General features: G+C 34.4%; 58 protein-coding genes, 4 tRNA genes, 1 other RNA gene and 1 pseudogene (1 of these 64 only partly in view). 33 read left to right on the top strand and 31 right to left on the bottom strand.

All coding sequences use genetic code 11. From position 1 onward, the window contains the following. The 3 genes and pseudogenes from gyrB to CIGNP103_RS03575 all read left to right on the top strand — a co-directional run. Positions 1-1,474, top strand: the 3' portion of a protein-coding gene (gene gyrB / locus CIGNP103_RS03585) for a DNA topoisomerase (ATP-hydrolyzing) subunit B (protein WP_086268598.1). Its footprint begins 851 nt before the window's first position; 1,474 of the gene's 2,325 nt are visible here — the last part of the coding sequence; its start codon lies beyond the left edge, outside the window; it ends in the stop codon at positions 1,472-1,474. 8 nt (positions 1,475-1,482) lie between these two features. After that, complete coding sequence (queF, locus tag CIGNP103_RS03580; RefSeq protein ID WP_086225241.1) at positions 1,483-1,926, top strand: preQ(1) synthase; 444 nt, start codon at positions 1,483-1,485, stop codon at positions 1,924-1,926. Beyond that, positions 1,926-3,125, top strand: a pseudogene (locus CIGNP103_RS03575) (HD domain-containing protein); the annotation flags it as partial. The gene queF and the pseudogene CIGNP103_RS03575, both read left to right, overlap by 1 nt. Before the next feature lie 18 nt (positions 3,126-3,143). Here the strand turns inward: CIGNP103_RS03575 and ffs are convergent. Continuing rightward, an RNA gene (gene ffs / locus CIGNP103_RS03570) (signal recognition particle sRNA small type) lies at positions 3,144-3,241 on the bottom strand. Positions 3,242-3,287: 46 nt separating this feature from the next. Here ffs and CIGNP103_RS03565 point away from each other — a divergent pair. Further along, complete coding sequence (locus CIGNP103_RS03565) at positions 3,288-3,716, top strand: hypothetical protein (RefSeq protein ID WP_086225240.1); 429 nt, start codon at positions 3,288-3,290, stop codon at positions 3,714-3,716. A gap of 148 nt (positions 3,717-3,864) precedes the next feature. On the opposite strand, the gene CIGNP103_RS03560 is transcribed toward CIGNP103_RS03565, so the two are convergent. From CIGNP103_RS03560 to CIGNP103_RS03505, 12 genes are all read right to left on the bottom strand, one after another. Continuing rightward, on the bottom strand, positions 3,865-4,929 hold the full coding sequence (locus CIGNP103_RS03560; protein ID WP_086228608.1) for an ATP-binding protein: 1,065 nt from the start codon (positions 4,927-4,929) through the stop codon (positions 3,865-3,867). Beyond that, positions 4,926-5,495 carry a ribonuclease HII gene (locus CIGNP103_RS03555; protein ID WP_086225238.1) on the bottom strand — a complete coding sequence of 190 codons (570 nt, stop codon included), beginning with the start codon at positions 5,493-5,495 and terminating at the stop codon, positions 4,926-4,928. Before CIGNP103_RS03555 ends, CIGNP103_RS03560 begins: the two co-directional genes overlap by 4 nt. Further along, on the bottom strand, positions 5,488-6,459 hold the full coding sequence (locus tag CIGNP103_RS03550) for a DUF475 domain-containing protein (protein WP_086268597.1): 972 nt from the start codon (positions 6,457-6,459) through the stop codon (positions 5,488-5,490). Before CIGNP103_RS03550 ends, CIGNP103_RS03555 begins: the two co-directional genes overlap by 8 nt. Further along, entirely contained in the window at positions 6,456-6,902 is a 447-nt protein-coding gene (locus CIGNP103_RS03545) for a nuclease-related domain-containing protein (RefSeq protein WP_086240706.1), read from the bottom strand. The genes CIGNP103_RS03550 and CIGNP103_RS03545 overlap by 4 nt, the downstream gene beginning before the upstream one ends. Before the next feature lie 96 nt (positions 6,903-6,998). Then, a complete protein-coding gene (locus CIGNP103_RS03540; protein ID WP_086268642.1) occupies positions 6,999-7,709 on the bottom strand; it encodes an AMIN domain-containing protein in 711 nt (236 codons plus the stop codon). A gap of 8 nt (positions 7,710-7,717) precedes the next feature. Then, entirely contained in the window at positions 7,718-7,987 is a 270-nt protein-coding gene (locus CIGNP103_RS03535; RefSeq protein WP_086268596.1) for a hypothetical protein, read from the bottom strand. Next, positions 7,984-9,234, bottom strand: coding sequence for a phosphopyruvate hydratase (eno, locus tag CIGNP103_RS03530; RefSeq protein ID WP_086268595.1), 1,251 nt, complete (start codon positions 9,232-9,234; stop codon positions 7,984-7,986). The genes CIGNP103_RS03535 and eno overlap by 4 nt, the downstream gene beginning before the upstream one ends. Beyond that, complete coding sequence (gene recA, locus CIGNP103_RS03525) at positions 9,234-10,268, bottom strand: recombinase RecA (RefSeq protein ID WP_086225985.1); 1,035 nt, start codon at positions 10,266-10,268, stop codon at positions 9,234-9,236. Before recA ends, eno begins: the two co-directional genes overlap by 1 nt. A gap of 190 nt (positions 10,269-10,458) precedes the next feature. Next, positions 10,459-11,523, bottom strand: a complete 1,065-nt coding sequence (locus tag CIGNP103_RS03520) for a glycosyltransferase family 4 protein (protein ID WP_086268641.1) — start codon at positions 11,521-11,523, stop codon at positions 10,459-10,461. Then, complete coding sequence (locus tag CIGNP103_RS03515) at positions 11,520-13,058, bottom strand: glycosyltransferase family 2 protein (RefSeq protein WP_086268594.1); 1,539 nt, start codon at positions 13,056-13,058, stop codon at positions 11,520-11,522. Before CIGNP103_RS03515 ends, CIGNP103_RS03520 begins: the two co-directional genes overlap by 4 nt. 8 nt (positions 13,059-13,066) lie before the next feature. Further along, positions 13,067-13,681 carry a dephospho-CoA kinase gene (gene coaE, locus CIGNP103_RS03510; protein WP_086238457.1) on the bottom strand — a complete coding sequence of 205 codons (615 nt, stop codon included), beginning with the start codon at positions 13,679-13,681 and terminating at the stop codon, positions 13,067-13,069. Further along, the gene (locus CIGNP103_RS03505; RefSeq protein ID WP_086268593.1) at positions 13,674-14,036 is read right to left on the bottom strand and encodes a RidA family protein; all 363 of its coding nucleotides are present in this window, start codon (positions 14,034-14,036) and stop codon (positions 13,674-13,676) included. The genes coaE and CIGNP103_RS03505 overlap by 8 nt, the downstream gene beginning before the upstream one ends. Positions 14,037-14,128: 92 nt before the next feature. Between CIGNP103_RS03505 and CIGNP103_RS03500 the strand changes: the two genes are divergently transcribed. Together CIGNP103_RS03500 and purM are read left to right on the top strand one after the other, a co-directional pair. After that, on the top strand, positions 14,129-16,939 hold the full coding sequence (locus CIGNP103_RS03500) for an FAD-binding and (Fe-S)-binding domain-containing protein (RefSeq protein ID WP_086268592.1): 2,811 nt from the start codon (positions 14,129-14,131) through the stop codon (positions 16,937-16,939). Between the two features lie 42 nt (positions 16,940-16,981). Next, positions 16,982-17,965, top strand: a complete 984-nt coding sequence (gene purM / locus CIGNP103_RS03495; RefSeq protein ID WP_086241590.1) for a phosphoribosylformylglycinamidine cyclo-ligase — start codon at positions 16,982-16,984, stop codon at positions 17,963-17,965. Positions 17,966-18,793: 828 nt separating this feature from the next. Here purM and nfo read toward each other — a convergent pair. Beyond that, positions 18,794-19,636 carry a deoxyribonuclease IV gene (nfo, locus tag CIGNP103_RS03490; RefSeq protein WP_086268591.1) on the bottom strand — a complete coding sequence of 281 codons (843 nt, stop codon included), beginning with the start codon at positions 19,634-19,636 and terminating at the stop codon, positions 18,794-18,796. Continuing rightward, positions 19,633-20,112, bottom strand: a complete 480-nt coding sequence (locus tag CIGNP103_RS03485) for a hypothetical protein (protein ID WP_086268590.1) — start codon at positions 20,110-20,112, stop codon at positions 19,633-19,635. Before CIGNP103_RS03485 ends, nfo begins: the two co-directional genes overlap by 4 nt. A 111-nt stretch (positions 20,113-20,223) precedes the next feature. Between CIGNP103_RS03485 and CIGNP103_RS03480 the strand changes: the two genes are divergently transcribed. The 3 genes from CIGNP103_RS03480 (at position 20,224) to CIGNP103_RS03470 (ending at position 24,089) form a co-directional block, all read left to right on the top strand. Next, positions 20,224-20,298, top strand: a tRNA-Glu gene (locus CIGNP103_RS03480). Between the two features lie 168 nt (positions 20,299-20,466). Then, a complete protein-coding gene (locus tag CIGNP103_RS03475) occupies positions 20,467-22,533 on the top strand; it encodes a motility associated factor glycosyltransferase family protein (protein WP_086268589.1) in 2,067 nt (688 codons plus the stop codon). Next, entirely contained in the window at positions 22,530-24,089 is a 1,560-nt protein-coding gene (locus CIGNP103_RS03470; RefSeq protein ID WP_086268588.1) for a class I SAM-dependent methyltransferase, read from the top strand. The genes CIGNP103_RS03475 and CIGNP103_RS03470 overlap by 4 nt, the downstream gene beginning before the upstream one ends. A gap of 116 nt (positions 24,090-24,205) precedes the next feature. On the opposite strand, the gene CIGNP103_RS03465 is transcribed toward CIGNP103_RS03470, so the two are convergent. From CIGNP103_RS03465 to hemB, 7 genes are read right to left on the bottom strand one after another with little or no spacing between them, the layout of a single operon-like run. Beyond that, positions 24,206-25,474 (bottom strand): (Fe-S)-binding protein, encoded by a 1,269-nt coding sequence (locus CIGNP103_RS03465; RefSeq protein ID WP_086241596.1) that lies wholly within the window; start codon positions 25,472-25,474, stop codon positions 24,206-24,208. Further along, positions 25,475-26,215, bottom strand: coding sequence for a pyrroline-5-carboxylate reductase (locus tag CIGNP103_RS03460; RefSeq protein ID WP_086241597.1), 741 nt, complete (start codon positions 26,213-26,215; stop codon positions 25,475-25,477). After that, the gene (locus tag CIGNP103_RS03455; RefSeq protein WP_086241598.1) at positions 26,212-27,030 is read right to left on the bottom strand and encodes a DUF5718 family protein; all 819 of its coding nucleotides are present in this window, start codon (positions 27,028-27,030) and stop codon (positions 26,212-26,214) included. Before CIGNP103_RS03455 ends, CIGNP103_RS03460 begins: the two co-directional genes overlap by 4 nt. 10 nt (positions 27,031-27,040) lie before the next feature. Beyond that, positions 27,041-28,396, bottom strand: coding sequence for an oxygen-independent coproporphyrinogen III oxidase (hemN, locus tag CIGNP103_RS03450; RefSeq protein WP_086268587.1), 1,356 nt, complete (start codon positions 28,394-28,396; stop codon positions 27,041-27,043). Positions 28,397-28,398: 2 nt separating this feature from the next. Further along, a complete protein-coding gene (locus CIGNP103_RS03445; RefSeq protein WP_086234822.1) occupies positions 28,399-28,824 on the bottom strand; it encodes a DUF2603 domain-containing protein in 426 nt (141 codons plus the stop codon). Then, positions 28,817-29,746: an ornithine carbamoyltransferase gene (argF, locus tag CIGNP103_RS03440; RefSeq protein WP_086241600.1), complete on the bottom strand. Its 930-nt coding sequence runs from the start codon at positions 29,744-29,746 to the stop codon at positions 28,817-28,819. Before argF ends, CIGNP103_RS03445 begins: the two co-directional genes overlap by 8 nt. A 2-nt stretch (positions 29,747-29,748) precedes the next feature. Next, on the bottom strand, positions 29,749-30,729 hold the full coding sequence (gene hemB / locus CIGNP103_RS03435) for a porphobilinogen synthase (RefSeq protein ID WP_086268586.1): 981 nt from the start codon (positions 30,727-30,729) through the stop codon (positions 29,749-29,751). 116 nt (positions 30,730-30,845) lie between these two features. Between hemB and ribA the strand changes: the two genes are divergently transcribed. From ribA to CIGNP103_RS03405, 6 genes are all read left to right on the top strand, one after another. Beyond that, entirely contained in the window at positions 30,846-31,406 is a 561-nt protein-coding gene (ribA, locus tag CIGNP103_RS03430; RefSeq protein ID WP_086233621.1) for a GTP cyclohydrolase II, read from the top strand. Continuing rightward, on the top strand, positions 31,403-31,942 hold the full coding sequence (rsmG, locus tag CIGNP103_RS03425; protein ID WP_086252271.1) for a 16S rRNA (guanine(527)-N(7))-methyltransferase RsmG: 540 nt from the start codon (positions 31,403-31,405) through the stop codon (positions 31,940-31,942). Before ribA ends, rsmG begins: the two co-directional genes overlap by 4 nt. Next, positions 31,939-32,133: a hypothetical protein gene (locus CIGNP103_RS03420; RefSeq protein WP_086228585.1), complete on the top strand. Its 195-nt coding sequence runs from the start codon at positions 31,939-31,941 to the stop codon at positions 32,131-32,133. The genes rsmG and CIGNP103_RS03420 overlap by 4 nt, the downstream gene beginning before the upstream one ends. Continuing rightward, positions 32,130-32,441 (top strand): hypothetical protein, encoded by a 312-nt coding sequence (locus CIGNP103_RS03415; protein WP_086225210.1) that lies wholly within the window; start codon positions 32,130-32,132, stop codon positions 32,439-32,441. The genes CIGNP103_RS03420 and CIGNP103_RS03415 overlap by 4 nt, the downstream gene beginning before the upstream one ends. A 1-nt stretch (position 32,442) precedes the next feature. Beyond that, entirely contained in the window at positions 32,443-33,306 is an 864-nt protein-coding gene (htpX, locus tag CIGNP103_RS03410; RefSeq protein WP_086268585.1) for a zinc metalloprotease HtpX, read from the top strand. 71 nt (positions 33,307-33,377) lie between these two features. Then, entirely contained in the window at positions 33,378-33,902 is a 525-nt protein-coding gene (locus CIGNP103_RS03405) for a hypothetical protein (protein WP_141082228.1), read from the top strand. 16 nt (positions 33,903-33,918) lie between these two features. Here CIGNP103_RS03405 and CIGNP103_RS03400 read toward each other — a convergent pair whose 3' ends face one another. Continuing rightward, entirely contained in the window at positions 33,919-35,313 is a 1,395-nt protein-coding gene (locus CIGNP103_RS03400; RefSeq protein ID WP_086225963.1) for an anaerobic C4-dicarboxylate transporter, read from the bottom strand. A 136-nt stretch (positions 35,314-35,449) separates the two neighbouring features. On the opposite strand from CIGNP103_RS03400, the gene CIGNP103_RS03395 reads away from it, so the two are divergent. The 4 genes from CIGNP103_RS03395 to ung all read left to right on the top strand — a co-directional run bounded on the left by CIGNP103_RS03395 (position 35,450) and on the right by ung (position 37,815). Continuing rightward, positions 35,450-36,415 carry a putative transporter gene (locus CIGNP103_RS03395; RefSeq protein WP_086241608.1) on the top strand — a complete coding sequence of 322 codons (966 nt, stop codon included), beginning with the start codon at positions 35,450-35,452 and terminating at the stop codon, positions 36,413-36,415. A gap of 65 nt (positions 36,416-36,480) precedes the next feature. Further along, positions 36,481-36,672 (top strand): 50S ribosomal protein L35, encoded by a 192-nt coding sequence (gene rpmI / locus CIGNP103_RS03390; protein ID WP_086225205.1) that lies wholly within the window; start codon positions 36,481-36,483, stop codon positions 36,670-36,672. A gap of 81 nt (positions 36,673-36,753) precedes the next feature. Continuing rightward, complete coding sequence (rplT, locus tag CIGNP103_RS03385) at positions 36,754-37,107, top strand: 50S ribosomal protein L20 (RefSeq protein WP_086225204.1); 354 nt, start codon at positions 36,754-36,756, stop codon at positions 37,105-37,107. A gap of 30 nt (positions 37,108-37,137) precedes the next feature. Then, on the top strand, positions 37,138-37,815 hold the full coding sequence (gene ung, locus CIGNP103_RS03380; RefSeq protein WP_086252268.1) for a uracil-DNA glycosylase: 678 nt from the start codon (positions 37,138-37,140) through the stop codon (positions 37,813-37,815). A 530-nt stretch (positions 37,816-38,345) separates the two neighbouring features. Here ung and CIGNP103_RS03375 read toward each other — a convergent pair. From CIGNP103_RS03375 to CIGNP103_RS03350, 6 genes are all read right to left on the bottom strand, one after another. Next, entirely contained in the window at positions 38,346-39,689 is a 1,344-nt protein-coding gene (locus CIGNP103_RS03375) for an anaerobic C4-dicarboxylate transporter (RefSeq protein ID WP_086241611.1), read from the bottom strand. Positions 39,690-39,754: 65 nt separating this feature from the next. Continuing rightward, positions 39,755-41,161: an aspartate ammonia-lyase gene (aspA, locus tag CIGNP103_RS03370; RefSeq protein ID WP_086268583.1), complete on the bottom strand. Its 1,407-nt coding sequence runs from the start codon at positions 41,159-41,161 to the stop codon at positions 39,755-39,757. Positions 41,162-41,437: 276 nt separating this feature from the next. Next, positions 41,438-42,442 carry an AI-2E family transporter gene (locus CIGNP103_RS03365; protein WP_236844757.1) on the bottom strand — a complete coding sequence of 335 codons (1,005 nt, stop codon included), beginning with the start codon at positions 42,440-42,442 and terminating at the stop codon, positions 41,438-41,440. 23 nt (positions 42,443-42,465) lie between these two features. Beyond that, positions 42,466-42,900 (bottom strand): molybdopterin synthase catalytic subunit, encoded by a 435-nt coding sequence (locus CIGNP103_RS03360; protein ID WP_086225198.1) that lies wholly within the window; start codon positions 42,898-42,900, stop codon positions 42,466-42,468. A 1-nt stretch (position 42,901) separates the two neighbouring features. Next, entirely contained in the window at positions 42,902-43,123 is a 222-nt protein-coding gene (locus CIGNP103_RS03355; RefSeq protein WP_086229665.1) for a MoaD/ThiS family protein, read from the bottom strand. A 9-nt stretch (positions 43,124-43,132) separates the two neighbouring features. Further along, a complete protein-coding gene (locus CIGNP103_RS03350) occupies positions 43,133-44,443 on the bottom strand; it encodes an NFACT RNA binding domain-containing protein (protein ID WP_086241628.1) in 1,311 nt (436 codons plus the stop codon). 62 nt (positions 44,444-44,505) lie between these two features. Between CIGNP103_RS03350 and leuC the strand changes: the two genes are divergently transcribed. Genes leuC through CIGNP103_RS03335 form a run of 3 tightly spaced genes read left to right on the top strand, consistent with a single transcriptional unit; the run spans position 44,506 to position 47,343 of the window. Then, positions 44,506-45,771, top strand: a complete 1,266-nt coding sequence (gene leuC, locus CIGNP103_RS03345; protein WP_086268582.1) for a 3-isopropylmalate dehydratase large subunit — start codon at positions 44,506-44,508, stop codon at positions 45,769-45,771. Then, complete coding sequence (locus tag CIGNP103_RS03340; RefSeq protein WP_086234834.1) at positions 45,771-46,310, top strand: molybdenum cofactor guanylyltransferase; 540 nt, start codon at positions 45,771-45,773, stop codon at positions 46,308-46,310. The genes leuC and CIGNP103_RS03340 overlap by 1 nt, the downstream gene beginning before the upstream one ends. Then, complete coding sequence (locus CIGNP103_RS03335; RefSeq protein WP_086234835.1) at positions 46,291-47,343, top strand: phospholipase A; 1,053 nt, start codon at positions 46,291-46,293, stop codon at positions 47,341-47,343. The genes CIGNP103_RS03340 and CIGNP103_RS03335 overlap by 20 nt, the downstream gene beginning before the upstream one ends. A 254-nt stretch (positions 47,344-47,597) precedes the next feature. On the opposite strand, the gene fliI is transcribed toward CIGNP103_RS03335, so the two are convergent. Then, positions 47,598-48,908, bottom strand: a complete 1,311-nt coding sequence (gene fliI / locus CIGNP103_RS03330) for a flagellar protein export ATPase FliI (RefSeq protein WP_086234836.1) — start codon at positions 48,906-48,908, stop codon at positions 47,598-47,600. Next, a complete protein-coding gene (folE, locus tag CIGNP103_RS03325) occupies positions 48,905-49,492 on the bottom strand; it encodes a GTP cyclohydrolase I FolE (RefSeq protein WP_086225192.1) in 588 nt (195 codons plus the stop codon). The genes fliI and folE overlap by 4 nt, the downstream gene beginning before the upstream one ends. A 131-nt stretch (positions 49,493-49,623) precedes the next feature. Between folE and tig the strand changes: the two genes are divergently transcribed. From tig to CIGNP103_RS03270, 11 genes are all read left to right on the top strand, one after another. Next, complete coding sequence (gene tig, locus CIGNP103_RS03320; protein WP_086268581.1) at positions 49,624-50,922, top strand: trigger factor; 1,299 nt, start codon at positions 49,624-49,626, stop codon at positions 50,920-50,922. Next, positions 50,919-51,503: an ATP-dependent Clp endopeptidase proteolytic subunit ClpP gene (clpP, locus tag CIGNP103_RS03315; RefSeq protein ID WP_179186976.1), complete on the top strand. Its 585-nt coding sequence runs from the start codon at positions 50,919-50,921 to the stop codon at positions 51,501-51,503. Before tig ends, clpP begins: the two co-directional genes overlap by 4 nt. A 16-nt stretch (positions 51,504-51,519) precedes the next feature. Continuing rightward, a complete protein-coding gene (locus CIGNP103_RS03310; protein WP_086225189.1) occupies positions 51,520-52,566 on the top strand; it encodes a GGDEF domain-containing protein in 1,047 nt (348 codons plus the stop codon). A 1-nt stretch (position 52,567) separates the two neighbouring features. Beyond that, positions 52,568-53,086: a peptide deformylase gene (gene def, locus CIGNP103_RS03305; protein WP_086225188.1), complete on the top strand. Its 519-nt coding sequence runs from the start codon at positions 52,568-52,570 to the stop codon at positions 53,084-53,086. After that, the gene (locus CIGNP103_RS03300; protein ID WP_086268580.1) at positions 53,083-54,597 is read left to right on the top strand and encodes a YifB family Mg chelatase-like AAA ATPase; all 1,515 of its coding nucleotides are present in this window, start codon (positions 53,083-53,085) and stop codon (positions 54,595-54,597) included. Before def ends, CIGNP103_RS03300 begins: the two co-directional genes overlap by 4 nt. Continuing rightward, on the top strand, positions 54,594-56,000 hold the full coding sequence (locus tag CIGNP103_RS03295; RefSeq protein WP_086268579.1) for an NAD(P)H-hydrate dehydratase: 1,407 nt from the start codon (positions 54,594-54,596) through the stop codon (positions 55,998-56,000). The genes CIGNP103_RS03300 and CIGNP103_RS03295 overlap by 4 nt, the downstream gene beginning before the upstream one ends. Beyond that, positions 55,991-56,575 (top strand): phosphoribosylglycinamide formyltransferase, encoded by a 585-nt coding sequence (gene purN / locus CIGNP103_RS03290; protein WP_086241615.1) that lies wholly within the window; start codon positions 55,991-55,993, stop codon positions 56,573-56,575. Before CIGNP103_RS03295 ends, purN begins: the two co-directional genes overlap by 10 nt. Further along, positions 56,568-57,293 carry a TerC family protein gene (locus CIGNP103_RS03285; RefSeq protein WP_086234841.1) on the top strand — a complete coding sequence of 242 codons (726 nt, stop codon included), beginning with the start codon at positions 56,568-56,570 and terminating at the stop codon, positions 57,291-57,293. The genes purN and CIGNP103_RS03285 overlap by 8 nt, the downstream gene beginning before the upstream one ends. Before the next feature lie 100 nt (positions 57,294-57,393). Then, a tRNA-Pro gene (locus tag CIGNP103_RS03280) sits at positions 57,394-57,471 on the top strand. Between the two features lie 4 nt (positions 57,472-57,475). Then, positions 57,476-57,552: transfer RNA gene (locus CIGNP103_RS03275), tRNA-His, on the top strand. Between the two features lie 16 nt (positions 57,553-57,568). Then, positions 57,569-57,645, top strand: a tRNA-Arg gene (locus CIGNP103_RS03270). The last annotated feature ends 26 nt before the right edge of the window (positions 57,646-57,671 follow it).

Below are 57,671 nucleotides of genomic sequence, written 5' to 3'. Positions count from 1 at the left end.
ATTTAGAGCAGGGCTTACTAGAGCTATTACAAATTATATAACAGCAAACGCTAATGCTCGTGAAAAAGATACCAAAATCACTGGAGATGATATAAGAGAGGGCCTTATAGCTGTTGTAAGTGTCAAAGTCCCAGAACCACAATTTGAGGGTCAAACCAAAGGCAAACTCGGCTCAAGCTATGTCAAACCAATAGTTCAAAAGATAACTTTTGAAGTGCTTTGTAAATATTTTGAAGAAAACCCAAACGAAGCAAAAGCTATCATGAATAAAGCTCTTTTAGCAGCTCGTGGTAGAGAAGCAGCCAAAAAAGCTAGAGATTTAACACGCAAAAAAGATAATTTAAATAGCGTTGGGACATTGCCTGGTAAATTAGCCGATTGCCAAAGCAAAGACCCAAGCGAGAGTGAAATTTATCTTGTTGAGGGTGATTCTGCTGGTGGTTCAGCAAAGCAAGGTAGAGATAGAGTATTTCAAGCTATTTTGCCACTTCGTGGTAAAATTTTAAATGTAGAAAAGAGCAGACTTGATAAAATTTTAAAATCTGAAGAGATAAAAAATATGATAACCGCATTTGGTTGTGGTATTGGGGATGAGTTTGATGCTAGTAAATTAAGATATCATAAAATCATTATTATGACAGATGCTGATGTCGATGGAAGCCATATCCAGACTCTACTTCTTACATTTTTCTTTAGATTTCTTACGCCAATTATAGAAAATGGAAATGTCTATTTAGCCCAGCCACCACTTTATAGATACAAAAAAGGCAAAAAAGAAATTTATCTAAAAGATGAAAAAGCCCTAAATGAATTCTTAATAGAAACAGGAATTGAAAATGAAGATTTTGAAGGTATTGGCAATAATGATTTGATTGATTATTTAAAGTTAATTAGCGCTTATAGAAGTGTTTTAAATGAGCTTAAAAAGCGTTTTAATCTATTAAGTGCGATTAGATATATGATAGAAAATCCAGATATCATCAGCAGAGATTTTAAAGAGTTATTTGAGATTATAAAAACAGAGCTTGAAACTCAAAATTATAATATCTTAAATTCATATGTCAATGAAGATGAGATTAGAATTTATGTCCAAACTCCAAATGGCCTTGAAGAGTTGATTATCAATGATACTTTATTTGTTAATCCTTTATATATTGAGGCTGTCCATATATATTCTAAGATGAGAGAGCGTGATATTGACCTTAATGGCGATCCATTAGAAGTATTAGAAAATATAGAAAAAAATGCTAAAAAAGGTGCTTATATCCAGCGTTATAAAGGTCTAGGTGAGATGAATCCAGATCAATTATGGGAAACTACCATGAATCCAGAAAATCGCCGTTTATTAAAGATAGATGTCAAAGATATGCAAAGCGCTAGTGATATATTTGAGCTATTTATGGGTGATGAGGTTGAGCCAAGGAGAGAGTATATCCAAGCTCACGCTAAAGATGTTAAGCATCTAGATGTTTAAGGATAGATATGGAAAATTTAAAATATGGCGAAAAAATAATAGCTGAATTTGATATAGATAAGGATTTTGAGATATGGCCAAATAGTGCTAATAAAGATTATGCGATCAAAATCACTCTACCAGAGTTTGCTTGCTTTTGTCCAAGGAGTGGCTATCCGGATTTTGCTACAATTTATCTAACCTATGTTCCTGATAAATTTGTAGTAGAGTTAAAGGCTCTAAAATTATATATAAATAGCTTTTTAAATCGCCATATAAGTCATGAATCTAGTATAAATGAAATTTACGATACTCTAGATAATAAACTAAAACCAAAATATCTAAGAGTTGTTGGTGATTTTAATCCAAGGGGCAATGTCCATACGATTATAGAAGTTGATAGTAATATGATAAAAGAGCAAAAATACGATACAAGCTCTATTGTATTTGAAAATACTAGGAAATTTAATTAATGATAAATCCAAAACTTATTGAACATATTTTCAAAGCAGCCAATATATCAAGGTGGAATGACTATCCTAAGATGGTTGAGCTATCAGAGCTAGACAAACAAGCTCATAAATTTATAATAGCATATTTCATCGCAAAGCTTGAAAATGATGTAGATATGCGTTATATAATAGAAGGTGGGGTTTTTGAGTTTTTAAGTAGAGTTGTGGTAACTGATATTCGCCCAGATGTCTTTCACCATATCCAAAAAACCAAAGCTAGTGAGATAAATAACTGGGTTTTGACAAATTTAGAACCATTAATAGAAGATATCGAAAATGGTAAATTTTTAGATAGATTTAAGAGTTATTTAGAAGATAAAGGCCACAAAAAAGAGAGATTAATTTTAAAAGCTGCTAGTTATATAGCTACTAAGTGGGAATTTAGCATTGTATATCAAACTAGTAAATTTTTAAATGATATTGATGAATTAAAGCAAAAAGTAGATGAAGAGCTAGAAGATTATTATGAATTAATCGGTGTTAGAAAGATCGCTATGAACCAAAAATTAGCTCGCATAGTCGATCTAAGTGGAAGATTAAGATTTCAAAAGCGTTGGGCTCAGACGAACCGCATTCCAGAAACAGCAGTTTTAGGTCATATGTTAGTTGTAGCGATATTTGGCTATTTTTATTCAATCAAAGTTGGAGCAAATTCAAAAAGATTAGAAAATAACTTTTATTGCGCTTTGTTTCATGATCTACCTGAGAGCCTAACTCGTGATATTATAAGCCCTGTTAAATATGGTATTGATGGGCTAAATGAGATAATTAGCGATTATGAGATGAGATTAATCGAAGATAAGATTCTTCCATATGTCCCACAAAGTTTTAGAGATGAATTTAGCTATATTTTGGGCGTTAGAAGTGATGATGGGGTCTTTAAAAAAGATGAATTTGAAAATAGAATTTGTCGCACAACTCCACAACCATATCACGGAAGTATGAGTAATGTCAATGATGATGAGTATAACAGCATTGATGGCAAGGCTTTGAAATATTGCGATAGATTAGCTGCTTTTGTCGAGGCTGGACTCTCTATAAGCTATGGTGTTAAAAGCAAGGATTTAGTAAGAGGATTTCAAAATATAAGAGCTAAATTCAAAAAAAGCCCAAAAATTGAAGGGGTGGATTTTGATAAAATTTGTAGAGATTTTATGAAAGATTTAGATATAGAAAACCTCTCCCCAGATGACTGCGGCACACACCTATAAAAAGTGCTCTGCTATGTTCCCATCCTGAAGCGGTGCTTTTTAAAAGCATTGCACAGGTCTAAGGAAAGGCGGATGAAATTATATCTATATTTTACTTAAAATAGGATTATGATGAGTTATAAATTACATTTTTTATCTATTTTTCGTGAGCTTTTTGTTCCGCATTATCGATCACTAGAGTTTAGAGCCAAGATTTTTACCGCTATGTTAATTGCTAAAAATAGTATTTTAGATAGTGATTATCAAGAGGTTGAAGAGATAGCAAAAGATATATATGGTGATGATAAAAAGCGAATCCACATCCTAGTCCAAACGGTTAAAGAGTATGTAGAAAAGGCCACTCAAGGCTCTAAATTGAATTTAGATATATTACTAAAAGATATAGATTATGAATTAAAAATGATAAAAAGATATGTCAAAAAGATTGATTTTGCGCATTTGCGTCGTTTGATGGTTAATAGTGATGAGATAGATGCACATTTTCAACAACAAGTTTATGAGTTTTTTTTAAATGAAGTTAAAATTTATTCACATAGTTAATTAGTTTATATTATATTGCAAATGATATATCTAAATAAAATGGCTCTTTTTGATTTTATCTTTTAGTTTATTTTCTATTTTTGTTTTTTCTGCTGTGATTTTTATTGTTTCTTTTTCTAAAGTACCAAACATTACATTAAGTGTGAAACTAATTAAGCCCTACAGCCCACTGCCAAAATGGCATTACATTATATGTGATTTTTTCAAATTTAGCTATTTGACTTTGTGAATTTGAGATTATATCTACTTTTTTTAAACCTAGATCATTACAGTGATTGCTTAGTTTTTTAGCTTTTAATATTGCAAGTTCAGATGGCAAAAATGGCAAAATCAAAATCCCATAACTCATATCAGGAATGATAAAATCAATTTGATTGCTATACTTTATCTCTTTTTTTAGCTTTAAAAGTTCGCAAAATACCATATTTGCTATCGTTGCTTTGGGATCTTTGTGTAGACTTAGAGCTGATTTTAGAGCAAAATTGCTAAAATATACCCGTTTTAAAGCGATATTATCGTTGATATTTGAAATAGTTTTTATAAGATTTTGATCTTCTAAATCGGTTATATTTTGATAAAGTTTGTCTTTGCTAAGTTTCATATGAGTTTTTAGAGTTTTGTAAATCTTAAATGAATTTAACGGTTGATGTATAAAATTTGCGATATTTGCTAATATCTTACTATTTAGATCTCCTTTTGATGCTTTTATATGCTTTTGCAAAAATGCCGTAGTTTCAAATTCGCTTAAAAATGGACTAAAAGCCAAATTCCCACGAATCAAAAAGTGGCTAAAAAGCGTTCTAGCTTCATAATTTTTACGATAAAATAGTATAAACTCTTCATAATCCAGCCCGAGTATTTCAAGTTGATTTAATCCATCTATATGCAAAGAATTTAGATCAGTAGAGATGATAATATTATCACAAATAGGTAGTTCTATTTTGGATTTTAGATTCTCAATTGCTAAGGCTTTGATATTTTTGGCCTTGATAAACTCATTTAAGTTATTAAGTTCTATACCAAAACTTCTTATATCATCTAAGTCTATATATAAAAAATTATCAAATTTACTTAAATGATTTAAAATTAATGAGCTTTTACCACTTCCATTGGCTCCTTTTAGTAGAATTTTAGAGCCTTCTATGCGTATTTTTCGCTCTAAAAACTCTCTTGATTTTGGCGGGTTTTGATATAAATTTTCTAAGATATTCAAATTTCATCCCCAAATAGCGAAGCCTCAAGTGCTTTTGGTTTAAAACTTTGTCTAGTTAATTCATTTGGGCCATATTTTTGTAGTGCTTCTATATGAGCTTTAACTCCATAGCCTTTATGTTTTGCGTAGCCAAAGTATGGATAAAAGCTATCAAAACGGCACATTTGCAAATCTCTACTAACTTTAGCAATTATACTAGCAGCGCTAACTTGTGGAATTTTAGCATCAGCTTTAATAATTGTCTCAATCCCATCAATACCATAATTACAGTTTCCATCATAGATGATTTGATGTTCTCTAAAGTGAAATTTAATCACCCTTAAAGCTCGTCTTAGACAATTGCTAAGCCCGATTTCATCTATAATTTTATTGTTAAAATATATGGTTACAAATTCACATTGTTGGATTAAGCTTGTATATATTTGTTCTCTTTTTTTAGGGGTTAGCTTTTTAGAATCGGTTAAATTTAACTTACTTAAATCGCTATTAAAAGCACATCCACATACAACTAGCTCACCAGCTAAAGCGCCTCTACCAGCTTCATCAACACCACAAATTTTAGTCAATATTTCTCCTTTTTAACACTGAGTGAATAAGTGCTAAGGCGATAAATAGCATACTAGCTGTGCCAGTTATAATCTCACTAACTTCGTAAAAAATTTTAATAAACATTATCACTGCTAGAGCTAAAATCGCATAGTGAGCGCCATGTTCAAGATAGATAAAACTCTCAAGTATCTTTTTGCGAACCATATAGATAGTAAGACTTCTTACAAACATAGCTCCAATACCAAGCCCAATCATAATAATAAAAATATCTTGACTCATTGCAAAAGCTCCAATAACCCCATCAAAGCTAAAGCTAGCATCTAAAACTTCAAGATATAAAAAACCCATTATCCCGCTTTTAATTCCACTTGTACTAAATATCTCATCAAACATCCCTAACCCTAAATACAGCACTATAGCACTAAAATATGCGATGGCATAGGTAGAATTTTGGGTTAGCATAATTAGGATTATTCCAGTTAAAATAGCAATAAAAAGAGTTATATTTTGAGATTTTGAAAGGGTTTTAATTAAATGATTATCCTCTAAAAGTCTAATCCATTTTGTCTCTTTTTCTTCAAAAAAGAATGATAAAAATACCATTAGTAAAAATCCGCCACCAAAGATATAAATTTGATTTTTATTACTATGTAGAGCGTGATGATACTCATCTGGATTATTTAGTGCTAAATTTAGCGTCTGTAGCATCCCCATATCAGAAGCAATTGATACAATAAGAATTGGAAATAAAAATCTCATTCCAAAGACAGCAATAGGAATTCCATAGATGATAAATCGCCTTTGCCATACTTGAGACATATGACATAAAATTCTAGCATTTACCACAGCATTATCAAAGCTTAAGCTAACTTCAAGAATAATTAATAAAATACAGATATAAACAGCAGCAAATCCACCTAAAAAATATGCTGCTACTAGACCTAAGATTGTTAAAATAAATGATGAATAGAAGTATTTCATGATTTAGAAAATAGCCTAGAAACTGTTAAAAATATCTCACTAGCTACAGATTTCAAATTTTCTTTAGCATCACTTTTGCTGATATTTGGAAAAATCGCACGCATCTCTACATTAATTGGTGTATGATTAAAGTTTTCATTAAGCACAGAAAGGATTATATTTTTGTATTTACTAGCTTGATTAAATGGCGAATTATTCTCATCAATATTGTCTAAAGATTTCCAGTTTTTAACCTCTATTATATAAATTCCAAGCATTGGGTGAATAAGTAAAATATCAATTTCGTAAATTATATTGGTATTTTGAAATTTAGCTTTTGGTATTAGGTAGTAGTTTTCATTGCTATGTTGTAAGATTGATATTAAAGATTTAATTACTATCTCTTCGCCTGCTTCGCCTTTTAGATATTTAGCTAGAAATTTTTCTATATTAATAATCCCCATACTGCTCCTTTGAGTAAGTTATAATTAAAGAATTTAAATCTCAAATTAGATCTGAATTTAGTTTACCGCATACTCAAATGCCCCAAAGGGGCTAGATTATCTAAGTGTTAGCGTATATCCATTGCCGCTTTGTCGGATAGCGTAATGATAGTTACCATCTAGGGATAAAACCACTCTATAATAATTCTTATGAGCTCCGATTGTAGCTTTTTTTAGTGGGCCTTTTTGAACCTTTATACTTTGAGTTGAAAACTCGCTACCTCTTTTAAAATCCATAACGATTTTATCAGGTTTATTAATGATAAAGTCTCTAAACATCTGATCTTTTGTGATTATTTCAATTTTAGAAGCAAATATATCAAATTTGATAAAATCCATAAATGCTATACTTTTTAGCGGTGGTTCTATTTTTGGTAGGACACTAAGCGGTTTTGGTGTAGCTTGTTTGGCTACTGCTTGTTTAGTCTGTTCATTTGTGGTAGTTACTGAGACATCTAAAGATGGAGTAGTCTCGCTACTTACTGGTGGCTGAGATAAGATAATTATATCATCGTGCCAATCAAAACTAGCATTAATATCAATACTTTTTTGTTTTATGCTACCATCTACTGATTTATAACTAAATGTTGCTGTGACAATCTCTCTAGCATCGCTTGGAAATTTAGCTACAACTCTACTTAATTTTGGTGGGTTTTCACTAATATTAGTTGAATCTAGTGTAGTAACATTAATATCATCTGGGGTAAATGGATTTTCTCTAGCTACGAGTGCTAAAACGCAGCTTGATATTAAAATAATCTTTTTCATTTTTTTACTCACTTGTAACTATCTGGATCGAGTCCGATTAGCTCGAAATACTCTTTTTGTAGAGCTGAATTTAACTCTTGGTATTTTTTTACCTCGTTACTTAGGGCAGATTTTTGCTCTTTTAAATCATATAAAACACTAGCTGAGCGACCCCCAAAGAATACATTTCCTACATATACCGCAAATAGTATAGTAACAAATATTAGCAGTGAATATGCGATAATTTTTCTAATGGAGCTAGATTTTTTACTCTCTAGCTCAGCTAGGATAGGGTTCAAATTTTATCGCCTAGATATTCGCTAGTTTCGCACTCGATTTCTAGTAAGCGATTGTATTTAGCATTTCTTTCGCTTCTACTAGTTGCGCCAGTTTTAATCTCGCCAGTATTTAAGGCTACTGCAAAATCAGCAATAAAACTATCTTCGCTTTCACCACTTCTATGACTCATAATACAGCGATAGCCATTTCTTTGTGCTAGTCTTACTGTTTGCATTGTTTGGCTTACTGTGCCTATTTGATTTGGCTTGATTAATACTGCGTTTGCGATACCTTTTTGAATTCCCTCTTTTAGGATTTTTTCATTTGTTACAAATAGATCATCGCCTACTAATTGAACCTTGCTACCTAGTTTATCAGTTAGGATTTTCCAGCCAGCCCAGTCATCTTCGCTTAGGCCATCTTCGATTGAGAAGATTGGATATTTTTCACATAATGCGGTGTATTTTTCTACTATTTGTTCACTTGTAAATTCCTTGCCTTCAAGTTTATAAACCTTACCATCATAAAGTTCGCTAGCAGCAACATCTAAAGCTAGTTTAATCTGCTCGTTTGGTTTATATCCAGCTTTTATAATAGCTTGCATAATTAGTTCAAGTGGTTCTTCATTATCTTTTAAATTTGGAGCAAATCCACCCTCATCACCTACTGCAGTACTATGTCCAGCATCATTTAGTAGTTTTTTAAGTGTTTGATAAATTTCAGCTGCAGCACGAAGCGCATCGCTAAATTTATCAAAACCAAATGGCATAATCATAAACTCTTGAAAATCAACGCTATTATTAGCATGCGCCCCACCGTTTATAATATTAAACATCGGAACTGGTAAAATAGTAGCATTTGCTCCACCAAGATATCTATATAATGGAAGTTTGCGTGAATTTGCTGCTGCTCTAGCTACTGCCATAGATACACCAAGAGCTGCGTTAGCACCGATTTTGCTAAAATTTTCAGTACCATCTAGAGCAATTAGCGCATCATCAATTGCTTTTTGATTTAAAGCGTCTTTACCGCATAACTCTTCAGCTATCATTGAATTTACATTTTTAATAGCTTTTAAAACGCCTTTACCACCAAATGCATCACCACCATCTCTAAGTTCTAAAGCCTCTCTTTTACCTGTGCTTGCACCGCTTGGGACGATTGCTGAACCGGTACTACCATCACATAGCGTTACAAATGCTTTGATTGTTGGATTTCCACGACTATCTAAAACTTCAATTGCTCTTACATCTTTAATTACTGGCATTACTCTTCCTCACTTTCATTCTCATCATCACCGCTACTCATCATGCTATCACCTATATTTTCACGGATTTTAGCTGTTATCTCATCAGCTATATTCAAATTCTCTTTTAAAAACGCTTTTGCATTCTCTCTACCTTGACCTAGTTTTGTGCTTTCATAGCTAAACCAGGCGCCGCTTTTATCGATTATATCAAGTTTTACACCATAATCTATAATTTCACCTTCTTTACTAATTCCTTCGCCAAACATTATATCAAATTCAGTCACTCTAAATGGTGGAGCGACCTTATTTTTAACCACTTTAACCTTAACTCTATTTCCAATTGGCTCTTCACTTTGTTTTAATGTGGCGACTTTTCTTACATCTAAGCGGACTGAAGCGTAGAATTTAAGTGCATTACCACCTGTTGTAGTCTCTGGAGTACCATATCCCATAGCGCCGATTTTCATACGAATTTGGTTGATAAAGACAACTGTGGTTCCCATTTTATGGACGACACCAGTAAGTTTTCTTAGGGCTTGACTCATTAGTCTTGCTTGAAGTCCTACATGCTGGTCTCCCATATCGCCTTCTATTTCGCTTTTTGGTGTTAGAGCTGCGACACTATCTACTATGATTAGATCTACTGCACCACTTCTAGCTAGAGTCTCAACAATATCAAGCGCTTGTTCACCAAAATCTGGCTGAGAGATGTAAAGATTATCAGTATCTATGCCTAGATTTTTAGCATATTTAACATCTAATGCGTGTTCTGCATCGACAAAGGCACAAACTCCACCATTTTTTTGACATTCAGCAATTAGATGAAGAGTCAGAGTTGTCTTACCGCTACTTTCAGGACCGTAAATTTCGATGATTCTACCACGAGGAATACCGCCTATGCCAAGTGCAATATCAAGTCCGATTGATCCAGTTCCAATAGCATCAATTGGCTCAATTTCCTTATCGCCAAGCCTAAGAACAGTACCTTTACCAAAGGCTTTATCAATCTGTTTAAGGGCTAAATCAAGGCTTTTTTTCTTATTTTCGTCCATTATTTTCCTTGTTTTTTTGGTTATGCAAATGCTGGTATTTTATCTTAAAAAAGCTAATATGCTAATAAAATTTACTAAATTTGAGATTTAAATTTTTATAAATTCAAGTTTTTGTGTAGTTTGTTCTCTTATTATTATAAATCAACTTTTAGTATAATATATCACTAGTAGAAGAGTTGCTAACTCTAGGTTATTTTTTTAATCCCTTAAACAGCTCCATCCACTGCTTTATCACCACCTCTTTGCTAAATTTATTTTTGACTATCTCTTTGCTTTTTTCGCCCATTTTGGCTCTTAGATTCTCATCTTGCATTAATATTTTTAGTTTATTGGCGTATTCATCTAGATTATTATCAGTGATCAAATATCCGCTTTTCTCATCTTCTATTATATCGCTTGGGCCTGTGGCGATATCAAAGGCTATGGTTGGCAAGGCATAAGTCCCCGCCTCTATAAGCACCATAGGAAGACCTTCAAAATGGCTTGCCATAGCATATATACTAGCACTTAGATACTCTTTTTCAACTTCAGTAGTAAATGGTTTTAAGATTATAGAGTTAGATAAATTTAGATTTTCTATCTTGGTTTTTATCTGCTCTTTTAGATCGCCATCGCCTACAATGTGTAGCTTCCAATCATTAAATTCCCCACTATCTTGGATTAATTTCCATATATCGATTAAGCGCAAAAAGCCCTTTTGATTGGTTTTTTCTATGCGCCCCATTGAGAGCACGACCTTTTGAGAGTAATTGGTATTTAAATTTGGGATATTTGGGATGAAATTTGGGATTAAAAATATATTTTTATGATGGCTTTGCCAAAAGCCAATCTCTTTAGAGGCTATAAGTACTATAGAATCAAAATAGTTATATCTAGCCAGGTAGCGTCCTTTTGAATTTATGTGGATGATTTTTAGATATTTTGTATTTTTATTTTTAAATAGCGGAAAATGCGGTGAGTTATTGAAAATCACAAAATCCTTATCTTTGAAATCACGCTTTAAGATATAGCTCTCAATAAATTTATAAAAGATTTTATAGAAGAAATTTTTGCGCTTATCATCAAAAGATTTATCATGTAAATATCTTAACTTCACTCTACTATCAAGCTCAAAAGCTTCACTTATTCCGCCTTTATAAAAGCTTAAAATCTCCACATCTAGCCCAGAGGCCGCATAAGCATTTGCTAGATTAGTTACAACTCTTTCAGCGCCGCCTTTTATAGTGATATCGCCTATTGTTAGCAATACTTTTATCGCCATTTAACTCTCTTTTCTTTAATGGTGTTTAGGTAAATTTGATGGTTTGATTCTAGCATTTTTCTGCTGTTTTCAGCGTGATAGAGATGATACGCAATCCCTGAAAATTTAAGCCTTCTAAGCTCTCCACCACTAAACAAAAATCTCGCCACAAACTCAGAATCCTCCCTACCCCAGCCGATAAAATTCTCATTAAATCCGCCAATCTCATCGCAATCAATTTTATAAAAGCTCATATTACAACCTCTAATTCCTTTGATGAAATCTCGCTTTTTAAAGAAATTTGCTTCTATGCTTGAGCTTTTGTAGATGAGTTTTGAGAGTATGGAATTTCGCTTGGATTTAAGAGTTTTAAACTCACTCGTATACCCTCCCCCATTTATCAATAAATCAGTTTGACTCTTATCCAAAACCACTCTTGAGCCTTGTAAAAACTGCTTTTGCTTGGCGAATTTGAGATGATCTAAAATAAAATTTCTATCTAAAACCATATCGCCATCAATGATTATGATATACTCGCTAGTTGCGATATTTATAGCTTTATTGCGAATTTGGCTCAAGCGAAAGCCCTTATCTTCTTGCCAAACATGCTTTAACTCACAAGGGAAAATCGCCTTAAATTTCTCAATCAAATTCTTTGTAGCTACACCACTTCCATCATCAGCGACCAAGACTTCATTAGGCAAATAATCTAAGTTTAAAATACTTTTTAAGACCTGCTCTAAATATTTTTCGCTATTATAAGTGGTGATGATTAGGCTCACGCTTGGCATTTGGTGATTTAGCTCATAGAGCTTGGCATACTTAAAAAACGCCCCAAGAGCATTACAAAGGCTAATCACAAAGCCCTTATAACCATACAAAAATCCCTTTTTAAAGGCGTAATCACGGATGAATTTCCACACGCTATGTAGCACGGCTTTGCCGATATTGCTCCTTTTGGCTCTATTTTGTATCGCATAAAGGGTGGAGTATTTTTGCATCTTTTCTATAAGTGTGCTTATATCATCATAAGCGTAATGTCTTAATCCATTTTTAAGTTTTATTATATTTAAATTTTTGGCTTCCAGGCTCTCATGGACGAAATTAGAATTAAATTTGGTTTGAGTTTTATTAAATAGCCTTAGGACAAAATCAGGATACCATCCACACGCCTTTATCCACTCGCCTTTATAGAGATTTTTTCTAGGTAGGGCGTAGATATTTTGTGGATTTAGATCTAAATTTGCTATCTCATCAAGGGCTTGAAATTCTAAAACCTCATCACTATCAATGCTAAAAATCCAATCATTACTAGCATAGCTAATAGCTAAATTTTTAAGCGGCCCAAAACCGATAAATTCACTAGAATAAATTTTCAAATTATTAAATTTAGCCTTAAATTCGTTAGCGATTTTTAAGGTATCATCGCTACTTTGATTATCAAGCAAGATAATCTCATCAAAGCTTTTTAAGGATTCTAAGCACTCTTTAATGGTATTTTGGGCGTTTTTGACTAGGATACAAACGCTGATCTTGGTACTAAGTTTCATATATTCCTCTAAATATTTAGGGTTTTGTATCTGCTTTTTAGTGCCGATATGAACTTATCAATTTGCAAATTTAGATGTTTCATATCTGAACTATTATCAATTACGAAATTAGCTAGACGGAGCTTCTCGTCGATTGATATTTGCGAATTTAATCTAGCCTTAGCATCATTTAAACTAATCCCATCTCGCAGCATTATGCGTTCTAAACAGATTGGCTCAAGTGCATAAACCACACAAACACTCTCAAACTCATTATAAGCTGGCGCACTCTCAAAATATAAAGGTAGATCAACTAAATATGGTTTTTCTTTCTCTTCAAGTTCGCTAGCACTATCAAAAATTTGTTTTCTAATAAGCGGATGGAGCATATTCTCAAGCCTTTTTTTAGCATTTTCATCGCTAAAAACTAGCTTACCAAGGCGCTTTCTATCAACCTTTTTATCACTTATAAATTCATTGCCAAATTCATTAGCGACTCTCTCCCAGCACTCATCTAAAAGCTCATGTGCAATCTCATCAGCATCAATCACGCTAAAGCCATAAACTCTAAGTAGATTTACAACTGTGCTTTTACCACTACCAATAACCCCAGTAATTACTATAGCATTTTTAAATTTACTCAATGGAAGCTATGACCTCTACTTCTACTTTTACACCTTTTGGCAATTCTTTTACTGCTACAGCACTTCTAGCTGGATATGGCTCACTGAAAAACTCAGCATAAATTTCATTCATTTGAGCAAATTCAGATATATCAGTTAAAAATACAACTGTTTTAATGATATTTTTATAGCTTAAATTTAGCTCTTCTAAGATCCCGCCTACATTTTTCAAAGCTTGGGTTGTTTGGGCTTTGATATCGCTTCCTACTACCTCACCACTATCTGGATCTAGAGGGATTTGACCGCTACAATATACTAAATTTCCTACCACTCTATAAGCACTATATGGGCCAATTGCTTTTGGATAATTTGACATTTTATTTCCTTAAATGAAGTTTGGCTATATTAGCATAAAATAAGTTCAAATTTGCTAAAATCAGCCAAATTTTAGCTACAAAAGGATCTATTATGCAAGATTATGAAGGATTTTATAAGGCCGCTTTTAAGCTCTTTGATGGTAGAGTTTATAAAGATTATTTACGCCGATTTTGCTATGGTGTGGAGGCCTCTTGCTACTCATATATACCAAAGCTAGTTTTAATGCTAAAAAGCGAAAAAGAGATTATAAAGGCTTTTGAGCTATCTCGTAAATTTAACACTCCACTATGTTTTAGGGGTGCTGGGACTAGCCTAAGCGGTCAAAGCTCGTGCGATACGGTGCTAGTTTGTTTGGATTTTAGATGGGATCATATGAAGGTTAGTAGAGATGCTAACTCTATAAATTTAGGTTGTGGGGTTATCGGCGAAAATGCTAATAAAGCCCTAAAACCGCTAGGCAAAAAGATCGGCCCCGATCCTGCTACTATCGCTGCGGCGCAAATTGGCGGAATTGTCAATAACAACTCAAGCGGAATGTGCTGTGGGGTCAAGCAAAACTCATATAACACGCTAAAATCCATTAGAGTAATTTTAGGTGATGGAACTATCCTTGATAGCTCTGACGGCTTAAGTGTGGCTAGTTTTAGAAATAGCCACAAAGATTTAATAGAGCAAATTCTAAATTTACGCTCTCAAATCCTAGCTGATACTGAGCTTTGTGAGCTTATAAGGCGAAAATATAAGATCAAAAACACAACTGGCTATAGCATTAATGCCCTTTTAGATTATAGCGACCCAATTGATATTATCACTCATCTATTTATCGGTAGTGAGGGGACTTTGGGTTTTGTAAGTAGCGTAGAATTAGAGTGCGTGGATGATGAGAAATTCAAAGCCTGTGCGCTTTTATTTTATGATGATATCTTAAAAGCGGCTAAGGTTGTGGAGATTTTGGCTAAATTTGAAAATGAGATTTCTAGTGCTGAAATAATGGATTATGGCTCACTTAAGGCCGCTTCTAAATTTAAAGGCGTGAGCGAGATTTTGCCTGATATTAAAGATGGTGAAGTTTGTATTTTGATCCAGAGCCAAAACAACTCTCAAGATAGATTAAATGAGCAAATTCAAAAGATAAAAGATGCGATCAAAGACTATCCAACCAGTCAAGAGATGAAATTTAGCTTTGATGAGAGTGAATTTGCTAATTGGTGGAAGATTAGAAAAGGGATATTTCCTATCGCTGCTACGGCTAAAAGGCCCGGAGGTAGCGTAATCACAGAAGATATATGCTTTGAGATTAAAGATCTTGGAGAGGGGATTAAAAGTCTTCAAGAGCTATTTAAAAAGCATGGATTTGAAGATAGCGCTATAATTTTTGGCCACGCATTAGCGGGTAATTTACACTTTATAATTACGCCTGATTTAAACCAAAATAGCGAATTTGAGAGTTTTGCAAATTTGGTTGAAGATATGTCTTTGATGGTTTCAAATTTTGGCGGAAGTATCAAGGCCGAGCATGGCACCGGTAGGATGGTAGCGCCATTTGTAGAGCTAGAGTGGGGAGCAAAAGCTTATGCCATAAATAGAAAAATCAAAGAGATTTTTGACCCACACACTCTAATAAATCCCGATGTAATCATCACAGATGACAAAGAGATATACAAAAAAAATATCAAGCAATCAGCCATTATAGGAAATGAATTTGATGATTGTGTGGAGTGTGGATTTTGTGAGAAAAACTGCCCATCTAATAAGCTAACTCTAAGCCCACGCCAAAGAATAGCCCTAAAAAGAGAGATACAAAGACTAGGGGCTTTAAGTGATAAAGCTAGTAAAAAGCTATTAAAAGAGCTAAAAGATGGAGCCAAATACTTCTTAAATGAGAGTTGCGCAGCCTGTTCTATGTGCGAAGAGCTATGCCCTGTTGGGCTAAATACGGCCAATTTAGCCCTAAATGAGAGAATAGCATACGCAAGCGATACAAGCAAAAAGATCGCTCAACTAGCAAATTCCAATTTTACCACCACGCTAAATGGCGCCAAATTCGCTCTTGCAGCATCAAATTTATTAAACACGAATATGGTAAGAAAGCTATCATTTAAAGCAAATGAGATTATCAAAACTCCTGTTTTAAGAGAGTATCTCCCACGCAAAAATAGCTATAAATTGATGGATAAAAACTATGGATTTAATGAAAGTGTGGTATATTTCTCAAGTTGTCTAAATAGATCTTTTGCCCCAAATCAAAATCTAAATGACAAACGCCCTATCCAAGAGGTTTTTGAGTCTTTGTGTAAAAAAGCTAAGATAAATGTGATCTATCCAAATGAGATTAATGATATGTGCTGCGGGAAAGTCTTTACCAATTATCCAGATACAAAAGAGCTAAATAGAGCTAAAAATATAGATATCTTAAAAGTCGCTACAAATGATGGCAAATATCCTGTGGTGATAGATCACGGCGCTTGCTCTTATGAGCTGATAAAATCGCTTAAAGATAGATTTGAAATTTATGATTTGAGCGAGTATCTACTAAAATTCATCGCCCCAAAACTCACTATTTCTAAAGCCAACCACGCTATAGGGCTATACACAATGTGTGCTAGTAAAAAACTTGGACTTGAAAATACTATGATGAGTTTAGCTAAGCTTTGCACTAAAGGGCAAGTTATAGTCCATAGCGATACTGCATGTTGTGGTTTTGCTGGGTATAAAGGGTTTTTTACCCCGCAACTTAACTTACACGCCACTACTAAATTTAAGAGATTTTATCAAAATAGTGCAGTAAATATAGGATTTAGCAACTCTAGCACCTGTGAAATCGGGCTAAGCGAGGCAAGTGGATTTAGCTGGCAGCATATTGCTTATTTACTAGATAGTGTTAGCATTAGCCAAAAATAAGTTCAAATAGTGTAAAATCACGAAATTTAAAAGAGGTGAAAAATGATAAGTTATAAAGACGCAGGTGTAGATATAGATGCTGGAAATAGCTTTGTTGAGGGGATTAAACCATTTGTTAAATCGACTCTAACTCCAAATGTAATAGGTGGAATAGGATCATTTTCTGGAGCATTTAGACTTCCAAGCGGATATAATAAACCAACTCTTCTAGCTGCAACCGATGGTGTAGGAACAAAACTTCGCCTAGCAATAGATAGCGGTAAATTAGATAGTGTGGGGATTGATCTAGTTGCAATGTGCGTCAATGATTTAATATGTAATTTTGCTACTCCGATGTTTTTTTTGGATTACTATGCAACTGGTAAATTAGATATAAACTCGGCCAAAGAAGTAGTAAGCGGTATCGCCAAAGGATGCGTGATAGCCAAATGCGCTCTAATAGGTGGCGAAACGGCTGAAATGCCTAGTATGTATAGCTCTGGGGATTTTGATCTAGCTGGATTTGCTGTAGGTATAGCCGAAGAAGATGAGATCGATAGGACTAAATTTGTAAATGAAGGCGATATCTTAGTAGCGTTGCCAAGCTCAGGCCTTCACTCAAATGGCTTTTCACTAGCAAGGGCGGTGATCAAAAAAGAGAAGTTGAATTTGGGTAGTGAATTTGAGGGTAAGACGCTTTTAGAGACGCTTTTGGAGCCTACTAGAATTTATGTAGATGAGTTTTTACGCCTTAAAGATAGCATAAACGCAATGGCTCATATAACTGGTGGCGGTATAGTCGAAAATCTCCCTAGAGTCTTGCCAAATGGACTTGGCGCAAAGATCCGAAGAAGTGCTATCAAAACGCCAAAAATCTTTGAATTAATCGCCAAAAGCGTAGAGCAAAGCGAGATGGATAGAACGTTTAACTGCGGTGTCGGTATGGTATTAGTAGTGCCAAATGATAAAGTTGATTATGTATTAGCTAATAGTGATGGGTATATAATTGGCCAGATTATCAAAGGTAGTGGCGTAGAGATGTTGTAGGCTTTGTGATTATTTATTATGCACTATCACAAAGTATTAATATTAAGGCAATTTTTGGTAAAAAGCATTTTTAAATTCCAAATTTTGTCTTTTTTAAAATGTTTTTAACAGATGAGCATTGTAAAAGTAAAATTTATAATGCTTTAGATAAAATGAAACTAGATGAAAGAATTTTGCCACTATGTAAAAGATATTAAGTAAATTGTAGAAAATTATATTTTTGATCTAAATAATGAATTTGCATTCACAATGATTAAAGAACGCAAAAATAAAACTTAGATCAAGTATATTTATCTCTTCTTTTGTCGCCTGCATTATTTTGGTTTGTGCTAAATATTTTCATTTTATCATTGTTAATTTGAAATTTCATATTAAATACTCCTTTAGCATACCAAACACACATTTTGTGTTGTTGAGTTTGGTTTAATAAATCGCTTCTTTTTGCATTTATTAAAAACTTGCAATGATAAATATTTGTTAATCGCACTAAGTGGGGTAAGATCTATAATTTGAGGCTTAAAAATTTGATCAAATGACATTGAAACAAATATATCGCAATTAAATTTAGTAATCATAGCTAAAAATTTAGGCGAATTAATATCGCAATCTCTAAAAAAGCTCTATACCATAATCAGCAGCAAATTTAGCTAAAATTTTATCATCTAAGCCACGCCTAACACATATAAAACAAATTTGCATATTTGGATCATTTGCGATTGCGATTATTTTAAATGCGTTATGCGACCAAATACCATCGGCAAAATAGCCAATATTTAGTATTTTATTTTGGGCTTGACCCCCCCCCCAGTCTCATTAGAACTTCCTAAATTATTTTGTAAAATCTCTAAGCATTTTAATTTCATCAGCCCAGATAGTCTCATCAATAGTCTCTAAAATTAATGGAATCTCGTCAATTCTATTGTCTTTCATAATACATCTAAATGCTTGTTCTCCAATTAGTCCAACTCCAAGGCTATCGTGACGATCTTTGCGAGAACCAAGAGCGCCTTTGCTATCGTTGATATGCATTCCGCTTAAGTATTTAAATCCTACTATTTTATCAAATTCAGCCATAGTTTTAGCATAACTTTGCTCATCTTTGATATCATATCCGCTAGCAAATAAATGACATGTATCAATGCATACACCCACACGACTAGGATCTTTACTCATAGCAATTAATGCAGCTAGGTGTTCAAATTTATAGCCTAGATTACTGCCTTGACCGGCGGTGTTCTCAATAACTAATTTTATATTGCTAGAACGCTCTAGCAAGGAGTTCATCTCTTTAGCAATTAATTCTAGACACTCATCTTCGCTTATTTGTTTTAAATGTGAACCTGGATGAAAATTAATAAGCTCAATCCCAAGAGCTTCGCAACGCTCTATCTCGTCTAAAAATGAGTAAAAACTCTTAGCCCTTGCACTCTCATCTGGATGGCCTAAATTTACTAAATAGCTATTATGTGCTAGTATGCAAGCTGGCTTAATATTTGCACTGACTAAATTGGCTTTAAACTGACTTATATCACTTTGAGTAAGTGGTTTAGCGCTCCATTGTCTTTGATTTTTAACAAATAGAGCAAAAGCGTCCGCACCGATATTTGCAGCATTTTTTGGAGCATTTGCTACTCCACCACTTGCACTTACATGCGCTCCTATTCTTTTCATTGCAACTCTCTTATTATAATTTTTATATTATTTTTACTATCTATAAATTTAGCTGTTTTATTGCAAACCTCATATCTAAAACTACTAAAATCTTGTGTAAATCCACAATCAGTTTGAATCAAATTTGCTGAGTCATATATTGCTCTTTGGGTTATAATATCATCTAAAATCTCATTATAATGGGGCGAATTTAGATATTTGATGTTAAAACTTTTGCGAGACATACAAGCTGAGTTTATGCAGATATTTTGAGCTAATTTTAGGTTTAGGGTTAGTGTGCCGCTATTGTAGATTTGAACTTGCGTACCATTTGTATAGCTGTGAATAAACCCTGTATCGCTAATGCGAATTTGTGGCGTAATAAAACTAAATAAAACCCCACTAGAACGCTTTGGCTGAGTAGTGCCACAGCCAAAAATTAATGCAGATAATAGTGTTAAAGTAGTAAATTTAGACCCAAATTTATAGATATTCAAACTATGCCTTTTTTAAATTTGACAAATTATACAGTTTTTTTGTAAATCGCTATGATTTTTAAGCGATATTTAAGCATTACTCTTGTATAATTCCACTCGCACAACCGCAGTGGCCCCTTCGTCTAGCGGTTAGGACATCGCCCTTTCACGGCGGTAACACGAGTTCGAGTCTCGTAGGGGTCACCACTTTATTCTAAAAATCCCACATTTTATCATTCTTTTATAATATTTTCTCAAAAGTATAATTTTTGTTAAATTTAAATTTATCTTCTATTTATTCTTTAAATTCAGCGAAATTTTTGTAAAATAAAGCCTAAAAATGACGATATTAAAGTTAAATTCAAAAGGACACATATGCAAAATGGTGAAAAAAAAGATGTTAATGAGTTAAAAAATGACATCTCAAAAAAAGATGAGCGAGATCTAACTGAAGATGAGAGAAAGTTTAAAGAGCTTGATTCTAAGATAGCTCAAAAAATTAAAAATGATGAAGAGATAACTACACTTGATAAAAACATAACTGCTATGATGCCTTATGCTATCGATACTTCGCTTACACTATTTGGTTTAGAGGAGAATAAAAAATTTGGCGTTTATATGGGCAAAGACCCGCTAGATCTAAATATCATAAATCTTGAAACCAAAGAGTATTTATACGAAAGCCCAGCTAAAGATGTTGAGAAAAAGATTATAGAATTCGAAGAAGAGTACGCCAGACATAGGGCGCTTTTTATCTATGGAATTGGCAATGGGGTGTTTTTGAAATCTATCTTAGCAAACCCAACGCATAAAAAGATATTTGTCTTTGAGCCTGAGATTGAAATTTTATATGCTGCGCTTAGTTTGATTGACTTTTCTAGGGATATTTTTACTGATAGGTTAGTTATTTTAGATTCGCATAAGGTTACATTTTTACAATTTTATATTATTTGTAAAATGCCAGATGTATTTCATAGTTTTAGACTATATAATATGCATATTATCGATGACTATTACAATGATGAAAAGTATCAAGAAAATATTATGGAATTAAATAAAACTATGCAAAAAGCAATTATCCAGACGCTTTATGAGCGTGGAAATGACTCTAAGGATTGCTTGTTAGGAATGATTCAAACAACACAACATCTTCCAGATGTATTTGGCGCAATTCCTCTAAGAGATATTATAAATAAAAGAAAAAATAAGATTAACTCAGCCGTAATAGTATCTACTGGTCCATCGCTTCACAAGCAGTTGCCAATACTCAAAAAACTCGCTCCATACACAGTAGTTATAGCTGTTGATGCAAGTTATCCTATTTTAAAAGAGCATGGGATTAAGCCTGATTATGTAACATCTATAGAGAGAATTCCGCCTACTCCGGACTTTTTCAAACCTGCTAGAACTAAATTTGATGATGGGATTATATTTGTTGTGGCTTCTCTTACTCATCATGAAGCAGTAGAAAATTTGCATGATAAAGATGTTTGTTATGCTTTTAGGCCGCTAAATTATGAGATGAGTTTTAGAGATTTTAAATTTGGCTATATCGGCGGTGGACAGAGTGCTGCGCATATGGCGTGGAATGTAGCCCAAGCTTTAGGCTGTAAAGATGTAATGTTAATAGGCCAAGACTTAGCTTATGGCGAAAATGGTACTAGCCACTCTAAAGGACATATATTTAAAGAGACCGAAATTCCCGTTGAAGAGATACCTATAATGACGCAAAAATACGGCGGTAAAGGCGAAATTCAAACTACTTTTGTATGGAATTTATTTAGACAATATTTTGAGCATAATATCGCAATGCTTCAAAGAAGTAATCCAGATTATAAGCTTTATAACTGCACCGAAGGTGGAGCAAGAATAGAAGGAACAACTGAAATTCCATTTAAAGAGATGGCTGATAAGATTATCGCTGAGGGTAAAAAGAAAAATTTCAAACCAATCTTGCCAATTAGCAAAGAAAAGCAAGAAGAGCATCTAAAAAAAGCAATCAAAAATATAACTAAAATTTTCAAAACTGGTCATAAAGTTCAAAAAAAATGTGAACGATTATATCTAAAAATCGCTAAAGAGATTGAAAAATCCAAAAAATTAAAAGAGCAAGATAAAGCAGATAAAATCAACTATGATAAGCTACAAAAACTCTCATTTGAGATTGATGGCCTAAAAGAATATGTCTTCAAAGATAAAGTCTTTATGTCGTCATTTTATGGTATTTGTGGCGCTATGCTAAATAGCCAAGAGCTTGAGCTTGCTGTTATCTCCGCTCGTAGAGCCGATACTGATGAAGAGAAAAATGATAAGTTATTTGAGTGGGTTTCGTGTCAGAGTTATTGGATATTTAGCTTAGCTGGTAGTATAGATGCGACTTTGGGTAAATTAGCTGACGCCGCTAGTGGATTTATGGATAGTCATAAGTTGTTAGAACAATGATAAATAACGATATTAAATCAACATATGATGAGCATACATATGACTCATATTCATACGCTCAAACTTGTATAGATTATCTTTGTGCGGTGGCTAAATTTCATGGCCTAGATGCTGTTAATCCGCATAATTCCAAGGTTCTTGAAATTGGTTGTGCGATGGGTGGAAATATCATAGGCCAAGCTATCAATCATCCAAATTCAACTTTCATAGGAATTGATTTAAGTAGTGAGCAGATAGCTATAGGCAAGAGAGCAATCGAGGGAATCGGGTGTAAAAATATAAAGCTTATTGAGATGGATATTTGTAATCTCATAAGTGAATTTGGTGGTAAAATAGAGTTTGATTATATTATTTGCCATGGTATTTATAGCTGGGTGCCTGATTTTGTAAGAAGTGCGATTTTGCAAAGCTGTAAGGAGCTATTAAGTCCAAATGGCGTGGCATTTATCAGCTATAACTGCTATCCAGGGTGGAAATATGTCGAGCCTTTGCGTGATTTTATGCGATTTAGTGCGGTTAAAAGTAGTGGCAATGTCACTGATTTGGAGTCTGGATTAAATGCGATTAAATTTCAAAAGGCTTTTTATGCCAAATACAGCCCAAATGAATCAAGTGCTACACATATTAAAAATTTAAATTCTGAGTATATTAAACATATTCAAAACTACCCAAAAAGTTATGTGGCACATGAATATATGGAGATTTGTAATCAGCCATTTTATTTTTTAGATTTTGTAGCTGATGCTGGTGATAATGGGCTTTGTTATGTTGCTGATGCCACATATCATTTCGATCCATCATTTTTGCCTGATGGTGCGATAAGTGAGTATTTTAAGCTATCATTTGATGATTATATCTCGGCTAATCAAGCTTATGATTTTTTATACTCTATTAGATTTAGAAGCTCGATTTTAACCAAATCACAAAATCAAAACAAGCTAGCTACAAAAGATGAAGATAAGGCTAAATTCTTACATAATCTACACTTTAAGCTAATAAAGCCGACACCGCAGCTTCTAAGCTCAGCCAAAGATACATATATCGAACCACTTGCAAGGGCATTAAATGATGCATTTCCATCAACTTTAAGTTTTGATGAAGTTCGTGCAGTTTATCCAAAAGATGATATAGTATTTAGATACTATGATATTAGAACGCTTACAAACAATGCTATTACCATTACTTGTAAACCGCTTCAAAAGCTATTATATATCCCTGGTAAGACTAGACTAAAAAGGGAATATATACCATATCTAAGATATTTCTTAGAAAATGAAGGTTCGCCAATTGGTGTAGCAACTCCATCAAATGATAGGCTAAATGCTGATAAGCATACACTTGAACTTGCATTAATGTTTGATGGTAATCACAGTATAAAAGATATTCAAAATCATATAAAAGCTAAATTTGAGAGCGAAAAACTGATTCCAACCATTCAAAAAGATGGCCAAAATGTTCCACTTAAAACTCCAAAAGAACAAAATGAATATTTCAAAAATGCTGTTGAAATCATTCGTCTATCGCTGGTTAATAGCTTTATGTTAGAAGAGTATTAGGCTATTTAAATTTATTTAGGCTAAATTTGTTAAGATTTTAGCCTAAATAAACTCTAATCTATAAATGTGCCATTAATAGATTTTAAGCGCCATTTATAAAATCTTAATTTGTAAATTTATAAAGCATTAGCGATCAGCTCAATTGGATTGGAGCATTTAGTATCGCTACCATAGATATGTAAGGCGTTGTTTAGCTGCATTTTACAAGCGCTACACTCACTTCCTACGCATTTGGCATTCATGGCGTCTATCTGTGCGGCTCTGCTTTGACCGGCTTGGCGACTTAGGTGGTATTTTTCACTTTGCATTGTTACCCCACCAAATCCACAACAACTATGATTATCGCTCATATCATTTAAGATATAAGCGTGTTTTAAAAGCTCTCTTGGCTCTTTCCAAACTCCTTGCATCTTTCTAGCGTGGCAAGGGTCATGATATGTGATTTTAGATAGTTTTTTATCTCTATTTCGCTCTTTTAAAATTTGAGCTAGATCTGTAAATTTAGCCAAATATTCAGTAGCTAAATATATTTTTTTGCTGATATTTATAGCTCTTTGTTTCCACTGCAAATCATTGTGAAAATAGTGCTCATAATCTACCTTTATCATCGCCGAACAAGTCGCTTCTGGTATTATAATAGCTTCGATTTTACCGCTATTTAATAAGGATTCAAAATACTCAATATTCTTTTTAGCTAGATAATCTACGGTATTAAAATCCCCAGTAAAATACGCTGGAGCCGAGCAGCAGCCTTGAGATTTCATCAAATGAGCGTTGATTTTAAGTTCTTTTAATATCTTAAGTAACCCCTCGCCAATAGCGGTATAAGCATAATTTCCCATACAGCCGATAAATATCCCGATAGTTTTATCTCCGCCATTATCTATAAATTCAGTGTGAGAGTTCAAAAAGCTCTTTTTAGATGCTGCTGGTAAAAGACGCTCTTTTTTTAACATTGGCAGACTAAATCTTGGGCTCATATTGCCATCTTGAACTTTAAATCCACAGCTTTGAAACACATATCCAAATTTCGCAGCGATATCCATAATTTTTCTATTTCTAAGTAGATAAAAAAATAGCCTTTTATACCACGAAATTCCAAATTTAGCCGCTATATCGGCTCTAGCATTTTCTATCATAGTATCAGTTGGCAAGGATACCGGGCAGTCTTGGACGCAATTTGTACATAAAAAACAGCTCTCAAAAACATCTTTTAAATTCTTATCAAGCTCGATTTCACCTCTATTATAAGCCCCCAAAAGATCCAAAAATCCCCTTGGGCTCTTGACCTCATCGTGGCTGATTTTGTATATTGTACAATTTGGCTTACATTTTCCACACTTCACACACGCATCGCTAATCTCACTAAAATTATAGTTACTCATTTATCCTCTTTGTTTCATCAAACTTGCTCTAATAGCTTCTATAAAGGCAGTTCTAACACCGGCTTTTTCTAGCTCGCATACACCCTCGATAGTCGTTCCAGCAGGAGAGCAAATGCTATCTTTTATTAGTGCTGGATGAGTATCTTTAATCAATCCAGCAAAGCTATCAAATAGCCTACTTGTCATAGCTTGAGCCTCATCTAGTTTAAGCCCAGATCTTACAGCAGCAGTATTGATAGCTTCAGCTACTAATGCTAGATATGCTGGAGCGCATCCGCTGATTATGCTAGCAGCATCAAAAGTGGATTTAGAATCAAATTTAACCGCTTTTCCAAAGCCATTTAGGATCTTTTCTACTAGATTGGTATCACCAATTGCTATATATGGATTTATGCTTTTTTGGTATTTTGCGGCGATATTTGGCAAGCAAATAGCGTGATTTAGGGCGTTTATAGCTTGAATTTGCTCTAAGCTTGTGCGAGCTAGCACGCTAATTATCAAATTTGCTCTACCTTTTGCGAGATTTACAAACCACTCAAGGGCGTTTGGCTTGATAGCTAGTATAATGTTTTTATCACTTATATCGTAGTTTTTATCTATTATCTCTACTTCAAATTCACCTTTTAAAGCCTCTAATCTATCACTCAATCTCCCCGCAAAGCTCACTTCAAAACCAGATAATTTCAGCCCATTAGCCATAGCTAATCCCATATTTCCAGCGCCAATTATAGTAATTTTCATCTTACTTCCTGTCTTAAAATAGATACGCTACTTGGTAATTTAGAGCCATTTTTGATAGCGTTTGTTATGCTTGATAGATCAAATTTAGTATGATCAAAGGCGACCACATAGCAGATATCGCCAGGTTTTAGATATCTATTTTTGCCCGCTTCTTCATATCTTGTAGCGCCGATTGTGATTATCATCTCATTTGGGTAGTTTGTATTTTTTAAGATATCTGATAAATTCTCTAACACAGCATAATTTTCTTGTGTGTTTAATCTATCTTTGATCCACTCTAATAACTTTTCATAAAAATATGAGTATCCGCTTAATTTGGCGCATTCGCCATATCTGATTAGCTCATTTTGGCTTTGTAAAAATGATACTAAGCTATAATTATCACAGATCCCACCAAGGCTAAATTTGTCTATATCAATCTCATTTCCGATTCCTTTTGAGCCGTTGCTGAAGTTTTTCTTTTGTGATATTTTTGTAGCGGTTTTGTCATTTCTAACTGAAGCGTCATTAAAAGCAGCAAATTTAAGTGGCTTAATGCTTTTAACCTTATTATTTTCATACTTTAATTCACATCTTAATGCGATCTCAGGCTCCATTTGGATATTTAAATTTTTATCATTAGGTAGATATAAATAGCCATTATCTATACAATTCCTACCCAAAAAACTATCGCTACCTTTGATATAAAATGGAAATATCCCTTTTGGGGCGTATTCATCATCGGTTTTAACCAAGGCGAAATCATCAGCCTCGCCAGCTTGTTCAAGATGTAAGGCGAAATTTCCAGCTATCCCAAATCCTAAAATCTCACTCACAAAATCTCCTTTAAACTGTCTTTGAAAAGCTATTATTAACGCCTTTAAATTTCGCCATATACTCATCAAAGCACATAGCGATATTACGGATTAATAGCATTCCGGTTTGGTTTATCTCAATTTTTTGGCTATCGATACTCATAAATTGCTTTAACTCACCTAGCTCATCTAATTCATCTTTAAAATGGTTAAAGAAATCAATCTTAAATTTACTCTCCACAGACCCAATATCAAGAGCGAAATTCGCCATCAACTCCATAATTACAAATTTTCTAAGCTTATCTTCTTCATTTAGCATTATGCCTTTGAAATTTGGCAATTTACCAGCATCAATAGCAGCTTCATAGCCACTCATATCTTTGTAGTTTTGAGCGTAATAGTCACCACCTTCGCCGATACTAGTTAGCCCTATACCAATGAGTTGCGCTCCGCCTTTTGTAGTGTATCCTTGAAAATTCCTATGAAGTGTGCCATTTTTTAAAGCACCAAATAGCTCATCACTAGGCTTAGCGTAGTGATCCATACCTATCATTTTGTATCCATTGGATGTGAGAAATTCCATAGTGTATTTTAAAATTTCAAGCTTAGTTTTTGGGCTTGGTAGCGTGGCTTCGTCGAATTTTCTCATACTTTTTTTGATCCATGGGACATGAGCGTAATTAAAGATAGCAAATCTATCAGGATTTAGACTAACTCCTAGCTCTAAAGTGCGTTTAAAACTCTCTAAGCTCTGATAAGGCAAACCATATATAAGATCGGTATTTACACTTAACATTCCATATTTTCTAGCCAAATTTACAGCATTTTGAGTTATGCTAAATGGCTGAATTCTATGGATCTCTTTTTGGACCTTTTCGTCAAAATCTTGTACCCCAAAGCTAACTCTATTAAACCCATGTTTTCTAAGGACTTCTAGCTGATCTTCATTGATAAATCTTGGGTCTATTTCACAGCTTATTTCAGCGTCATTAGCAAAATTTTTAAAATGTTTTTTAATAGCTTTTATAATCCTATCAAGCTCACTAGCGCTATAAAATGTAGGCGTCCCACCACCAAAGTGCATCTGTATCACTGCTCTATTGGTATCTACTATACTGGCTAAAATTTCAAGCTCACGCTCCAAATAATCCAAGTAGCGACTCATCTTATCGCTTTTGCTAGTATATATCACATTACAACCACAAAAATAGCAGGCCGAGCGACAAAATGGTAGATGAAAGTATAGTGAAAGTGGCTTATCGCACTCTTTTAATCTCTTGATATACTCATCATAGCTAAACTCATCGCTAAATTCCAAAGCTGTAGGATAGCTAGTATATCTAGGTCCTGGCTTAGAATACTTCACAAATGCTTCAAAATCTACCACAATCACTCCTTATTAACAAGCGAGCGCATATCCAAAAATAAATTTGGATGCTCTTTTTTGATTTTAGCTATCAATCTGTCTAAATTTGGCTCTTTTTTGTAGTTTGCCTTTTTGATCTCTTCTATTGCCACAGTCCAGACATCGCCAAAATCAATTGGCAAATTTTGTAAAATAGATCTCTCAAGCTTTAGCTCGAAATTCTCTTTTTGTGCGTTTTTTAGTGCGTTTATCACCGCTTCAAATAGCTCAGCAGGCACTAGGGCGCAAGGCTTATCGCCATACATACCAAACCATGGAGTATTTAAATTCGCTTTGCCTTTGTAGCTAAGCTTCATTTGATTATTATCCATATCTTCTAGCTCAAATGTTGTGCGACGCCTTTTGCTAATGCCTAGAGTTTGACTAATATTTTCTAAATGATTATTCATATCTCATCCTATCGCACCAGACCATTACGCCTTTTTGTGCGTGAAGTCTATTGTGGGCTTCTCTAAATATCTCATCAGCGTGAGTCTCAAATACTTCTTCACTGACTTCATATCCTCTATAAGCAGGCAAGCAGTGTAAAAACACAGCCCCATCTTTTGCTAGACTCATCATACTTTTATCTACGCAAAATCCAGCGAAATCGGCGATTTTTTTCGCTTTTTCATCCTCTTGACCCATAGAGACCCAAGTATCAGTAGTAACGACATCTACGCCACTTATAGCCTCTTTTGGGTCATTGCCTATTTGGATTATAGCGCCACTTGATTTGGCATTTTCTAAGGCTATGTTTTTTACCCATTGTGGGATTTCATAGCCTTTTGGTGTAGCGATTCTAAGCTCAAAACCAAGCTTAGAAGCAGCCATAAGCCATGAATTTGTCATGTTATTGCCATCGCCTATATATGCGACTTTCATATTTTGGATATTTAAGCCAAGCTCATCTAAGGTTAGCAAATCGGCCATCAATTGAACAGGATGAAAATCATCGCTAAGCCCATTTATCACAGGCACGCCGCTAAATTTAGCAAGCTCAACCAAATCGCTTTGTTTATAGACCCTAGCCATAATCATATCCACCATTCCTCCAAGCACTCTAGCGGTATCTTTGATAGGCTCACCACGGCCAAGTTGTATATCACGACTACTTAAAAACAGCGCTTTTCCGCCAAGTTGTTGTATCCCAACTTCGAAGCTCACTCTAGTCCTTGTCGAGCTTTTTTCAAAAATCATAGCTAAAAATTGATCTTTTAAATATGGTTTATACTCTTTATTTAAGGCCTCTTTTTTGATATCTTTGGCAATGTTTAAGATATCTAAAATCTCATCTTTGCTTATATCATTTAGAGTCAAAAAGTGTCTCATATCTATCCCTTGTTTGAATTTAATATCTTAGCAACTTCTTTGGCGTGATAGCTGATGATTAGATTAGCTCCAGCTCTTTTAAATGCTATCATAGTCTCCATCATCACACGATCATAATCTATGACACCTGCCTTAGCGCCAGCTTTTAAAAGTGCGTATTCTCCACTCACATTATATACACAAAGTGGTAAATTCGTTCGCTCTTTTATATCTCTTATGATATCTAAATATGCTAAAGCCGGTTTAACCATCAAAATATCAGCGCCTTGAGCCTCATCTTCTAAGCTCTCATTAATCGCTTCAAGTCTATTAGTGGGATTCATTTGATAGCTTTTTCTATCGCCAAAGCTTGGAGTGCTTTGCGCTACATCACGAAATGGCCCATAATATGCTGAAGCGAATTTGGTAGAGTAGGACATAATAGGTAAATTCATATATCCATTTTCATCCAATGCCTTACGCAAAGTATAAATTATCCCATCCATCATTCCACTAGGTGCTATCATATCAGCGCCAGCTTTGGCGTGGATTAGGGCTTGTTTGGCCGATATTTCAAGGGTAGCGTCATTATCCACGCTGCCGCATTTATGATCCAAAATTCCGCAATGTCCGTGATCTGTGTATTCACAAAAGCATAAATCAGTAATAACTATAAGATCTTTGAATTTCTCTTTAATAGCCCTAACGGATCTAGCAATTATCCCATTTTCATCCAAAGCATCGCTCCCTATGCTATCTTTTAAATTTGGAATTCCAAATAAAATTATAGATTTTATCCCTAAATTTATGATCTCATCGCACTCTTTTAAAATCTCATCTAAACTCATCTGAAACACGCCAGGCATCGAGCTTATCTCATTTTTAATTCCCTTGCCCTCAACTACAAAAAGCGGATATATAAAATCACTAATAGATAATCTATTTTCTGTTAGCATATCACGCAAAGGCTCATTCAATCTTAATCTTCTATATCTTTTAAACATTATTAATTCTCCTGAAAATTTAGTGATTATAGCAGAATTTAATTTAATCAAAAATAATTGATTTTGTTTAGATTTAATTGCAAATGATACAATAAAACAAAAACAGAAGGAAAAAAGTGCATATAGAGATATCTAAAGTTGCAAATTTGCCAACTAAATTTGGAAATTTTAAAATTAAAGCATATAAGGAAAATGATAAAGAGCATTTAGTAATTTTTAGTTCAAATTTAAGCGATCCATTAAATCTTAGAATTCACTCAGAGTGCCTTACAGGTGATGCGTTAGGAAGTAAAAAGTGCGACTGCGGAGAACAACTAGAAGCTGCACTTAAATATATCGCAGATAATGGTGGAATGGTGATATATCTTCGTCAAGAAGGTAGAAACATCGGATTATTAAACAAAGTCAATGCCTACGCCTTACAAGATACCGGTCTTGATACTATAGAGGCAAATCATCAATTGGGATTTAAAGCTGATGAGAGAACATATGAGATGGTTGATTTTATCTTAGATGATTTTGGGATAAAAAGTGTGAATTTATTAACCAATAATCCGCTTAAACTCTCAAGTATAAAAGCTCAAATAGTAAGCCGAATTCCGATACAAATAGAGGCAAATAAATACAATAAAGATTATTTAAATATTAAAAAAGAGCAGATGGGGCATATGCTATGAGTTTAAAATTTTGGGAGAGTGTGGCTAAGTTTGATGAGGTCTTAAAAAAATTTAATAAAATCCATAGCCTAACAAACTATAAAGATATAAAGCCAGTAGCCCTTGATAGCATAGAGCCGATTAAATTTCTAGGCTTTGAGCCTAAGGTTTGTGTGGATGTAGGCAGTGGGGCTGGATTTCCAGCGATATTTTTGGCTATGATTTTAAGAGAGTGCGAGTTTCATCTATATGAGCCAATAGCGAAAAAATCAAGCTTTTTATCCTATGCGGCTTTGAGTTTAAATTTGCAAAATATCACCGTCCATAGTGGTAAAATTGAAAATTGTGATAAGATAAAAGCAGATTTGATAACCTCTAGAGCGTTGATGAAAACGGCAGATTTGATTAAAATTTGTCAAGGCTTTTATGATGAAGAGACTACATTTTTGCTATATAAGGGCTCAAATGCTAAATTTGAGATAGAAGAGCTTAAATGTTATAAGAAAATTTATCAAGAAAATGAGCGAAATTATGTAGTATTAAAGGGGTTAAAATGATAGCTAAAATCATAATATTTGTTTTGATTATAGGGGTAATTTACTATTTTATAATTCCTAAATTTAGGAGTAAAAAGCCTAGTGATAGCGGTGAAAGCTTTGTTGAATGTAGTAAATGTGATACATTTGTAGAGCTTAAAGATAGCACACTAAGAAATGGTAAATATATATGCAAGGAGTGTCTAAAATGATTATAATTGGTAGTGATTTAATAGCTTATGAGCCAGTGTTTTTATCTAAATTTGAGCCAAAAAATTTAAACTCAAAGTGTAATTTTATTGTAGTTTCTAATATTAAAGAGGCGTTAATTGCTAATGCTAATGGAGTTAAATTTATCGTATGCGATACTATAAAACTAGCTAAAAAACTACAAAAATTAGCCAATAATTATCTATTTGATAGCAAAATCGCCTTAATAATTAATAGCGATAATGAGCTAGAAAAAGCAGCTAAAAAACAGATTGATGCAGTTATCTATCTTGGAGCAATAAGGGGGTAAGATGGAGATTTTTAAGACTGTATTTTTTATGGTAGCTCTTATGTTACTTTTTGTTGTTGTTGGTGGTATGATAGGCGGAGTTGGTGGGATGATGATAGCATTTTGTATCGCTGTAGCTATGAATTTTTTCAGCTATTTTTATAGTGATAAGCTGATTTTAAGGCACTATAACGCCCATGAAATCGAGCCATCTAATGAGCTTTATAGTATCACTAGAAATTTATGTTATAAAGCAAATTTATCAATGCCAAAACTCTATATAATCAACGATCCAATCCCAAACGCATTTGCCACTGGTCGTAACCCAAACAACTCAGCCGTAGCGCTAACTACGGGATTGCTAGATACATTAAATATAGATGAGGTATCAGCAGTTATCGCTCACGAGCTAGGCCACATAAGGCACTATGATATCTTAACAGGCTCTATCGCCGCTATCTTTGCTGGGGCGATTGCTATTTTGGCGAATTTCGCTCAATTTGATGCCATGCTAGGAAGCAATCAAAACCGCCAAAATCCCATTTTGATGATTGCACTAGCCATCATAATGCCGCTAGCTGCTACCATAATCCAGATGAGCATATCACGCTCAAGGGAGTTTGAAGCAGATAGATTTTCAGCTTCGATAACTAGCGCTAATGACCTAGCAAATGCTCTATTGAAATTAGAGAGTAGCAATCAGCGTGGTGTAGTGAAAAATGCTAATGAACAAACCGCTCATATGTTTATTATAAGTCCATTTAGTGGCGGTATCGCAAGTGGGATATCTAATCTCTTTCGCACTCATCCTACAACCAAGCAAAGAGTGGAGAGACTAAGAGAGTTAAGCTATCAAAACCCGGCTAAAATGTATTTTAATAGCTGATGGAGAATTTAGAAAAAGAGCGAAAATCTATAAGATATAAGCTCATTTGGATCTTGATTTTAGCGGCTTTTGTGGATTTTGTAATTACTTTGGTGCTTTGGTTTTTTGATCCTTTTTTGGCTTTAATCGGTGGATTTTTAGCCGGTCTTTGGATATATTTTTGGTTTAAATTTAAATTTTTTGCTGAATTTGAGCTAGGTTTAAAAGAGAGGCTAAGAGATGAGCTAATCAAAGAATTAGGCTTAAATCAGCCAAATTTATCTCGTATTAATAGCCATTTTAATGGCGATGTTAGTGAGTTTGGACTATTTAGCTTAAATGGTTTTGATGTGCGTGATATCTGTGTGAAAAATAGCGATGAAATTATATTTTATGGTCTTTTAATCAGTGGTAAAATCAGCAAAAATATAGAGATTAATGAGAATTTGCTGGGATTTAAAAGCTCATATTTTATCCAAGATGGTTATTTGAGTTTATATATTTACACAGACTCTGATACTATAATTGCGAATTTAAAAACACCTTTAAATATCAGCTACAAAAGCGCTAAAGAGAATGTAAAAAATATTATAAAGATCATAGATCAGCTAGGTTGATCCTAGCTGATTTGGATTATAGATATCCTGCAAAAGTAGTAAAGATATAACCAAATACACAAGATACAAATACTCCAAGCAAGCCTGGAATGATGAAACTATGGTTGATTACATATTTGCCTATTTTGGTTGTGCCTGAGCGGTCAAATTGTATCGTAGCAAGGTCGCTTGGATATGTAGGAAGGATATAATATCCATAACAAGCCGGAGCAAACGCCACGATAATAGCTGGATCAACCCCGATACCCAAAGCCAATGGCACAAACGCCGCCAAAGCCGCAGCTTGTGAATTTACAAATTTAGATATCAAAAGTAGCATAATAGCATAGGTCCATGGATATAGCTGAACGATACCACCTAATGATTCTTTAAGCATCGGAGTATGAACGCTAAACATTGTATTAGCCATCCAAGATATACCAAATACCGCTACAATAGCTATCATACCAGATCTAAAGATTGCGTTTTGAGCGATTTCTCCTGCTTTTACCTTAGTTACTATTATAAGGATTGCGCCAGTAATTAGCATAAATATTTGAATTACAGATACCATACTCATCGGCTTCATCACGCCTTTGCCATTATCAAATGCAGGGCGAAGCTCAGGGAAGGCACCAAGGATAGCCACAATAGCGATCGCACCTAAGAATATCCACATAGCAACCCACTCTATCGTAGGGAGTTTGACATCTAAAAGTGTTTTAGAGTCGCCATAGACATATTTTTTAAATTCAGGGTCATTGTGAATTTTAGTTTGGAACTCTTCATCTTTATCTAGATCTTTACCTCTAAACCAGCTATAAATCCCAACGGCTAAAACACCTATCAAGGTTGATGGCACAGTGATCGCAAGTAAATTCAAATATCCATCAAAGCCCTCTAAATGCTTAACACCAGGAGCTAATAACATAGCAGTCAAAGATACCACCGCCACGCTCACAGGACTTGCGATGATACCCATTTGCGAACTAACCGAAGCTGCGGCCATAGGTCGCTCTGGGCGAATTCCATTTTTGATAGCGATATCATAGATAATTGGCATCATTGTATAAACCACATGTCCAGTTCCACATAGAATTGTTAAAAACGCAGTTACAAATGGGGCTAGGATTGTTAAGAATTTAGGATTTCTCCTTAGGATTCTTTCAGCAATTTGAAGCATTACATCAAGACCGCCACTAGCAAGTAAGGTCGCACTAGCTACAACCACGCATAAAATAGTAAAAATAACATCAATAGCCGGTTTGCCAGGAGCCACATCAAAACCAAATGTAAGCACGAACATGCCAACACCGCCAAGCAAGCCAAGAGCTATACCGCCCTTTCTAGCACCATAAAATAGACAAATCAAAACAACCAAAAGCTGAATAGCAAATTGTTTGCCATCGCTTAATTGTGTTAAAAACTCCATCTATTCTCCTTTCTTTGTAATAAATTTAAAAGCAATTTTATCTTTTAAAAAATTATATCTGACTTAAATTTTTATGCGTAAATTTAAAATTAAAAATTATTTTGTATAATCGAGCTATTTTATCTAAGGCAAATATATGTTTTCAAGCTTTTTTGAGAGTAAAAAATGGGCTTTTTGGGCTTATGGTGGGCTTTTTGTGATTATTGTATCTTTGATTTTTCAAACTAGATTAAATGTAGCGATTAATGATTGGTATAAAGATTTTTACGATATTATGCAAAATGTCAAAGATCATAGTGTGGATGAATTTTGGGAGCAAATTTATAGATTTTTATTAATTGCGATGCCTTATGTGATTATCGCTACTATTACGACATTTTTTGCTAGCCATTGGGTTTTTAGGTGGCGAGAGGCTATGACTTTTGGCTATCTAAATAGATGGAGAGAGTGTAAGCATGATATAGAAGGCTCTAGTCAAAGGATACAAGAAGATGTTTATAGATTTGCTAAGATTACTGAAACTTTGGGCTTACAGATATTAAAAGCTATAATGATATTAATAGCATTTATCCCAGTTTTATGGGGACTTAGCAGTGGAGTGGATCTACCATATTTAAAAGAAATTCCCGGCTCATTAGTTTGGATAGCCTTAGCTGTTAGCGTAGGTGGGCTTATAATATCTTGGTTTGTAGGTATAAAGCTACCAAAGTTAGAATACAATATCCAAAAGAGCGAAGCGGCTTTTAGAAAAGAGCTAGTTTATGCTGAAGATGATAAGGTAAATTATGCGAGTTTTGAGAGTGTATTAGGGCTATTTACTGGGCTTAGATTTAACTATTATAGGCTATTTTTACACTATGGATATTTCAATGTTTGGCTGATTTCATTTTCGCAATTTATGGTTATTGTGCCATTTATAATTATGGGAAATGGGCTATTTAGCGGAGTTATAACGCTTGGAGTGTTGATCCAAGTTAGCAACGCATTTGACCAAGTTCGCAGTAGTTTTAGCGTATTTATAGATAATTGGACGACAATTACAGAGCTTAGAAGCATACATAAAAGGCTTGATGAATTTGAGAAAAATATTAAATTTGGCTAGTTTTATATAGTTTTAAATTCAAATTTGATATAATCCGAGCTTATCTTAAAGTAAAGGAAAAGCGTATGCCAAAGATGAAATCTGTTCGTGGTGCAGCTAAACGCTTTAAAGTTGGCAAAAATAAGATAAAAAGAGGCTCCGCATTTAGAAGCCATATCTTAACCAAAATGTCACCTAAGCGCAAAAGAGACCTAAGACAATCTCAATATGTAGATAGCACAAATGTCTCAGCTGTGAAAAAAATGCTTTGTATATGAGTTTTTGACAATTTAAGTCATTCTAACCTCCCTTTTATGGGGCAAGTTCCAAATTTGGACGCCAATTTGTAAAGGATAAATATGGCAAGAGTTAAAACTGGTGTTGTAAGACGCCGCAGACACAAAAAAGTTCTAAAACTAGCTCGTGGTTTTTATAGTGCTAGACATAAACATTTTAGAAAAGCTAAAGAGCAGTTAGAAAGAAGTTTAGTATATGCGTATCGTGATAGACGCGCTAAAAAGCGTGATTTCCGTAGATTATGGATCATCCGCATTAATGCAGCGTGTAGATTAAACGATATTAGCTACTCAAGATTTATAAATGGTCTTAAAAAAGCAAACATCGAATTAGATAGAAAAGTTTTGGCAAACCTAGCTATGAATGATGCAGCGGCATTTGCTAGCATTGTAGCAGAGGTTAAAAAAGCTTTATAATATTTGCCTAGCTTTTGCTAGGCTACTTTTATGTATTCAAATTTAATATCATATCTAGATCCAGAGTGGCAAGAGCTTTTAAAAGATGAGCTAAATAGCCAAAATTTCGCTAATATAATTAAATTTTTAAACTCACAAACTGCTGTAATCTACCCACCAAAAGAGCTTATTTTTAATGCATTTAATTTATGCAAACCAAGTGATTTAAAGGTTATAATTATTGGTCAAGATCCATATCATAATGCTGGTGAAGCGATGGGATTAGCCTTTAGCACCCCAAATAATATAAAAACACCACCAAGTTTGAAAAATATATTTAAAGAGCTTTTTGATGATTTAGATTGCGATATATTTACTAGTAGAAGCAGTGATTTAACTAGCTGGGCAAATCAAGGTGTTTTGCTTTTAAACACTGCCCTAACAGTAGAACAAAATCGCCCTGCTTCGCACTCTAAAATTGGCTGGCAAATCTTTACTGCTGGTGTTATTCGTGTTATAAATGCTAAATTTGACCACTGCGTATTTATGCTTTGGGGTAATCATGCTAAAAATCTTGCTTCGCTTATCGATTCAAATCATCATATGATTTTAAAAGCTGCACATCCTAGCCCGCTTGCTCGTGGTGCGTTTTTTGGCTCACGGCATTTTAGTCAGTGCAATGCTTATTTGTTATCCCATGGCAAAGCCTTAATTGACTGGCTTAGCTAATAAAAATCTTTAGTTAAAAAGCTATTAATGTGCTTTGTAGTATTGGATATTATGTCTAATTTGCATTAGTTCATTTTCATCGATTTTTTCACCCATTTCCTTTAGAATGCTTAGCTTTAAATTTTGTAACATATATTGTTTTAAATCTTCAATATTTAAGCTTTTTGGATTGAAATTGATGCGATTATTTTTCAAATCATCATAGGTATAAATCGGAATAATGCCTTTAATAGCAGAAAAACGATTAATATTCTCTTGGTTTTTTAGCTATTAATACTACAGGAATACCCATCGCAGTGCAAGGCGCAGCACAATGCAAAGCAGATGTAACTATTAATTTTTGCCTTATTTTTATAAGTTTGTAGTAGATCCTCAGTTTTTCTATATAGGTTTTTCCAATCCAAAGATCCATCTACTTCGAAAGAAGCTTCTTGCTGATTAATATGTTATAAAATTTGAATTATTTTATAATTAGTAAAAATAGTTAAAGGAAAATCTACTCCAAGTAGCTACTTGGAGTAGATTAGGTGTTAGATTATAGCAGAAGCGATAAAGCCAAATGCGACAGAAAAAGCAATGGCTAAAACGCCAGGGATTAAGAAAGCATGGTTAAATACATATTTGCCAAGTCTTGTAGAGCCTGTATCGTCCATTTGAACTGCACCAAGAAGTGTAGGATATGTAGGCAATACAAATAGAGCCGAAACAGCAGCAAAAGACGCAACTAGCATATATGCATCGCCTGGATTAGATGCACTGATACCAAGGGCTGCTATAACTACTGGAGTGATCGCCTTAGCGGTTGCTGCTTGAGAGTATAGAAGCATAGCCGCAAAGAAGAATATAACAGCAAGTAGCGATGGAACAGCCTTAACCCAATCACCAGCTAGAGTTTTAATCTCTTCTGTATAGCCACCAACAAATGTATTACCAAGCCACGCTACACCAAGAACACAAACGCACGCTACCATACCTGATTTAAATACGCTTGTATCGGCTACTTTGCCAACTTCAATTTTACAAAAGATTGTAATAAATGTAGCCACACCTAGCATAAAGCTCATAATAGCAGCATCTCTAGGGACAACGACATTTTCTATAAGAACCGGTTTGCCGCCGACTTTTGAGATAGCAGTAGCATATAGAACAACTAGTAAAACACCGATTAAAAAGATAGCAACAGATAGTTTAGCGCCTGGTTTAAGCTCTTTATTTTGAACGCCAGTTGATGGTTTTACTAGACCTTGAGCTAAACGCTCTTTATATACTGGATCTTTGCTTAAATCAAGATTAGCAAATAGTGTAATAATTAAAGCTGTAAGCATACAACCAGCAAATGTAGTTACTAACCATAATCCAATTAGAGTTGGATAGCTCCAACCAAGTGGCTCTAATACGCCTGTCATATAGACGACGGCCGCACTAACTGGGCTAGCAGTAATAGCTATTTGGCTAGATACAACTGCAATTGATAGTGGAGCTGAAGGTTTGATATTTTGCTCTTTAGCAACTTCAACAATAACTGGAATCATAGAAAATGCTGTATGGCCTGTACCTGCTAAAATTGTCAAAAAGTATGTAACAGTTGGAGCTAGGAAGTTGATATATTTAGGATTTGAGCGTAAAATTCTCTCAGCTATTTGAACTAAATAATCAAGCCCGCCAGCAAGTTGCATAGCTGAAATCGCTGCAATAACTGACATAATAATTAAGATAACATCCCAAGGAATAGTTCCTGGTTTCATACCAAGACATAAACCTAGAATAACAACACCGATACCACCGGCGTAACCGATACCGATACCACCGAGGCGAATACCTACAAAGATAGCGCCTAGTAGAACAATGATTTGTAAAATTAATACAAAATCCATAGATTCTCCTTTATTTTGCTTGCTAAGAGGATCAACTCTTAGCAAATTTTAAAACGAAATTTAGATTATTTATTTTCGCCCATATGTGGGTTAAGCATATTAGCAGGTGTTAAGATTTTATCAATCTCTTCTTTGGTTAGATAGCCACGCTCTAAGCAGATATCTGCTACGCTTTTACCTGTTTGTAGGGCTTCTTTGGCTATGCTAGCTGATTTTTCGTAGCCGATATATGGGTTGAAAGCTGTAACAATACCAATAGAGTTATAGACAAAATCGCTACAAATTTTTTCATTAGCTGTGATTCCATCTATACATTTGTCAGCTAGAGTTTTCATGGCTTTTTCAAGCATGATAATTGAGTTAAATAGGCTATATGCTACAACTGGTTCAAAGACATTTAATTGTAATTGGCCGCCTTCGCAAGCGAATGTAACAGTAACATCAGAGCCGATTACAGAGTAACAAACTTGATTTACCACTTCAGGGATTACAGGATTTACCTTGCCTGGCATGATAGAGCTACCTGGTTGCATTTTTGGTAAATTTATCTCATTTAAGCCACATTTTGGCCCTGAGCTTAGAAGTCTTAAGTCATTACAAACTTTTGATAATTTAGTAGATACCCTTTTTAAAACACCAGAAATTTGGACATATACGCCTGTATCTTGTGTAGCTTCTATCAAGTCTTCGGCTACTTTATACTCATGGCCTGTAACTTCTCTTAATTTTTTCTCTACTACTTTTGGATAATCTGGGTGAGAGTTGATACCTGTACCGATAGCAGTACCACCTAAATTTACTTCTAATACAAGTTTTCTAACTTCTAGAATTCTCTCGATATCTTCGCCTATCATTACGGCAAATGTTTTAAATTCACGGCCTAAAGTCATAGGCACCGCATCTTGAAGTTGAGTTCTACCCATTTTTAATACATTTTTAAATTCTTCAGCTTTTCTCTCATAAGCTTTTTTAAGGTATCCCATAGCTGTGGCTAAATCTGTCAAATAGTCGTGAAGTGCTAGGTGAAGTGCTGTTGGATAAGCGTCATTGGTGCTTTGGCTTAAGTTTACATGGTCATTTGGATGAAGGAATTGATATTCACCTTTTTTATGACCTAAATGCTCTAAAGCGATATTGGCTATAACTTCGTTTGCGTTCATGTTGGTTGAAGTACCAGCACCACCTTGGATCATATCTACTACAAATTGATCATAGTATCCACCAGCTAGAATTTTGTCGCAAGCTGCGATGATAGCACCTTCTTTTTCTTGATCCAAAAGACCTAATTCTCGGTTTGCCATTGCGGCTGCTTTTTTAACTCTTGTGATAGCGCGTACAAATCTAGGGAAGTTTTTTAGTCTGTCGTGAGATATGTTGAAGTTTTCAACGGCTCTAAATGTTTGGACGCCGTAATAAACATCATCGCTAATTTCTAATTCACCGATAAAATCGTGTTCTTTTCTTGTTCCCATTTTTATCTCCTTTGATAAATATTTCAATTGAGATTCTATTACCTTATTACTTAATATATTTTGAAAATTTCAAAAAAGACCTCCAAATGTCGAATTTACGGGGATTAAAATTTGGCGATTATGGATTTTTGGGCTTTTAAAAGAGTATTATTTTTTTTTAAAATATTATATTATAATTGATGTTTAATTTTATTTTAATTTGATTTATATTGAAATTTAGTCCCAAAAAATGAGAATTTGGGACTTGTTAAGTAAGATCTTGTTTAAATTTATAGCTTATTTTACTTTATTGCTTAGCAAGATTGAGATAAATTTAGTATTTGGATTTGCATCTAGAGCAATTTTTATACTCATTGTTAGTGGTACAGCTAAAAACATCCCGCCAATGCCAAAAACAAACCCCCAAAATAGTAAGCTTAAAATCACTACTAGCGTAGAAATACCAAGTCCTTTGCCAAGAAATCTAGGCTCGATAAAGTTCCCAATAGCGATATTTACAACCAAATATATTAAAGTAAGCCACAAGGTTGCACTTAAATCATTCACAGCTAAACTAACTAAAATAGCAGGAACTGCTGCAATAATAGATCCTATTGTGGGGATATAGTTTAAAATACAAGCCAAAATCGCCCAAAGAGAGGCGTGTGGTACATCAAAAAATATTAAAAATCCCCAGACAATCACTCCTGTAGCAATTGATGAAACGGTTTTAATAGCTAGGTAATGTTTTAAATTTGATATAAATGTACTAGCAATATCTAAAGCTATAGGATTTTTGGAGGCAAAGTACTCGACCTTGTCTTTAAAAATCTGCGCTTCAAATAAAATAAATGCTAAAAGCAAAAATACTAAAAAAGATTGCGTAACTATCCCGCCTGTTTGAACTAATAAATTTGAAGTAGTTGCTAAGAGCTTGTCTATATTTATAAAGCTTAATATATTATTACTTATATCGATATTTGCGTTAGTTTTTAAATATATTACTAGATTATCCATAAATATATCAATTTTAGCTTTATAAAGCGGCAAATCAGCACTAAAACCTAATAAAGCCGTAGCAATAACATTACCTAAAACCCAAAGTCCACTACCGCAAATACCAATTAAAATGATAAATGCAAAAAAGCGATTAATATGCACTTTACTCATCAATTCAAGAGCTGGAAAAGCAATAATTGCTATAAAAACTGCGAGTAAAAATGGCACTACAATCGAACTAGCTAGGCTTAGCCCACCAATAATAATTACAAAACTAGCAATTGCTACTAGATTATATCTCAAATTTATTCCTTATAATATTGATTTTATGCTAAAATTCCAGCATTTTGAAGTTTTTGACTTCGTTTAAGAGCATAAATTCGCTCATTGTTAATTAAATCATACTTCCAAATTGGTGCATTTGCCTTAAAATCTTCAACAAATTCATTTATTAGTTTAAGTGCTACTTTTCTTTGTGGGCTACAAACTCCAGCTATAAAGCTGCTTTCATGCACTGCTACATCTCCCCTACTATGTGCCATTAAGATTATAGCATTTTGCGATTTTGCTCTTTCTTGCCACTTATTAAACCACGCTTTTAAAATCGGTTCATATAGATCAAAACTAAGCCCACTTATACCGCCCTCATCTCTTACCACGCCTACAAAACTCATAATAGCTCCATAATTTTTAAGCTTATTATCGCTATACCATCGGCTAGTTATTTCATTTGCGTCTAGATTGCCATCATAAATTTCCATCTTAACCTCCACAAACTGGTGGTAAAATACAGATTCTATCACCATCATTTAGCTTAGTATTTATATCACTTGCAATTTCATCATTGATTGCTACAGCGCATAATTCTAGCCATTTTGATGCTTGTTCATTTTGGGCTAAAATTTCCTTAAGCTCTTTTAAGTTTGCAACTTCAAGCTCCATTGCATCAAGTCCAATTGGTCCTAAAAACTCCACTTTTATCATATTTTTCCTTTAAATTTTAATAACTATAGTTTTATAATTTACATAATTTACAAAGGCACCATTTTGGATTTTTACATTTTGTCTTTTAGTATAATCAACCTCATAGCTACCGCTAGATTTAGTGCTAAATTGAACACAAAGCTTGGCCGCAAATAGCGTAATTTCCTCGTTTAAATTTAGCTTATTAGATTTAACAATAACATGTGTGCTAGCCCTATCTTTTAAATGAAACCAAAAATCATCTTTTTTGGCATTTTTTAGCAAAAACTCATTTCCTTTTTGACTTTTACCAAGGCTGATTTTATATCCATTGATATAGAAATTTTCTACCAAATCGTTAAATTTAGCTTCGCTTTTTTGTCCTTGCTTTTTAGGAGATAAAATCTCAATTTCATTTGCATCACAGCTTGTGTTTATAGCATTTTTAAGAGAGTTTAGAAATTCTAATTTTGTTAGCAAATTTTCTTTTTGAATCTCTATATTTTGTGCTTTTTGTCTTAATTTTTTACTAAATTTAAACATCTCATTTGCTGCAATTTTTGGCGAAGAATCAATAGTAATTTGAATAATATTGCCACTATAATCCATAAGCTTTAAATCTCTATCATAATCATTTAAATTATGCAAATTTGCAATTATTAAATTTGCTTTTTGGTTTAGCTCATTTGCCCTATTATTAAGCTCATAGCTTGTTTGGAGTGTATTTAAATTTGAGTTTAAAATCTCAATTTTTTTATTGATATTTGCTATCTTGTTTGCTTTGATCTGCTCTAAATTTTTTAAAGAAATTTTGGCAAATTCATCTTGAAAATACTCATCAAAATTCTCTATAATTTGGCTTGGTTTTTCTTTTATCTCTATCTCTTCAAGCAAGGTTAAAATCTTACCAACTTTTATACTTCTTGTAGAATTATCAAAATGATGTAAAGCCTCTAAGATTACTCCATTTTCATCGCAGATAATCGCATTAGTAAATCGCCCAGTAAACTCCAAATATAGCGTACTAACAAGCTCTTTATATGAACCTAAAAAAGATGCTTTAATAGCTAAAATTCTATTATTAGGTAAAGTTTTTATACTTAAAATTTTAGCCGAGTTTAGACGCTTTTTAAGCAAAATATCAAATGGAGCCTTATACTCTTTAATTTGAATTTGATCGCTTTTATATATAGCTGAAGATGTTTTATTTAGATCAAATATCAGCTCATAATCACCATCAAATCTAATAGCAATCATCAAATCACCGATTCTTTTGATAGATGAAATTTTACGAAATTTAGACAAAAATTCTGAGATTTGGGTTAAAATTTTGTATTTCATAAGCACGATTATACCAAAAATTTGCTACAATGTAGCCCAAATTTGGTTAAAAAAGGAAGTGTATGAAGCAGACAATAACTGAGAAAATTTTTAGCGAGCATGTAGGCAAAAAAGTAAGCGCTGGTCAAATCGTAGAGAGCAACATTGATATGGTAATTGGAAATGATATTACTACACCAATTTCTATCAAAGCTTTTAAAGAAAGTGGAGCTAAAAAACTAGCCAATCCAAATGGTTTTGCTATTGTGATGGATCACTATATCCCAGCAAAAGATATAATGAGTGCCAATCAAGCTAAAATAAGCAGAGATTTTGCTTATGAGCATGATTTACCAAATTTCTTTGATGAAAAAGATATGGGTATTGAGCATGCGCTAATGCCTGAAAAAGGTCTAGTAGTTCCAGGTGATGTTATCATTGGAGCTGACTCTCATACCTGTACGCATGGCGCTATTGGTGCATTTAGTACTGGTATGGGAAGTACTGATTTAGCATATGCAATGATAACAGGTAAAAACTGGTTTAAAGTGCCACCAACGATAAAAGTTGAATTTGTAGGCAAACCAGGTGATCATATCTATGGAAAGGATTTAATCTTAGAAGTTATTAGAATGATTGGCGTTGATGGTGCGCTTTATAAGGCACTTGAATTTACTGGTGATGCTATGGCGTATCTAGATATGGATAGTAGATTTAGCCTTTGCAATATGGCTATTGAAGCAGGCGGCAAAAGCGGCATAATCGCAGTTGACGATATCACAAAAGAATTTTTGAGCAAAGTAAATTTAAGAAGCGAGCCAAAACTTCATTATAGCGATGAAGGTGCAAACTATGACCAAATAATCACAATCGATGTTAGTAAACTTGAACCAGTAATTGCATATCCATATCTTCCAAGCAATGGTAAAAGCGTAAGTCAAGCTGTAAAAGATGATATTAAGATCGATCAAGCGTTTATTGGAAGTTGTACCAATGGTAGATTAAGCGATTTAAGAATAGCAGCTCAAATTTTAAAAGGCAAAAGAGTAGCTAAACATACAAGACTTATCATCACTCCAGCTACTCAAAAAATAGCCTTACAAGCACAAAAAGAGGGCTTAATGGATATATTTGTAGAAGCTGGTGCAGTAGTAAGCAATCCAACTTGTGGTGCATGTCTTGGTGGATATATGGGAATTTTAGGCGCTGGGGAGAGATGTATCAGCACAACAAACCGTAACTTTGTAGGCAGAATGGGCGATCGTACAAGTGAAGTTTATCTAGCAAATTCAGCTGTCTCTGCAGCAAGTGCAATTGCTGGTAAAATCGTAGATCCAAGAGATATCTAATGCAAAATGCGTTGATACTAGCTGGTGGCAAAAGCTCTAGAATGGGTACTGATAAGACTTTGCTAGAGTTTTGTGGGGCGCCTAGTATCACGCATTTTTTATTTGAGCGTTTAAGCAAGCATTTTGATAATGTAAAGGTTGCAAGCAAACAGGAAAAATTTAATCCAAAATTGCCACTTTTAATAGATGAATTTAGCGAATTTGCTCCAATTTATGTCATTGCAAATTTAGATAAATATTATAATGATCCAGTCTTTATAATAGCAGCAGATACTCCATTTGTTGAGATTGATACTATTAAAGAACTATCAAAACAAAAGTCTCAAATAGCCATAGCAAGCGATGATGAGTTTATGCATTATCTATGTGGATTTTACTCTCCAAGTGTGGCTAAGTTAGCAAGACAAATGATAAAAAATGGCGATTTACGCCTAGCAAATTTAGCAAAAATTTGCGAGTGCGAGAGTATTAAATTTGGGAATCTGAAGCAGTTTTTTAATATAAACACTAAAGCCGATTATGAAGAAGCTAATATTTAGCATTTTTTTATTTTATGGCGGATTTATTAGCGGTTTTGCTGATGAATTTAGAGGCGAAATTGATGAGTTAGTAGCTAATTTTAGTGCTATAGAGCTTTATCAAAAAGCAGTAGAATTTGAAAAATCTAGCAATTTTAAACAGGCTTTAAAATATTACAAACTCTCAGCTCAAAAGTCGCTTAAAAAATCTAGTGATTTATCTTTACAATCAGTATCTAATTTAGAGCAGAGTTTAAAATCTGAGCTAATTTTAAGCCCTAAGATAAATTTACCCCCTCAAACTAATAAGCAATCAAATTCAAAATCTAAAATCAATAAAAATAATCAAAATTCACAAGAAAATGAACTATTTTGGGGAATTACGGCATACCAAAATAACTACTTTTTACCTATTTCATATTCAAGCTACAAAGGCACTCATAAAGATATTACCAGTGAGTTTTCTATCAGTCTTAAAAAACTCATAGCTAGTGATATAATTGGACTTAATGAGGATTACTATTTTGCTTACACTCAGCTTTCATGGTGGGATATTTATGCTGATTCTTCGCCATTTTATGAAAATAATTATCAACCAGAAATTTATACTCAAATACCAGTTGATTTTTATAATTTTAATCATATTCGCCTTGGATTTTTACATGATTCAAATGGCAAAAGTGAGCTAGAATCTCGCTCGTGGAATCGTATCTATAGCTCGTTTGAGTTGGATTTTGGCAAGTTAAGTTTAACTCCACGGCTTTGGCTTAGGTTACCTGATAATGAAGATGACAATCCAGCTATTGTTAAATACAATGGAATTATTGATTTAACTGCATATTATAAGCTGCCTAGCGGCTCATTTATCCAAAGCATTTTTAGTAATAATCTACGCTTTGATAAGGAAAATAAAAGCTCATTTGAGTTACGATATCTGCATTATATTGGGGATGGATTTTATATTTATTTAAGCGGATTTAGCGGTTATGGATATGAGTTGGTGTATTATAATAAGTATCAAAATCGCATTGGAATTGGTATTGCGTTTAGATAAGTTTTGATTTGCAATATATTAAAATGGTTTAAAATTAAATTAATAGTTAGTCGTAAATTATCTTTGCAAGAAAAATAACTAAAAATAAAAAAGCACAATATAAAGAGCGATAAAAAAGAGATTGAAGTCTTCATTAATATCTATAAAAGATAGATGGCATTAAATTAATAACACTCCCAACTACTTTAGCGGTTGGGAATGTTACTTAAATAGATATTACTTGCTAAATTTATAATTCAAACAAAATCAAGCTCTTACACTCCTGCGATTTTAGCAAGTGCTTGGATAGTTTGAGTAAATTGGACATTCTCATCGGGATTTTGTTTCATAAAATCCTCCATCGCAGCTTTTTTGCTTATAGCATAATCTAACTCGTTATCTACACCTTTTTGGTAGGCGCCAATTCGGATTAATACCTCATTTTCTTTTAACATCGAAAAGAGTCGTTTAAATTTACTCGCATTTTGTCTATGCTCTTTAGTAATTACATCGTTCATAACACGGCTAGCTGAGTTTAAAATATTAATTGGAGGATATATCCCAAAGTCTGTTAGCTCTCTACTTAGTACGATGTGACCATCTAGTATAGAACGGCTTTGATCAGCTATTGGATCGCTCATATCATCGCCCTCGACTAAAACTGTAAAAAATGCTGTAATTGAACCTTTACCATCCTCTTTACCAGCTCTCTCCATTAGCTGCGGAAGGAGCGTAAGAGCGCTTGGTGGATATCCTTTTGAAGTTGGTGGCTCGCCTAAAGCTAGTCCGATTTCACGCTGGGCCATAGCAAAGCGTGTTACGCTATCCATCATAAATAGCACATCTTGCCCTCTATCTTTAAAATACTCTGCAACACTCATAGCGCAAAAGGCGCCATATTTTCGCATTAGCGAACTATCATCGCTAGTGGCTACTACTATTACTGTGTTAGTCAGGTCTCCGCCTAGATTTTTTTGGATAAATTCAGGCACCTCACGCCCACGCTCACCAATGAGCGCAATGACTTTGATTGGAGCTGTAGTATTTTTTACTATCATTCCCATTAGAGTGGATTTCCCAACTCCTGAACCAGCAAATATTCCAAGTTTTTGACCCTTTCCACAAGTTAGCAATCCATCAATGCTCTTAACACCAACACTAAAACATTCATCGATTAACCCACGTTTCATAGCTGGGATTGGCGGACGCATTATAGAGATTAGTTCCATACAGTTAATTGGCCCTTTATCGTCTTTTGGATTCATAAATGGATCAACTACACGTCCTAGTAAAGCCTCTCCTACTGGAATGCTCATCCCTTGATCGCTTGCATAGACTCTATCGCCAACCTTAAATCCTTCAACAAAGCCAAATGGGCTAACGCAAGCACCATTTTGATGGAGTTCTGTTACCATTCCTAGTTCAGTTTTATCGCTGTCGATACTAGTTATTTTTACTATATCGCCAATGCTTGGACGCAGACCAGATATCTCGATATTATTGGCATTAATGCGAGTTATTATGCCAAAGACGCTAGAGAGATTTACTTTTTTAGCGAGGCGATTTTTGATATTGTTTAGGCTCAAAATTTAACCGATTTTGGTGAATTTATTAGATCAAAGAACTCTTTGCGAGTCTCTGGATTTTTTATAAATGAACCACGAAGTGCCGAAGTTGTAGTGACTGAATTGATTTTTTCAACGCCTCGCATCTCCATGCACATATGTCTAGCCTCTAGTACAACTCCAACACCTTTTGGATTAATCGCTTCTTGCAAGGCCTGTGCTATTTGTTCAGTCATCTGTTCTTGAATTTGTAATCTTCTAGCGTATATATTTACCATTCTTGGGATTTTGCTTAGCCCTACGACCTTTCCATCTGGAATGTAGGCTACATGTGCTCTACCGATTATAGGCAAAAGATGATGCTCACAAATACTATAAAACTCAATATCTTTGATTAAAACCATCTCATTATTGCTACTTTCAAACATCGCATCGCCTAGGATATCTAAAGGGCTTTGGCTATAGCCTTGAGTGATGAATTCATAGGCTTTTGCGACTCTTTTTGGAGTGTTTAGTAATCCATCTCTATTTGGGTCTTCACCCATGATTTCAAGCATCTTTTTTACGCAGTCTTGAAATTCAGTCATTCTGTTTTTATCAAACATAATTCACCTTAAAAAAATTTTGTATAATTTTACAATAATTTGACTTGAGAGCAAATAAATTTAGCAATTTATACTTAAATAAAGCAAAATTTTGCTATATTATGCGCCAAATTTTTGTCAAAAGGAAAATAATGGAAGTTAATGCTAAACTTACAAATTCAGTAAATGTTACTGCGACAACAACTCTAACAGCAGATGAGATAAAACAAAAAGTAGAAAAATTAGCACAAAAAGCAGCTAAAAATGTAAAAATTGATGGATTTCGCCCTGGTAAAGTGCCAGTAGCTGAAGTTATCAAAAGATATGGTAAAGACTTAGAAAATGATGCTCGTGGCGAACTTTATAGAGAATTTATAAGCGAATCTGTAAAATTAGTAGAGAGATCAAACTCAGATATAATTTCTGAACCAAGAGTTCTTAAATTTGATGAAAAAGATGGTAATATAGATATTGAAGTTGAAATTTCATTCCGTCCAACTGTAGATGTATCAGGATATGAAGCACTTATCCCAAGCTTTGATGAGCCAAAAGCAGAAAAAAGTGAGATAGACGCTAAAATCAATGAATTTTTAAATATGATGGCTCCACTTGAAAAAGTAGAAAAAGATAGTTTAGAAAAAGGCGACTTTGCTAAATTTGATTTTGAAGGCTTTGTAGATGGTGTTGCATTTGATGGCGGCAAAGCTGTGGGATATGTGCTTGAGATTGGTAGCGGTCAGTTTATTCCAGGATTTGAAGATGGAATGGTTGGATTAAAAGTTGGTGAAGAAAAAGATATAAATGTAACATTCCCAGCTGAGTATGGCGCAGCACATTTAGCAGGCAAAGCCGCAGTATTTAAGGTAAAACTACATGAAATCCAAGGTAAAAAAATTGGGCAATTAGATGCTGAGGCTCTCAAAAAAGTTCTTCCAAATGAAGAAAATCCAACTAAAGAGATACTAGAAGAGCGTATTAGCAGTCAAATCAAAGCTGAAAAAATGGCTAAATTAGTTGCTGAGGAGCTAAAACCTAAATTCGCCCAATCTGCTGTAGAAAAATTTAGCTTTGATCTACCAAATAACATAGTAGAACAAGAGATTGATATGCAGTTTAGAAATAACTGGATGAGTTTTAGCGATGAAGAACGCAAAAAATTCCAAGAAGACCCAAAAGCATTAGAAGAACAAAGAGCAAAATATAAAGATGATGCGCTAAAAAGTGTTAAACTTACATTTATTATTGATGAGCTAGCTAAAGTTCGCAATATTGCTGTAGCCGATAATGAAATTTTACAAACAATCTATTTTGAGGCTTATAGATATGGAGTAGATCCAAAAGAGCATCTAGAAAACTACAAAAAACAAGGTATGATTCCAGCAATTAAGATGGCATTGGTAGAAGAAAAATTATTTACAGATCTATTTGGCAAAAAAGATGAGAGCAAATAATGATACCTTATGTAATTGAAAATGATGGCAAGGGAGAGAGAAGCTATGATATCTACTCTCGCTTGCTTAAAGACCGTATAGTAATGCTCACTGATGAGATAGAAGATCGTATGGCTAGTGCAATTGTAGCTCAGCTACTATTTTTAGAAGCACAAGATCCAGATAAAGATATCTATCTATACATAAATAGCCCAGGCGGTGTAGTAACTAGCGGTATGAGCATCTATGATACGATGAATTATATCAAGCCTGATGTCTGTACCATCTGCATCGGTCAAGCTGCTAGTATGGGCTCATTTTTGCTAAGTAGTGGGGCAAAAGGCAAGAGATATATTTTGCCAAATGCTAGGGTTATGATTCATCAGCCTCTAGGTGGAGCGCAAGGTCAGGCTACTGATTTAGAGATTAGAACTAAAGAAATTCTAAGAATCAAAGAGAATTTAAATAGTATTTTAGCTAAAAATACAGGCCAAAAACTAGCAAAAGTTGTAAAAGATACAGACAGGGATTACTTTATGAGTGCCCAAGAAGCTGTGGAGTATGGTATTGTTGATACAATTTTGACAAAGAGTTTTAAATAAATTTTAAGGTGTTGAGATGGTTAAATTAGATGAAGATAAAAAAGCAAGGCCAGCTCCTAGACCGGCTGTAGTTAGAACTGGAATTCGCCCAACTGCTATGGGTAGCGATGATGAGAATGTTGATTTAAATAAATTCTCTTCTGCGGTTTTAAAGCAGTTGCTAGCTGAGAATATCCAGCCAACACCTGAAAATTTTGATATATATTTTAGAAAACTTTTAGAAAGTAAGCCTGCAAATTTTCAAAAAAAGGTCTTAGAGCTACTAGATTTTAGCAAAGAAGACAAGCTTGACCGTCAAGCCTTAATAGAAAAAGATATTAAAACTGGCTTTGCCCAGATTCGTTCTATGATGCAGATTATATCGCTTATTTATAAGAATTTAGGCATTATGAAAGGCATAGCTAAAAAGCGCCTAAATGAGATGAGCGCTAGTGCTAATCCGCTTGAAATTCAAGGCAATATCAAGGCTTTTGGTGAGGAGTTGAGTAAGCTAAATATTTTAATGGAGCGCCACATCGGAGCTATTAAAACTAGCTATGAAGAGGTTGATAAAATATTTAAAAATGTTGAAGATAACTCTATTTATGACTCCAAATTTGAAGTTTATAATAAAAAATATTTACTAAAAGTTTTATACGATGAGTTTAATGATGTTAAACGCTATAAATACAATGTAAGCATCATGCTAATTCATGTTAAAGATAGTGTTTTAAACAAAATCCCAAGCCTAAAAGACAAAAACGGAATTTTACGAAATATTGCCAAAATTCTACTTAAAACATCACGCCGAAGCGATATTGTGGCTCACTATGGTGATGGTTGTTTTGCGATGGTGATGAAGCACACAGATCTTGAAAGTGCCAAAAAGGCAGCCCAAAGGATTGCAGAGCTGCTTTATCAAACTACATTTTTTATGGGCGAAGATGAACTAGATATGGATATGGAGCTATCTGTTGGTTCGATTGATCCTGAGAGTAGTATAGAGGAGATTCTATCAGCACTTTTAGATGCATTGCCTCGTAGCGGCAAAGGGTTAAAGTTATTTGAGACTGTAGAGAGCTAATATGGTTTTAGAAATTTTAGAATATCCTGATAAGAGGCTTTTTGAGCGTAGCGTAGAGGTGGATAAATTTGACACTGAACTAGGCGAGTTTTTAGATAATATGTATGATACGATGATTTTTAAAGGCGGAATTGGTTTAGCTGCTATTCAAGTAGGCAGACCAATTCGTGCCTTAATTATCAATCTAGTAAATGAGAATGAAATTCAAGACAAAGGTGATTTGCTCGAAATCATTAATCCTAAATTTATAAAAAAAGATGGGGAACAACTCTATCAAGAAGGCTGTCTGAGCGTGCCTGGATACTACGAAGATGTAAAAAGAGCTGCAAATGTAACACTAGAGTATCAAGATAGATTTGGAGCTAGTCACACACTTGAGGCAGATGGTTTACTAGCTGTTGCCTTGCAGCACGAAAATGATCACTTAGATGGACATCTATTTATAGAGCGAATTGGCTTTAATAAGCGTAAAAAATTTGATAAAGAGTATAAGAAAAAGTCAAAACAAAAACCATTATGAAAGCCCTAAAATGCGCCTGTTTGAACTCAAAGCTACATATAATTGATATAGAATCTACTTTGCTTAGAGCTTTGCCTGGATTTGAGATCGTTGGACTTGCTAGTGTAACTATCAAAGAGTCAGTAACCCGTGTCAAATCAGCTCTTGCAGCTTTGCATGATTTTACTCTTCCAGCGATGAAAATTATCATAAATCTTAGTCCAAGTGATGTTAAAAAAGACGGCTCGCATTTTGATTTGGCTATTGCGCTTTTGGTATTGCTGCAAAAAGAGCGTTTCGATAGTGATTATTTTGTATTTGGCGAGTTAGGTCTTGATGGTAGACTGCGTAGCTCAGCTGAGCTTTTTTCAGTTTTGCTTTTTCTTAGTACGCATGTCAAAAGTGCTAAAATATTACTTCCAAAGGATATTGCGCTTAGAGCTGCAATGATACCAAATTTTGAAGTTTATGCTGTGGAGAATTTGGCACAAGCAAGGGATTTTTTCCTAAATGATGAATTTAAAATTAGTTGCAAAGTCGATGCAACTCATCCAATTTTTGATAATGTCATCGAAATTGCAGGTCGTAAATTTGTTCCAAATTTACATTTTAAGCTCGATTTTATCGATATCAAAGGGCAAGAGCGTGCTAAGCGCGCTAGCATAATTGCAGCAGCTGGAATGCATAATATTTTATTTGAGGGAAGTCCAGGATGTGGAAAGAGTATGAGTGCAAAACGACTACCATATATTATGCCGCCACAAAGCCTAGAAGAGATTTTACTAGCAAGTGCTTATGAGTCATTAAATTCAAATAGTAGTGATTTTAGTGCTATTAGAGCCTTTAGGAGTCCACATCACACAAGCACAAGAAGCTCAATTTTTGGAGGCGGAAGCAGTGCAGCAAAGATTGGCGAAGTCGCATTAGCCAATGGTGGCGTACTATTTTTTGATGAATTTCCTTATTTTGGTAAGCAGATTTTAGAAAGCCTTAGAGAGCCATTAGAAGATTATAAAATTAACATTTCTAGAGTAAATTCAAAGGTTAGCTATGATACGAAATTTCTATTTGTTGCAGCGATGAATCCTTGTCCGTGTGGAAATGCATTTAGTAAAAATAGTGTCTGCACTTGTAGCGATAAAGAGATTGCAAAGTATAAAAATGTTATATCTGGCCCTATATTAGACCGTATTGATATATATTGTGCTATGGGCGAGATTAATGATGGAGATGTGCCAAGTTATAGCTCAAAACAGATGAGCGCAATGGTTTTAAATGCTTTTAAAAATCAGATTGAGCGTGGTCAAAGTGAGCTAAATGGCAAATTATGCGACTTTGATATTGCTAAGTTTTGTACTCTTGAGAATGCAGCAACAGAGATTTTAAGTAAAGCAATTACAAACTATCATCTAAGTCAGCGTGGAATAAATAAAATACTAAAAGTAGCTCGTACGATTGCTGATTTGCGCGATGCTAAATCTATCTCAAAAGCAGATATAATAGAGAGTTTAAGCTATAGGATGAAGAGATGAAAAGACTTTATACTAATACGGCTAAATTTGATAAAAATGCTGTTGATGCATTAGGATTTAGTGAGTTAGTTTTGCAAGAAAATGCTGCTCGTGCGGTAGCAGATTTGGTTCGTAAAGAGTTGAAAATTGGTACTAAAATCTTAGCGCTTTGCGGTAAAGGAAATAACGCAAGCGATGCAATTGCCACACTTAGAATGCTTAGTGGTGAATATGAATGCGGATTGATTTTACTTCAAAAAGAACTTAATCACAATGCTCAAATTCAGCTAAATATCGCTAAAAATGTCGGTGTAAATGTTTTAGATAGTTTAAGTAATTTTAGTGAGTTTGATTGTATCATAGATGGGATTTTTGGTAGTGGGTTTTGCGGAGAGATTGGTGAAAAAATTGCTAAAATTATAAAAATAGCAAATAGCTGTAGCGCTCTTAAAATTGCTGTAGATATACCAAGCGGAATAAGTGAAAATGGAGCCGTAGCAATAAATGGAGCGTTTAGGGCAGATTTTACCGTTTGTATGGGGGCGTTAAAGCTTGGGTTATATGCAGACGCTGCTAAAGATTTAGTAGGGCAGATCGTGCAGGCAAATTTGGGTTTAAATGAGAGCAAATTTAGTTTTGATGATAGCGATTTTTTAGTACTTTTAGATGATTTAATTTTGCCTAGTAGAGATATAGAAAATGTAAATAAAGGCGACTTTGGTCATGCATTTATTGCTTGTGGACAGATGAGCGGAGCAGCGCAGATTGCGGCAAATTCGGCGCTTAGAATGGGGGCTGGTAGAGTAAGTATAGTAAATTTGACTAAAAGTATTCAAGGGCTTAGTAGTTTAAATTTAGATCCACAGATTATGCTTAAAAGCAGTTTTGATGGTGCAGATGCTGTGGCTTTTGGAATGGGGCTTGGTGAAGTTGAGTTTGATTTTATGAATTTACTCAAAAAGCCGTGTGTAGTGGATGCGGATGCATTTTATAAGCCTTGGATTTGTGAATTTGCTAGAAGTAATACAGCTATTTTAACTCCGCACCCAAAGGAGTTTAGCTCATTGCTTAAGATTTGTGAAATAGGCGAATTTGATGTAGGGCAGATCCAAAATAACCGTTTTGAGTTAGCTCGCAAATTTAGCTCTAAATTTCTTGCTACACTTATATTAAAAGGGGCAAATCCAATAATTGCTCAAAATGGCGTGCTCTATATAGCGCCACAGGGCAATGCAAAGTTAGCAGTTGGCGGTAGTGGCGATGCATTGTCCGGAATAATTTTAGCCTATTTAGCAGGTGGATTTAGCCCATTAAATTCGGCTATAAATGGCGTCCTAGCTCATCAAAAATCAGCTCAAATTTATAAGGGTAATAACTATAGCTTTACCCCAAATGATATTATAGAAGGATTAAAATGGTTGTAAAAAATATTGCGGTTTTATTCAGTGGAAGTGGCTCGAATTTGCAAGCCATATTAGAAAGGGTGCATGATAAGGTTTTTAATGGTATTAAAATTAATGTGGCGTTATTGATATGCAATAATCCTAATGCTAAAGGGATTGAGCGTGCTAAGAAATTTGGTCTTGATACTGTGGTTATTAATCATAAAGATTATGCCAGTAGAGAGGAGTTTGATAAAGCAGTAGTTGATGAGATTAATAAACATAGTATTGATTTGACTATTTTAGCTGGATTTATGAGAATTCTTACGCCTATATTTACTGATAATATTAAAGCTATTAATTTACATCCAAGCATATTGCCACTATTTAAAGGAGCGCATGCTATAACAGATAGTTATCATAGCGATATGCAAATAGGTGGAGTAAGTGTACATTGGGTAAGTTCTGAGCTAGATGCTGGAGAGATAATAGCACAAAAGAGCTTCGCTCGCAAAGATAAAACCCTGCAAGAGTGGGAGAAAAAAATTCATAAAATTGAGCATAAATTACTACCAAAAACAATTATAAAAATTCTAACAAAGGATAAAAATGCTTGAGTGGATCTATATGCCTGAGGCGTGGATTAGCTTAATGACGCTAACTGCACTTGAGATAGTTTTGGGTATTGATAATATCATATTTATAGCAATTTTATGTGGCAAATTGCCAAATGAACAAAGAGATCGTGCCAGGGTAGTTGGTCTTGGGCTTGCGATGATAACTAGAATATTATTATTACTTAGCCTATTTTGGATTATGAAGCTTACTACGCCGCTATTTAGCGTGATAGGGCAAGAAATTTCAGGGCGTGATATCGTATTGATTGCTGGTGGGTTGTTTTTGATAGCTAAATCCACTCTTGAATTACATTCACACGCAGTAGGTGAAAATGAAGAACAAAGTATGGCTAGCAAGGCTGGAGCTGGCTTTATGATGATTATTATTCAAATTGCTGTACTTGATATTGTCTTTTCGCTTGATAGCGTGATTACAGCCGTAGGTATGGCCGATCATATAGAGATTATGATATTAGCCGTTATATTAGCAGTTGGTGTGATGTTGCTTGCTAGTGGCGCTATTAGTAGATTTGTGGAGTCCAATCCGACTATTAAAGTTTTAGCTCTTGCGTTTTTGATTTTAATAGGCGTGGCGCTAGTGGGCGAAGGGTTGGAGTTTCATATACCAAAAGGTTATATATATTTTGCTATGGCATTCTCTTTGGTAGTAGAGATGATAAATCTTTATTCAAGAAAAAAGAGAAATAATATTGCTTAAATTTGGAATAATTTTTCAAATTTAAGCTAAATTTAATTGACAAATGATTTTTTTTTGTATATAATTTCAGCTCTTTATTTGAAATAGCGAGACTATACTTCGGGGTGTAGCGCAGTCTGGTTAGCGCACTTGGTTTGGGACCAAGGGGCCGAAGGTTCGAATCCTTTCACCCCGACCATGTGGTGAGTGTAGCTCAGTCGGTTAGAGCATCAGATTGTGGTCCTGAGGGTCGTGGGTTCGATTCCCATCACTCACCCCATTTATATGAGGAGACTGCGCTTGTAGCTCAATTGGATAGAGCGACAGACTTCGGATCTGTAGGTTGTGGGTTCGAGTCCTACCTGGCGCACCACTTTCAAATATAAGAGCTGAGTTTTC

This window comes from Campylobacter sp. P0103, assembly GCF_002139545.1.
Classification (GTDB): Bacteria; Campylobacterota; Campylobacteria; order Campylobacterales; family Campylobacteraceae; genus Campylobacter; species Campylobacter devanensis.
This window is presented reverse-complemented; position numbering and strand designations above follow the sequence as displayed.

Excerpts from the sequence above, each read along its gene's own strand:
- CIGNP103_RS03475 (WP_086268589.1), top strand. The coding sequence starts at position 20,467 with ATGCAAAATGGTGAAAAAAAAGATGTTAATGAGTTAAAAAATGACATC.
- folE (WP_086225192.1), bottom strand. The coding sequence starts at position 49,492 with ATGTTTGATAAAAACAGAATGACTGAATTTCAAGACTGCGTAAAAAAG.
- CIGNP103_RS03350 (WP_086241628.1), bottom strand. The coding sequence starts at position 44,443 with ATGAAATACAAAATTTTAACCCAAATCTCAGAATTTTTGTCTAAATTT.
- CIGNP103_RS03360 (WP_086225198.1), bottom strand. The coding sequence starts at position 42,900 with ATGGAAATTTATGATGGCAATCTAGACGCAAATGAAATAACTAGCCGA.
- CIGNP103_RS03465 (WP_086241596.1), bottom strand. The coding sequence starts at position 25,474 with ATGAGTAACTATAATTTTAGTGAGATTAGCGATGCGTGTGTGAAGTGT.
- rplT (WP_086225204.1), top strand. The coding sequence starts at position 36,754 with ATGGCAAGAGTTAAAACTGGTGTTGTAAGACGCCGCAGACACAAAAAA.
- CIGNP103_RS03300 (WP_086268580.1), top strand. The coding sequence starts at position 53,083 with ATGAAAGCCCTAAAATGCGCCTGTTTGAACTCAAAGCTACATATAATT.
- CIGNP103_RS03505 (WP_086268593.1), bottom strand. The coding sequence starts at position 14,036 with ATGTCAAATTATCCAAAAGCAATTGGCCCATATAGTGCTTATAGAGTG.
- CIGNP103_RS03285 (WP_086234841.1), top strand. The coding sequence starts at position 56,568 with ATGCTTGAGTGGATCTATATGCCTGAGGCGTGGATTAGCTTAATGACG.
- queF (WP_086225241.1), top strand. The coding sequence starts at position 1,483 with ATGGAAAATTTAAAATATGGCGAAAAAATAATAGCTGAATTTGATATA.
- aspA (WP_086268583.1), bottom strand. The coding sequence starts at position 41,161 with ATGGGAACAAGAAAAGAACACGATTTTATCGGTGAATTAGAAATTAGC.
- rsmG (WP_086252271.1), top strand. The coding sequence starts at position 31,403 with ATGAGTTTAAAATTTTGGGAGAGTGTGGCTAAGTTTGATGAGGTCTTA.
- CIGNP103_RS03295 (WP_086268579.1), top strand. The coding sequence starts at position 54,594 with ATGAAAAGACTTTATACTAATACGGCTAAATTTGATAAAAATGCTGTT.
- CIGNP103_RS03340 (WP_086234834.1), top strand. The coding sequence starts at position 45,771 with ATGCAAAATGCGTTGATACTAGCTGGTGGCAAAAGCTCTAGAATGGGT.
- purM (WP_086241590.1), top strand. The coding sequence starts at position 16,982 with ATGATAAGTTATAAAGACGCAGGTGTAGATATAGATGCTGGAAATAGC.
- eno (WP_086268595.1), bottom strand. The coding sequence starts at position 9,234 with ATGCCAGTAATTAAAGATGTAAGAGCAATTGAAGTTTTAGATAGTCGT.
- CIGNP103_RS03445 (WP_086234822.1), bottom strand. The coding sequence starts at position 28,824 with ATGAATAATCATTTAGAAAATATTAGTCAAACTCTAGGCATTAGCAAA.
- hemB (WP_086268586.1), bottom strand. The coding sequence starts at position 30,729 with ATGTTTAAAAGATATAGAAGATTAAGATTGAATGAGCCTTTGCGTGAT.
- CIGNP103_RS03550 (WP_086268597.1), bottom strand. The coding sequence starts at position 6,459 with ATGAAATACTTCTATTCATCATTTATTTTAACAATCTTAGGTCTAGTA.
- CIGNP103_RS03395 (WP_086241608.1), top strand. The coding sequence starts at position 35,450 with ATGTTTTCAAGCTTTTTTGAGAGTAAAAAATGGGCTTTTTGGGCTTAT.
- CIGNP103_RS03335 (WP_086234835.1), top strand. The coding sequence starts at position 46,291 with ATGAAGAAGCTAATATTTAGCATTTTTTTATTTTATGGCGGATTTATT.
- CIGNP103_RS03500 (WP_086268592.1), top strand. The coding sequence starts at position 14,129 with ATGCAAGATTATGAAGGATTTTATAAGGCCGCTTTTAAGCTCTTTGAT.
- purN (WP_086241615.1), top strand. The coding sequence starts at position 55,991 with ATGGTTGTAAAAAATATTGCGGTTTTATTCAGTGGAAGTGGCTCGAAT.
- CIGNP103_RS03310 (WP_086225189.1), top strand. The coding sequence starts at position 51,520 with ATGGTTAAATTAGATGAAGATAAAAAAGCAAGGCCAGCTCCTAGACCG.
- nfo (WP_086268591.1), bottom strand. The coding sequence starts at position 19,636 with ATGAAAAGAATAGGAGCGCATGTAAGTGCAAGTGGTGGAGTAGCAAAT.
- leuC (WP_086268582.1), top strand. The coding sequence starts at position 44,506 with ATGAAGCAGACAATAACTGAGAAAATTTTTAGCGAGCATGTAGGCAAA.
- ung (WP_086252268.1), top strand. The coding sequence starts at position 37,138 with ATGTATTCAAATTTAATATCATATCTAGATCCAGAGTGGCAAGAGCTT.
- CIGNP103_RS03565 (WP_086225240.1), top strand. The coding sequence starts at position 3,288 with ATGAGTTATAAATTACATTTTTTATCTATTTTTCGTGAGCTTTTTGTT.
- CIGNP103_RS03460 (WP_086241597.1), bottom strand. The coding sequence starts at position 26,215 with ATGAAAATTACTATAATTGGCGCTGGAAATATGGGATTAGCTATGGCT.
- argF (WP_086241600.1), bottom strand. The coding sequence starts at position 29,746 with ATGAGACACTTTTTGACTCTAAATGATATAAGCAAAGATGAGATTTTA.
- htpX (WP_086268585.1), top strand. The coding sequence starts at position 32,443 with ATGGAGATTTTTAAGACTGTATTTTTTATGGTAGCTCTTATGTTACTT.
- CIGNP103_RS03515 (WP_086268594.1), bottom strand. The coding sequence starts at position 13,058 with ATGAAACTTAGTACCAAGATCAGCGTTTGTATCCTAGTCAAAAACGCC.
- def (WP_086225188.1), top strand. The coding sequence starts at position 52,568 with ATGGTTTTAGAAATTTTAGAATATCCTGATAAGAGGCTTTTTGAGCGT.
- CIGNP103_RS03545 (WP_086240706.1), bottom strand. The coding sequence starts at position 6,902 with ATGGGGATTATTAATATAGAAAAATTTCTAGCTAAATATCTAAAAGGC.
- CIGNP103_RS03540 (WP_086268642.1), bottom strand. The coding sequence starts at position 7,709 with ATGAAAAAGATTATTTTAATATCAAGCTGCGTTTTAGCACTCGTAGCT.
- rpmI (WP_086225205.1), top strand. The coding sequence starts at position 36,481 with ATGCCAAAGATGAAATCTGTTCGTGGTGCAGCTAAACGCTTTAAAGTT.
- CIGNP103_RS03470 (WP_086268588.1), top strand. The coding sequence starts at position 22,530 with ATGATAAATAACGATATTAAATCAACATATGATGAGCATACATATGAC.
- CIGNP103_RS03420 (WP_086228585.1), top strand. The coding sequence starts at position 31,939 with ATGATAGCTAAAATCATAATATTTGTTTTGATTATAGGGGTAATTTAC.
- tig (WP_086268581.1), top strand. The coding sequence starts at position 49,624 with ATGGAAGTTAATGCTAAACTTACAAATTCAGTAAATGTTACTGCGACA.
- CIGNP103_RS03400 (WP_086225963.1), bottom strand. The coding sequence starts at position 35,313 with ATGGAGTTTTTAACACAATTAAGCGATGGCAAACAATTTGCTATTCAG.
- recA (WP_086225985.1), bottom strand. The coding sequence starts at position 10,268 with ATGGACGAAAATAAGAAAAAAAGCCTTGATTTAGCCCTTAAACAGATT.
- CIGNP103_RS03415 (WP_086225210.1), top strand. The coding sequence starts at position 32,130 with ATGATTATAATTGGTAGTGATTTAATAGCTTATGAGCCAGTGTTTTTA.
- CIGNP103_RS03355 (WP_086229665.1), bottom strand. The coding sequence starts at position 43,123 with ATGATAAAAGTGGAGTTTTTAGGACCAATTGGACTTGATGCAATGGAG.
- CIGNP103_RS03375 (WP_086241611.1), bottom strand. The coding sequence starts at position 39,689 with ATGGATTTTGTATTAATTTTACAAATCATTGTTCTACTAGGCGCTATC.